Here is a 57,671-nt window from a genome sequence, read left to right on the forward strand (position 1 = left end):
CTGCTCGACGGCCTGCTGAACGGGTCCGCGCACCCCCGCACATGAGAAGAGCGCCCCCGCCGGGGGGGGGGTGTACTGCCCGCCCGGGGGCGGGGGGGGGGGGGTTGGGTGTTGGGGTGCGGGGGGCCGGCCCCGCCCCGGCCCGGCCCCGGCGCCCTATCAGGTCTAGACCATGACAGGGTGACGAGTCCACGTCAACCATCCGAACGAGGGGGCGGGCCGGCGGCCGTACGGCCCCCGGCCCGCCTCCCGGTTCGCCGGTCCGCGCCGGCCCGGCCGAGTCCTAGATCGTCTCCAACTCGATGATCTTGAACTGGAATCCGGTCGGGGTGACGGCCGTCCGCCGCCACCCCGATGCCGCGAAGAGCGCGTCGAACTCGGGAAGGTCGCGCTCCTGCCCCGGCAGCATCGCCAGCATGTGCATGTCGGCAAGGGGCTCGAAGCCGGGCGCCCCGATGTCCCCGATCACGTTCTCCACCACCACGACCCGCGCGCCCGGCCGAGCGGAAGCACGGCAGTTCCGCAGGATCCGGATGCAATCGGCGTCGTTCCAGTCGTGCAACACCATCTTGAGCAGGTACAGGTCGGCCGGCGGGACGGACGCGAAGAAGTCCCCGGTGACCGCGGTGAACCGGTCGGCAAGCCCCTGCTTCTCGGCCGAGGCCTGCGCTCCGGCGGTGGCGTGGGGCAGGTCCAGGCTCTGCCCGTGAAGGTCCGGGTTCGCCAGCAGCAGCCCCTGCACGAGCGCTCCGGTGCCGCCACCGACATCGACCGCGACGTTGTCGCCGGTGGTGTCGAGCGCCTGGGCGAGGTCGCGGTTCAACTGCTCGGACATGCCGGACATGGCGACCGAGAAGAGCTCCGCCTCGGCCGGGTGGTCGCCGAGGTAGCTGAAGAAGTCGGCACCCAGCGCGCTTTCGATCTGGGTGCCTCCCTTGCGGACGGCTTCGGGGAACCGCTCCCAGGCCCGCCAGTGAGAAGGCCCCGCCCAGGTGAGGGCCACCTCCCGCAGGGTGTTCGGCGCGCCGGTGCGCAGCAGGCGGCTCAAGGGGGTGCCCGAGAAACGGCGTTCGCCGTCGTGGGCCACCAGGCCGAGCGAGGCGCAGGCACGCAGCAGTCGGTAGGTGGTCGCGGGGTCGCTGGATTCTCGTTCGGCTATGTCCTCCGCGCTCAGCGGTCCATCGGCCAGATGGTCCGGGAGGGAGAGGTCGACCGCGGCGCGGACGATTTGAGTCACCCAGTAACCGCTGAGCATCTGCAGCAGGACGCCGGCATTCGCGGCCTCGGAAGATGCGTCCTGACGATTCTCGGTCATTGACAAGCACACACCAATCGGAACTGGTTTAATGGTCAACTGACAATAACCCCGGTTCGGACCACCGTGGCCCCTGCATCTAAGTCGTGGAATACCGAATTACCCAGTTCGGCGGGGCGTCTTCGGAATTTTCGCGAGCATTCACCGGACGGGCCCTCGGCATTGCGGTCATGCGAAGAGCCCCCGCCGGCGTCCGGCGGGGGCTCCTGCGCGATCGGGGCTAGTAGGAGAACCGCTCCAGACCGTTCGCCCACGGGTTCACCAGGTACGCGGTGCGGTGGGCGGGGTCGAGGAACAGGCCGCGGCGGCCGGTGAAGTCGAAGTTGGACGTGGAGATGGTGGAGCCGACGAGGTTGGCGACAGGATGCCGGGCGAGGACCTTCCCGGTGTCCGGGTCGAGGACGGTGATCTCGCTCAGGGCGTTGTTGTCCTCCGTGGTGGCCTCCTCGTAGAGGTGCGCCACGAGGGCGACCCCGTGCTCGGTGTCGAGGACCGGCCACATGACGCCCCTCGTCCCGAGGTCGGCGGGCGCAGAGGTGGCCAGCGTGGACTGGGACGCGGAGCGCCAGGTGCTCGTCGGGAACTCGCCGCTGTTGTAGTTGGGCGTGACGGGCCCGGCGGCGACGTACACCTTGTCACCCTTGCCGTCCGGCAGCAGGCCGGCGACGCAGGTGGGCAGCGTGGCCAGGGGAGACACGGTACGCGCGGTGAGGTCGACCGAGACGGCGTAGTACGGGACACGCCCGGACAGGCAGGGCCCCATCGTGCCGGAGGTGGCCACGAAGAAGATGCCCGTCGAGGCGTCCACCGAGACATTGCCCAACGCCCGCCCCGGCTGGGAGGCGTTGAGCGGCAGCGGGTCGGAGACGCGGCCGGTGGCCATGTCGACCGTCCAGAGGCTGTCGACCCCGGACACCCCGTCGTACGTCACCACGGCCGCCCGGTGGCGGACCGTGTCGACGGCCCCGCCCATGAAGGAGACCGACGTGGAGTCGCCCTCCGGGTCCAGCGCGGTCGTGCGCACCTCGGCGCCGGTGGTGGTGTCCCGCAGGGCGACCTCCGGGAACGTGCCGCCGTCGAAGGGCTGGTGGGCGATCAGGGTGTGACCCGTGGTGCGGTCGGCCCCCACGACCTCGGACATCATGCCCTTGCCGGTGTCGTGCGCCACGACGGTCCCGAGGGTGCCGTCGGTCAGGGAGTACGCGGTCGTCGCCGAGTCGCGCAGGTGGATCCAGCCGTCGTCCCCGTCCGCGAAGTCGTCCGTGGACAGCAGCGCGGTGTCGCCGCTGACCTCGAAGTTCTCCAGGGTGCCCGAGATCGTCTCGCCGTCGAGGTACTGGACGAACGAGGTGGGCGAGGACTGCCCGACGGGCTTGCCGTCGTGGGTGGCGATGATCCGGACCGGGTACTGGAGTCCGGTCGGCAGGCCGAGCGCCTTCAGGTCCAGAACCGCCTTGCCCTTCACCGAAGGCAGGGGGCGGAACAGCGTGGACGCGTGGTCGACGCCGTTGTCGTCCCGGCCGCTGCCGTTCTGGTTCGTGGCGGTGTTGAGCGCGCCGTACAGGGTCGGCGCCGGGGTCAGGAACTCGATCGCGGCGCCGTCGGCGTCATCGGCCGCCGAGGCGTCCCAGTTCACCGTCAGCTTGGCGTCGGTGCGGGTGAGTTCGACGGAGTGCGCCTTCTCGGTCGTCCCGTGGCTCAGCAGGGGTGCTTCCGGCCGCTGGTCGGCGCCGGGGCCGACGCGCAGCGCCCGGAAGTCACCGAAGACCTGGCCGTCGTAGAGGGTGATCCCGACGCCGTACAGACCCGCGCCGCCCGCCGCGAAGGCGGAGGCGGGGATCGTCACCGAGCCCTTCGTGCCGGTGAGCGGAGTACGCCACTGGGCACGCCACTTGTCGCTCGTGGTGAACGGCGTCCAGTGGCCGACCGAGGACAGCACCAGCTCCGGGTCCGTGGTGTCGCGCAGACCCGTCAGGTCGTAGTGCACGGTCACCGGCTTCCCGAGCGGGCTCGCGCCGGGCGCGGTGGGTGCCTGCGGCTGAAGGTGGGTGCCGTCGGTCGCGCTCAGGGTGAGCTTGCGGACGGCCGAGGCGACGACCTTGCCGCCGTCGAGCGCCTCGAACGTCACCTGGAGACTGCGTGCCCCGGACGAGACGAGCGGCAGGCCCGCGGCCCCCAGCAGCTCACTCGGCAGGACCCGCAGGCTGGGACCGGAGGAGGGGATCACGCCGTGCTCGCCCACGCGCAGGCGGTACGTCAGGCCCGTGTGCGCACCGGTGAGATCGAGCCCGAAGGTGAGCGGGGCGAACGCGTTCTCGCCCGTCGGCACACCGTCCCAGCCGCCGGCCGGCCCTGCCAGGTCGATGGCGGACGGGTCGGTGGCCTCGACGAACGAGACGCTGGGCGTGACCGACATGACCTGGCGCTGCGCGACGGACAGGCGCACCGCCGACGGGGCGAGGTCGTGGCGCTTGGCGAGCACCTTCTCCACCGCGGCGGTCACGTCGAGCTGCGTGCCCATGTGCAGTTCCCGGTCGGCCTGCGGGGGCTGGGCGATCGGCCGCCCCGTGGCGACCAGCAGGTCGCGCACCTTGCGCGGGGTGAGCGTCTGCCCGGTCGCCTTCGCGGCCGCCAGGACGTCGGCCGCCGCGGCGGCGATCATCGGTGCCGAGGCGGAGGTGCCGCCGTTGAGCACCACCTGCGGGCCGTCCGAGGTGTGGAACAGCGAGGGCAGGTTGTCGCCGGGTGCGGCCAGGTCGATGCGGGTGCCGAAGCCCGACGAGTAGCCGGCCGAACCGTTGTAGCGGGTCGTCGGGTAGACGGCGGTGCGGACGTCGTCCGAGCTGAGGGTGTCGTCGACGGTGGTGCCGCCCGCACCGATCACCCCGGTGTCACGCACCAGCGACGGGGTCGTGGTCGGGGCGACGTCGTCGATGCTCGTCTGCGCGTGCGTGCTCGACGTGAGGTCGGTCGGCGTGCTGCCGCCGTCCGGGCCGACGGACACCGGCAGGCCGAGGCGCGTGCCGTCGTTGGAGGAGACGACCACCACGATGCCCGAGTCCACGATGGAACGCAGCGTGTCCCGGATCGCCGGGTCGTCCTCCAGCCACCGTGACGGGAAGCCGATCGACCCGTCGGTGCCGAAGCCGAGGCTGGCGGTGATGACCGTGGGGCGCGGCTTCTGCGCGGCGGCGGCCCGCAGTGCCGTCGCGATGCCCTCGGCGGAGGGCTCCTCGGGGACGACCAGCCGGTACTGCGCCCCGGGGGCGATGCCCAGCAGGTCGGTGGCCCCGCTCCCGGTGGCCTCCGGGCGCTGCCGGTCGTGCGGCAGCGGCGCCATCATCGAGAAGTCGAGCAGTACTTCGCCGAGGTTGGGGTCCTGGCCCTCGATGGAACCGGTCGGGTCGAGCCGGCCCGCCCCGTCGCTGGTGTACGTCGGGATGAGCGGCAGGGAGGGGTAGTCCAGGTAGCGCTGGCCGTCCTTGACCACCGTGGTGGGCCCGTAGCCGCGCACGTACTCGTCGCCCGCGTCCGCCATGGACTGGTCGGTCAGGTCGCCCAGCGAGACGTTGGTGACGATCTGGCCCGCGCCGGGCAGGGCGTGCAGGAGGTCCGCGGAGTCCTGGAAGGCCCCGACGACGTTCACGCCACCGGAGTTGAGGTAGGACTGGAAGGACGTCGTCAGGCCCTCGTTGGCGGGCACGCCGCCGGAGGCCGCCGGCGCGGCGGAGCGGGCGCCCCGGCGGGACCCGAGACCGTCGATCGCGTCGCGGACGGAGTCCGGGAGCGTGACGGCACCGGAGTTCATGGTCTGCGGCCGGACCGCCGAGCGGGCACCCCCGGAGGCGGCCCCCAGGGTGTAGGGCGTCAACGCGGCGGCGTCCGCGCGGCGTTGGAGGACCGCTGCGGACGGGGCGAGCCGCTCGCCGAGCCCGCTGCGGCCCTGCGGCTGCGGCACCGGGAAGGCCCGGGTGGTGCCGTCCTTCCGGGTCAGGGTTCCCGTCCCGTCGTCGGACCAGTGCACCACCGAGCCGTCGGCGAGGGTCAGGGAGTGCGCGGCCGGGGCGGCGCCCCGTGGGGACGCCGGGGTGTCGGGGGCGGCGTGGGCGAGCGGGGTCGCGGTGAGGGTGAGGAGGACAGCGGTGAGCGCCGTCAACCGGGTGCGTCTGGAGCGTGAGGACATGCAACGCCCTTCTGGGTGTGTGCAGGGCCAGCTGCGTCGTCGGGACTGGCGGGGCGGAGATCACCTTGTCGGTGGTCCGTCAGCGCGGACAAGCGTCCGCGGACGCGGGTTCGCGCAGTTGCACACATGCGCGCTCCGCCGAACCGCGGGGAACGGGCGGGCGACGCGTGGACGACCGGTGGACGATCCGTGGAAACAGGCGGGGCGTACGATCAACGGGCGTTCCCCGATCGACAGATGGGCAGGCCAGATGGATGCGACCTCCGCCGGCCCGTGGGCCGGCACCGGCCTGGACCCGCTCAGCGGCCGCGTCCTGGAATTCCTGGTGGGCCACCCCGCAGCCGACGCCGGCGCGGTGGCGGAGGCGGTCGGCGTACCGGCCGACGAGGCCGGGCGGGCCCTGCGGACGCTGGAGGACGAACTGCTCGCCATCCGCATCGCCGGCCGTCCGACGCGCTGGCGGGCGGGTCCGCCGCGCTCGTCCCTGGGGTCGCTGCTCGCCCGCAGGCGCAGCGAACTCGCCCAGGCGGAGCTGTACATGGAGCAGCTTCACGAGGTCTACCGTTCCGTCTCCGGCCCGCACGCCCCGCACCTCGTCGAGGTCCTGGAGCGGGCCGAGGAGGTCGCGGCGCGCTACGGGCACCTGCTCAAGGCCAGCCGTCGCGAGGTGCTGCACCTGGCGAAGCCGCCGTATGTGACCGGTACGGAGACGGCCTACGGGGACGGCCGGGACCGCCAGGACGGCCGGGAACGGGCCGCGGGGGAGACCGCCGTCCACGACGGCGTGCGGCTGCGCTCCGTCTACGACACCGAGGGCTTCACCGACGAGATGTCGCTCGAGACCGCGCTGCGGGGCACGGCGGGCGGCGGCGAACTCCGGCTCAGCTCCGGCCTCCCGGTCAAGCTGGTGGTCTTCGACCGCACCACCGCCCTGCTGCCGGTCGACAGCGACCAACCCTCCGCCGGGTCGCTGGTCATCCACGCCCCGGCCCTGGTCGCCGTGCTCGTCGCGCTGTTCGAGGGCCTGTGGGAGCGGGCCGTGCCGATGTCGCTGGAGAGCCGTCAGGACTGGCCGGTCCCGCGTCAGGCGCGCGAGGCGGACATCGACGAGCGCACCCGCGAGATCCTGCACCTCATGGCCACCGGGATGAAGGACGACGCCATCGCCCGGGTACTCGGCGTCAGCCGCCGCACCGTCCAGAAGCACGTCAGCGAGGCCGGCACCGCCCTCGGCGCCCGGACCCGCTTCCAGATCGCCCTGCTGGCCGCGGAGCGCGGCTGGCTCGAACAGTGCCCGAGCCCGGCCGAGTCGGTGGCGCGGACCTGAAGCCGGGGGCTCGCTACGGGCACGGAAGTTCGGCCCGGCCGCCGACCGCCGAGGTATGTCAGCGGCCGGGATGCGGCATGGATGCGATCATCTGCGCGGAACGGTGGATCGCCTGGCGGAGGGCGAGTCGCGTTGACGGGGCCACAGCCGGACGACACCGTGGCGGTCCGGTTGATCGCCGTCCTCAACGCCGTCCTCGACGACCCCGACGTCCCTGAGGGGGACCGGCTCGACGCCGCCATGGACCTGGAGTTCCCCTCAGGTGCCCGGTTCGAGGAGGAAATCGTCAAGCTCCTCCGGAGAGAGCGGTTCGCGAGCGTCCTGGCCCAGCTCTGCGCGGAGTCGCTCGCCGGGATCTGGGCCCGGCAGGACAGGATCGACCATGCCTGCTTCCGCGAGCTCCACGGCCCGGCCCCGGACGAGGTCCTCGGCATCCTCGGAGCCCGCGCCCCGCACCTGATCCCGCGCGAGGGCCGGGCGATCGGACCGACCTGACATCTACCCGGGAAGTCGGGACGACTTGTCGCACCCGGCCGGGGAGGACCGGGCCGGCCGGCGGCAGTTGCCAGGTGTGCCTTCGGTTGCGCGTGGGAGCAGGCGAACGGAACAAGCCGCCCACTGGTGCGGGCGGCCCCTTGGCGGATCGGTGCCATCCGGCATGGCCACGCTTGTACGTGACGTGGGCGGCGGATGGCCGCGCACCGGGCGTCAGTTCGGCGCGAGCTCAGTCCTCCTGGCTGACCGCGTGGCGAAGGTCGTAGGCGGCGCGGGCCTCGTGCACGGTGGCGGCGCGCTTCTCGGTCCAGGCGCACAGGGCGCGCGTCTCCTCGGCGATCTCCCTGCCGAGCTCGGTCAGTCCGTACATGACCAGCGGGGGAGACGCCTGGGGGTTGACGCTGCGCAGGACCAGGCCGTCGCGCTCCATGGTCCGCAGGGTCTGGGACAGCATCTTGCGGCTGATGCCGCCCAGGGACCGCTGCAACTCGCTGTAGCGCTGGTCGCCGCCCTCCCGGAGGCTCACCAGCATGAGCAGAACCCACTTGTCCGCCAGATCCACGAAGACGTCGCGGCTCGGACAGCGCGCGTCGAGGAGGTCCATGGGCCGCGGCGAGGAGCTGATCGCCGATCCTTCTGCTTGAGCCATGACCTGTACCTTACACCTTGCCTCCAGGTGAATCTAAGTTTCTCAATGAGGCCAGGTCGCCAATTGGGTCGCCGACCACGATGGGGCCGGCCGGACCCCCGGCGCCGACAGGATTTCCCCCGCCCGTACCGGTGGGGCAGGAATCGCCCCGGCGCCGGAAGCGTTCCGGTCGACAGGGGGGCGGTCCGCCTGAGCGGTACCGTGAGAACGGACTACGGACGATCAAGGCGGAACGTCATGCACGGCGAGTACAAGGTGCCCGGTGGCAAGCTGGTGGTGGTCGACCTCGAGGAGCGGGACGGGGTCCTGAGGGACGTCCGGGTCGCGGGGGACTTCTTCCTCGAGCCCGACGAGGCGATCCTGGCGATCGACCGGGCCCTGGAGGGAACGCCCGTGAGCACCGACGCCGCCGGGATCGCGGCGCGCGTCGAGGAGGCCCTCCCCGAGGGCACGGTGATGTACGGGCTCACGGCCGAGGGCATCGCCGTCGCGGTGCGCCGGGCGGTCGCGCAGGCGACGGACTGGACGGACTACGACTGGCAGCTGATCCGGGAGGCCCCGCAGTCCCCTGAGCTCCACATGGCGCTGGACGAGGTCATCACCGCCGAGGTCGCCGCCGGCCGGCGTCCGCCGACGCTGCGCGTCTGGGAGTGGGGCGCCCCGGCGGTCATCATCGGCAGCTTCCAGTCGCTGCGCAACGAGGTCGACCCGCAGGGCGCGGAGCGCCACGGCATCACCGTGGTGCGGCGCATCTCGGGCGGCGGCGCGATGTTCGTGGAGCCCGGCAACACCATCACGTACTCCCTGTCGGTGCCCGCGTCACTGGTGTCGGGGCTGTCGTTCGCCGACTCCTACGCCTACCTGGACGACTGGGTGCTGGAGGCGCTCGGCGACATGGGCATCAAGGCGTGGTACCAGCCGCTGAACGACATCGCCACGGAGGCCGGCAAGATCGCCGGTGCCGCGCAGAAGCGTGTGGTGGGACCCGACGGCGGCGCCGGCGCGGTGCTGCACCACGTGACGATGTCCTACGACATCGACGCCGACAAGATGCTCGAAGTGCTGCGCATCGGCCGGGAGAAGCTCTCCGACAAGGGCACCGGCAGCGCGAAGAAGCGCGTCGACCCGCTGCGGCGGCAGACCGGCCTGCCCCGCGAGACCGTCATCGACCGCATGGTCGACTCCTTCCGCGCCCGCTACGGACTCACCACCGGTCAGGTCACCGCGGAGGAACTGGCGCGCGCCGAGGCACTCGCCGCGACGAAGTTCGGTACGCCGGAGTGGACCGCGCGCGTGCCGTAACGCTTCCCGCGCCGTTCACGGCACCGTGCGGGAGACCCCGGACGCCCTTGACCCGAACCCTCATAGTTAGACTAGCCTTACCTAAATTGTTGGGTGGCCGGTCGGGGCCGGCCGGGTTTCCGGAGGGGTGCACGGAGTGCGAACGAAGGTGCCGCCGGGGCGCGACGTCCTGCTGCGGACAGTCAGGAGCCGCGGGCGGGACGTCGCCACCGGCGCCGTGCTCGGGGCCGGGCACCAGTTCGGTGAGGCACTGGTCCCGGTCCTCATCGGCCTCGTCATCGACCGGGCCGTGGCCGGGGGCGACGGCGGCGCGCTGCTGTTCTGGCTCGGCGTGCTGGCCGTGGTGTACGTCGGACTCTCCGTCAGCTTCCGCTTCGGCGCCCGCGCCGGGGAACGGGCCGCCGAACAGGCCGCGCACGAGCTTCGCGTCGCCCTCGTACGGCGCGTCCTCGACCCCCGCGGCGGAGCGGAGCGGGGCCGACTGCCCGGCGAACTCGCGAACATCGCCACCGAGGACGCCAAGCGGGTCGGTGCCGTCAACATGGCCGTGATGACGGGTATGTCGGCGCTCACCGGACTCCTCGTGAGCGCCGTGGCCCTGCTGCGCATCTCGGTCCCGCTCGGTCTGCTCGTCCTCCTCGGCACACCGCTGCTGCTCTGGCTCGGACACCTGCTGAGCAAGCCCCTGGAACGGCGCAGCGAGGCCGAACAGGAACAGGCCGCGCACGCCTCCGGAGTCGCCGCGGACCTGGTGTCGGGGCTGCGGGTGCTCAAGGGGATCGGCGCCCAGGCCGCCGCTGTCGAACGGTACCGGCGCACCAGCCGCGCCTCGCTGGGCGCCACGGTGCGGGCGGCACGCGCCGAGGCGTGGCAGAGCGGGGTGGTGCTCACCCTCACCGGCGTCTTCATCGCGGTGGTCGCGCTGATCGGCGGACGGCTCGCCCTGGCCGGTGACATCACGCTGGGTCAGCTCGTCTCCGCCGTCGGTCTCGCGCTGTTCCTGCTCGGGCCGCTGGAGGTGTTCGCCTGGGTCAACGCCGAGTTCGCCCAGGGCCGGGCCTCCGCGGCGCGCGTCGCCGCCGTGCTCGACGCGGAACCCGCGGTGCCGTCCGGCCCGGCGGGCCCGGCGGACCCCGTACGCGGCGGACTGCGGCTGCGCGGCGTCAGCCTCGGCGCACTCCGCGAGGCCGACCTCGACGTCCGGCCCGGCGAACTCCTCGGTGTCGCCAGCACCGACCCCGCCGCCGCCCAGGCACTGCTCGACTGCTTCGGCCGCACCGCGGACCCGGACGCCGGCGTCGTCGAACTGGACGGCGTGCCCTTTCCGGACCTCGACCCGGCGCGCCTGCGCACCGTCGTCCTCGTCGCGGCGCACGACGCCGACCTCTTCGAGGGCACCCTGGACGACAACATCGCCGCGGGCGGTGACGGCTCCCGCGACGCAGGCCGCGCGCTGGCCGCCGCCTGCGCCGACGAGGTCGCCCGGGCCCTTCCGCTGGGCACCGCGACCGGGATCACCGAGGGCGGCCGTTCGCTCTCCGGAGGCCAGCGCCAGCGCGTCGTCCTCGCCCGGGCCCTCGCCGCGGAGCGGCCGGTGCTCGTCGTCCACGACCCCACGACCGCCGTCGACGCCGTCACCGAGGCCCGCATCGCCGCCGGGCTGCGCGAGCACCGGCGCGGCCGCACGACGCTCGTGGTCACCAACAGCCCCGCGCTGCTGTCCGCAACCGACCGCGTCGTGCTCCTCGACGGCGGTCGGGTCACCGCCGACGGCGCGCACGGCGATCTCGTACACGACGACGCGACCTACCGGACGGCGGTACTGGCATGACGACGGCACCGCGGTCCCCGGAGCGCGAACTGCTGCCCACGGCGACGCCGGCCAGGACCCGGGCCGCCCTGCGCGAACTGGTGCGCCCGCACCGGGCACTGGCCGCGGCCGGAGCCCTGGTGATGGTGGCGGCCACGGCGGTCGGCCTGCTGACGCAACCGCTGCTGGGGCACATCGTCGACCTGGGCACCGAGCGGAAGGCCGCGGACGCGCTGACGCTGCCCGTGGTCCTGCTGGTGCTCGTCGCGGTGGCGCAGGGCGTGGCCACCGCCCTCGGCATGTCGCTCGTGTCGCGCCTCGGCGAGACCGTGCTGGCCGAACTGCGGGAACGCTTCGTCGAGCGGGCGCTGTCGCTGCCGCTGGACCGCCTGGAGCGGGCCGGCTCCGGCGACCTCAACGCCCGCGTCACGCGCGACGTGTCAAGGGTGGCCGACGCGATCCGCACGGCGCTGCCCGAACTGGTCCGCTCCGGCCTGTCGATCGTGCTGACCCTGGCCGCGCTGGCCGTGCTCGACCGGCGGTTCCTGTTGGCGGCGCTGCTGGCGGTGCCCGTGCAGGCGTACACCGCGCGTTGGTACGTCCGCAACGCCGGACCGCTGTACGCCACCGAGCGCATCGCCACCGGCGCCCAGCAGCAGCAGTTGCTCGACACCATCGGCGGCGCGGCCACCGTGCGCGCCTACCGGGCCGAGGACGCGCACACCGCGCGCGTCACCGAACGCTCCAAGGCGGCCGTCGACCTGACGCTGCGCGGGGTGCAACTCGTCCTGCGCTTCTACAGCCGGCTGCACGTGGCCGAGTACACCGGGCTCGCCGCCGTGCTGGTGACCGGATTCCTGCTGGTGCGCGGCGGTTCCGTGTCCATCGGCACGGCCACGGCGGCGGCCCTGTACTTCCACAGCCTCTTCGGCCCGGTGAACACCGCGCTCGTGCTGCTGGACGACGCCCAGTCCGCCACCGCGGGCCTCGCCCGGCTGGTCGGTGTCGTCGACGAGCCGGTGCCCGTGGTCGCGGAGCGGGAACGGCCCGCGGACTTCGCGGGAGTCCCCACGGTCACGGTGGAGGGCGTCGGCCACGCGTACGTGCCGGGCCGGTCCGTGCTCAGCGACGTGGACCTGGTCCTGCGGCCCAAGGAGAAGGTCGCCCTCGTCGGTGCCAGCGGCGCGGGCAAGACCACGCTCGCCAAGATCGTGGTCGGCATCCACCGCCCGTCGTCCGGCCGGGTCGACGTCGGCGGCACCGAACCCGCCGAGGGCGCGCGCACCGTGGCCCTGGTCACGCAGGAGGTGCACGTCTTCTCCGGCCCGCTCACCGAGGACCTGCGCCTGGCGCGGCCGGACGCCACCGACGAGGAACTGCGCGACGCCCTGCGCCGGGTCGGAGCCCTCGGCTGGGCGGAGGCGCTGCCCGAAGGCCTGGACACGGTCGTCGGCGAGGGCGGTCACCGGCTGACCGCGGACCGAGCCCAGCAACTCGCCCTGGCCCGGCTGGTACTGGCCGACCCCCCGGTCGCCGTCCTCGACGAGGCCACCGCGGAGGCCGGCAGCGCCGGCGCCGGGCGGCTGGAAGAAGCCGCCGAACGCGCCCTGGAGGGCCGCACCGCCCTGGTCGTCGCACACCGGCTCAGCCAGGCCGCCTCGGCCGACCGGGTCGTGGTGATGGAGGACGGCCGCATCGCCGAGAGCGGCACCCATGACGAACTGCTCGCCGCCGGGGGGCCGTACGCCGCCCTGTGGCGGGCGTGGGCGGAGAACCGCAGCAGCGCCCGGCCGTAGCCGGCCGCGGGCCCCCAGCGACCCGTAGCAGACCCATCCCGTCCAGAACCGAAACGAACAGAAGGATCTCGCGATGTCCCGCGCCCCCAGGGCCACCCGGTTCGCCGGACTGCTCGCCTCCGTGCTGATGCTCGTCGGCGCGGCAGCCGCCTGCGGCTCCACCGACTCGGCCTCCGACGCCCCGAAGTCGGGCTTTTCCGGCCCCGCCAAGGCGTCGGAGAGCACCGCCTTCCCCGTCACCATCGCCCACAAGTACGGCAGCACCACGATCAAGGCCGAGCCCAAGCGCGTGGTCACCGTGGGCCTCACCGACCAGGACGCCGTCCTCGCGCTCGGCACGGTGCCGGTCGGCACCACCGAGTGGATCGGCGGCTACAAGGGCGCCGTCGGCCCCTGGGCGCAGGACAAGCTCGGCTCCGCCGCCGCGCCGACGGTCCTGAAGGACACCGGCACCGGGCCGCAGGTCGAGAAGATCGCCGCCCTGAGGCCCGATCTGATCCTCGCGCTGTACTCCGGGCTGACCAAGGCCCAGTACGACACGCTGTCGAAGTTCGCGCCGGTCGTGGCCCAGCCCAAGGAGTACAACGACTACGGCATTCCGTGGCAGCAGCAGACCGAGACCGTGGGCAAGGCCCTCGGCAAGGCCGACGAGGCCAAGACGCTCGTCGACGGTGTCGAGGCGAACTTCGCCGCGGCCAAGAAGGCCAACCCCGCCTTCACCACGTCCACGGCCGTGATGGCCACCCCGTACGAGGGCACCTTCGTCTACGGCAGCCAGGACGCCCGCTCCCGCCTGCTGGCCGACCTCGGTCTGAAGCTCCCCACCGACCTGGACAAGGTGATCGGCGACCAGTTCGGCGCCAACATCAGCAAGGAGCGCACCGACCTGCTCGACCAGGGCGTCGCCGTCTGGATCGTGCCCGACACCACCACGGCCGTCACCAAGCTGCACCAGGACAAGCTGTACGCCGACCTGAAGGTCGTCAAGGAGGGCCGCGAGGTCTTCGTCAAGGAGACCGGCGACTACGGCAACGCCGTGTCCCTCTCGACCGTGCTCAGCATCCCCTACGTGCTCGACCGCCTCGTGCCGCAGCTCGCGGCCGCGGTGGACGGCGATCCGGCCACCAAGGTGGGGCAGCCCGCCTCCTGATCGCGTGTCACCAGGGCCTGCCCGGCGCACGCGCCGGACAGGCCCTGGTCGCCGAGAGGCTCAGCGCTTGAGCGTGAAGGTGAAGTCGCCGGAGAGCCGGCCGCTCAGCCGGACCGCCGAGACGAGCTTCCCCTCGGTGATCAGTCGCTCGACCTCGGCCCGCGGGAGACCGCAGCCCTCGGCGATCAGCCGCACCGGCCGGACGGGGATCCGCGCAGCGAAACGGACCGAGACGTCGATCACCTCGTGGTCGAGGTGATCGGAGCCGCCGGTGTCGAGGCGCCAGGCGCCGTCCCAGTCGAGGGCGATGCGATTACGGCGCTGCACGGCCGGATCCTGGAGCAACTCGGCTGCCAGGGAGGGGTCGTTGTCGTGCAGCCGGTCCAGCAGCCCAGGCTTGACGGAGCGCACGTTCACGCGCTCCAGGATCGCCAGCTTCGCCGTGTCCCCGCAGGTGGTGCAGAGCACGAGGAGCCAGGCATCGAGCAGTTTGTGGTTCGCGTTGACCCGAAACTTGCCGTTCGCCTGGAAGCGCTCGGACGTGCACGCGTGGCAACGACGGAGAACGAGCGGCAGGCAGGTGGGCACGACGGCCCAGGTATTGAGCACAGAGGTACACCGGTTCCAGTGAGAAGTCCGCAGCAACAAGCAGCGCGACGCACAGGTGCGGCGCGCGACACATCAGCACTCGGGAGGTCTCACACGGTGTACAACGGGACGTCCTTGCCTCGGCGACTCGGTTCGGCAGCACGGTAACGGCGTGCGGCGGCGTCGTTCCACTGGTTTTCCGCGGGGGGACGGGGTGTCCGGCGCAGCGTCAGCGACGCGTCGCTTCGGCGTCGTACTGATCGGCGTCGAAGTGAAGCGCCGGGGGGTGAACCTGATCGACAGGCACCTGTCGGCCGGACCACTCGACCAGCCCACCATGACGCTGCACGAACACCGACAGGAAGCCGCAGCACCCGCCCGTGCACGCGGGCTCGCCGAGCACCACCCGGCGCCCCTCGGCAGTCGCCCGGAGCGGACCGCGACCGTCGGCAGGCAACGCCTCGTCCGCGAACGGACCGCGGCCCCCTCGCCGGCGGCCCGCGCCACGACATCCTCGCCGTCGACGCGGATCCGCAGCTGAGCGGCCCATCGGCGCCCCGGTGGCAGCACACTCACGTCAAGCCGATTGAGCACCCGGCCGGCCTGCGTCGACGCCCGGCATGGGGGGCGACGGCAGCCGCCGTGCCCTGTCAGCCGGCGTTGGCCGGCGGTTCCGCGACGCCGACGACGAAGCTGTCGCCCACGGGCCGGACATCGGCCGACCACCCCAGCGCGGTCAGCCGGCCGGTGAGCTCGTCCGCGTCGTGGAAGACCTTCACGACGCGGTACGCGCTGCCGTCATCGACCCGGCGCAGCACCGCGGGGGTGGGCTGGTCGGTGAGGACTTCCTCGCGTGCGGCCGCGCGGGGGCCGTCGTCGATGAAGACCGCTGTGCCGTGGGGTGCGAGTGCGGCGCCGACGGTGCTCCAGAAGTCCGGCAGGCGGGACGGCGGAACGTGTGACAGCCAGAAGGCGAAGAACACGGTGTCGTAGCGGCGCGGCGGCTGCCACGCGAACAGGTCGGCCTGGACGAACCCCACGTTGGGGGAGGCCACCCGCGCACGCGCGATGCTCAGCGTCTCCTCCGCGACGTCGACAGCGGTCACCGAGCGCGCCCGGGCGGCCAGCGCGCCGGTCCACTGCCCCGTTCCGCAGGCCAGCTCCAACACGTCGCCCGCGATGGGGAGTTCGCCGACGGCACCCAGCAACTCCCGCAGATCCTCGCGCTCCGCATAGGGCCGGTCGTACCCGCTCGCGTGGGCCCGGTAGTAGGCGATCTGCTCCTTCAGCAGGGCATCGTCATCCATGCTCGCGACCCTAGCGCGTGCGCTTTGCGCTGTTCACACGGTCCGTGGCAATGAGCACGTCCGAGGGGATGCCCCGAGCGGTGAGCCGCGACCCGAGTTCCGCTTCCTGCGCCGGAGTGATGACCATCCACAGCGAGGTGCCGGTGTCCCCGGCACCGAATACCTGCTGCTTCCCACGCCGGGCCTCGGCGTGGATGGTGTACGGAGCCAGGTCCACCAGGATCTCGAACTGAACGTCGTCCTCAACGTCGATGTCGATTCCCATCCCGGGATCGTCACCTCGACTGTGTCACACCGTACGTACGCTCGTCGGAAGGGCGTGGTTGCCGCCCAGGTGCCGGAGCCGGCGCGCGCCCCCGCATCGTCATCAGTGGTCAGGACCCTACGGCGGCCAGGGGTAACCGAGTTCTTCGGCGCGCTTGCGGGTGCCGCCGCACACGCGGCCGTAGGTTTTCGGGTCCTCGTCGGCGAGGCGGCGGAGGGCCGCGGCGGCCTGGGTCTCGGGTGGGGTGCCGTCGTCCGGGATGTCCCAGCGGAACTGGAGGGGGCTGTCGGCTCCGTCCGGGGTGCCGGAGCCGAGTCCGGGCACGTACCAGAAGGTCACCACGGTGGTGTCCGGGTCTTCGAGGCCGCTGCTGATCCAGCCCCGGCTCGCGTCCCATGTGCTCAGCAGATCCGGCGCCTCGATCAGGCCGGCCTTGATCAGTCGGGCCACGGTGCGCGTGCGCCAGGACCAGGAGCGGTCGGTCTCGGCGCGGGCGATCTCCGCGTCGTAGGCGGCGGCGTCGAACCGGTGGGGAGGCAACTGGAGCGGGGCGTCCCGTGGACCGGACATCGACCGGCGCCAGTTCTCCCACACCACCTGGTCGCCGTCCCGCCGGATGGTGACGTACAGCGCGCCGCAGCACCCCTCGGTACAGCGGGCCTCCGCGAGTTGGGCCTCGCGGGGCTCAGGACCGGCCCGCAGCAGGCCGTCCTCCAGGAGGAGTTCGGGGCTGTTGGCCGGACCGCGGGTGAATGCGGCTGGGACGACGGGACGTCCGTCGATGAGGATGCGGGCCTCGACGCGTGGCGTGTCCGCGGGGTCTCCTGCCACCACCTCGATGCGCAGTCCGCCGGCCGTGGCGGGGAGCGCGAACGGCCGCCGTCCCGTGCGACGGATCCACCGCGCTCGCACCTCGTGGTCCGGCTCGCCTCCGGCGATGTCCGCGGTCGAGGACCATCGAGGTTCGGCGAGCAGTCTGCCGAGCGATTCCAGCAGCGCGGTGCGTCGGCCGGGAGGCCAGTCGAGCAGCACGCCGGTGCCGCTGCTCAGGTCCAGCGCGAGCGAGACCAGGGTGGCGTGGTTGTCGAGGCCCGGCGGCAGAAGACCGGCGCGGGTGACGACCTTGTCGTACAGGTCGGGCGCGTCGCGGTAGGCGAGGAAGCCGGCCGGGTCGTCCTGAGAGCACCCCATCCACACGAGCAGTCTGCTCGCCCGGGCCAGCAGGGCCGTGTCGGAGGGATGCCGGTCGAGCAGGTCGGGCAGCCGTACGGCCTCCGCGATCCGGCGCGCGTCCGCCGCGCCGACACGGCGCGACGAGAGGTGGAAGGCGGTCAACTCTTCGTGAACGGCCCGCTGGTCTCCCGCCCACAGGGCGCGCACGAGCGGTCGCAGGCCGTCGTGGGGGCCGGCGGCGAGCGAGACGACGCCGGCGGCTTGCCGGTCGAGTCTGTCCAGGGCATCGACGGCGGGACCGGTGAACACCCGGAGCAAGCCGAGCGTGGACAGACACGGGATGTCCTCGGCCTCACCGAGCCGGATGAGCAGGGCGATTCCGGCGGTGACGGCCGGGACGGTGGTACCGGTCCCGGTCAGTTCCCTGGCCAGGGCGCGAGCCGCGGTCCACTGACCGGCCGGCAGCGGCAGGCCCGCGACCGTCGAGTGGACCAGATGGCTGTGGCGGTTTCGAACGCCGAGCCGGGCAAAGAGGTGATGGAGAGTGGCGGAGTCGCCCGGCAGCGGATCGAGTGCCGCGCGAATGGCTGTCCTCGCCTCGTTCCAGGACAACTCCGGGTCGCCCGGTTCCCGTCTCCCGGCGAGGGAGTAACCGCGCCGGGGCGGGAGGCCGTCGGGGGATTCGCGCAGCATGCGCAGGGCGCGGTCGTACAGGGCGGGCGGGAGGGTGAGCGCGTCGCGCTCCTCCTGGGCGTTCACCGGCTGGGGTGGGACTCGATTCCGTAGGTCATGTGCGCAGCCTGCCAGGCGCGTTCCTGCCCTGTCGAAGGGATTGCGCGCGCGACGACGCGCGTCGGCCCGCCGGGGGCCGGCCCGCACCGCGCGGGACGGCCCCCCGGCGTTCGGGGGTCTGGCGTCAGGCTCCCTCGACGAGGCTCTTCGGGCGGAGGTCCGTCCAGTGGGTCTCGACGTACTCCAGGCACTCCTGACGGCCGGCCGGGCCGTGGGCGACGGTCCAGCCCGCGGGGACGTCGGCGAAGTCGGGCCACAGGCTGTGCTGGCCCTCGGTGTTGACCAGGACGGAGTAGACGCCGTCGGGGTTCTCGAAGGGGTTGCTGCTCATCGGGTGGATTCCTTCCGTGTGACCAGGGCCTGAAGGGCCCGGAACCAGGTCTGTGCCAGATCCCGGACGGCCTCCTCGGTGAGGAGTTCGCCGGCGTAGGCCCAGTGGGCGCCCAGCTCGGGGCCGCCGGGGCGGTCCTCGGTCAGGGCGTTGAGGGTGAGGGCGTGGGACATGGGCATCCCGGGGTCGGCGTCGAGGTCGGCGGCGTCGCCCTCGGGCGCGTACGACCAGTCGGCGGCCTCGGGGACGTCGAAGCGGCCCATGTAGTTGAACTCGATCTGCGGTTCGGCCAGTCGGGCCAGCTCGCGTCCCGTCACCGGGTTGAGCCGGCGGAGCAGGCCGTGGCCGACCCCCGCCGCCGGGAGGGCGGTCAGGTGCTCGCGGACGCGGCCGACGGCCTCCTCCGGGGCGAGCCCTGCCGCGCCCGGGTCGAGCCGCACCGGGACGACGCTGGTGAACCAGCCGATGGTGCGGGACAGGTCGGCGTTGCCGGCCAGTTCCTCCTCCCGGCCGTGGCCCTCCAGGTCGACCAGGACCGCGCCGCCGGGCTCCGCGCCCAGCACGCGGGTCCGCCAGTCGGCGACGGCCCGCGCGAACGCGGTCAGCAGGACGTCGTTGACGCTCGCCCCGTAGGCGGCCGGGACCCGGCCGAGCAGGGGTTCGGTGATCTCGGCGGGCAGGGTCATCGACAGGTAGCGGGTGCTCTCCACGGTGTCGCGCGCCGTGTCCAGCGGCCGGGCCAGGGGCAGGCCCGCGCCGTCCGCGAGGACCGAGGTCCACCAGGGCAGTTCGTCCTCGCGGGACGGGTCCTGGGCGCGGGCGGTCAGCAGCTCCGACCAGCGGCGGAACGAGATGTCCACCGGCGGCAGCGCGGGGGCGCGGCCCGCCGTGACGGCGTCCCACGCCGCCGCGAGGTCGGGCAGCAGGATGCGCCAGGTCACGCCGTCGACCACGAGGTGGTGGACGAGCAGCAGCAGGCGGCCCGGCCGTCCCGGCCCCGCGTCGAACCACACCGCGCGCACCATGTCACCGGTGTCCGGGTCGAGTCCGGCCCGGGCCGTGACCGCGTGGGCGGAGATCGCCTCGCGCAGCTCCGCGTCGCCCGCTCCGGCGACGTCGGCGCGGGCGAGCCAGGACGCCACGTCCACGGTGCCGGGGGCGGGGACGCGCAGCGCCCATTCTTCGCCGACCCCGCCGGTGGAGCACGGCTCGGTCCGTGTGCGCGCCAAGCGGGCGCGCAGCATGTCGTGCCGGTCGGCGACGGCCCGCAGGACGGCCAGCAGCCCCTTCTCGTCCATGTCCGCCGGGGTCCGCAGCAGGGCGGCCTGGTGGTAGCCCCGGATCGGGCCGCCGCGCTCGCGCAGGGCGTGCATGATCGGGGTGAGCGGGACGAGGCCCGTGCCGTCGTCGTGCGTGCGGATCAACTCGTCGCCGGCGAGCGGGACGGCGGCTTCCGCGAGCGAGGCCACGTCACGGAGCTGGAACACCTGGCGCGGGGTGATCCGCAGCCCGGCAGCGCGGGCCCGGCTGACGAACTGCATGGCGACGATGCTGTCGCCGCCCAGGGCGAAGAAGTCGTCGTCGGTGCCGACGGCCCCGGCGGGCAGTCCCAGCACCTCGGCGACGATCCCGCACAGGGTGCGCTCGGTGCCGCTCGCGGGCTTGCGGCCGCCCGTTCCGGTGGTGAAGTCCGGGGCGGGCAGCGCCTTGCGGTTCAGCTTCCCGTTGGACAGCAGGGGCAGCCGGTCGAGGACGACCACGGCGGCCGGGACCATGTACTCGGGCAGCACCGCCGCCACATGGGCCCGCAGGGCGGCCGGGTCGGCCGTGCGGCCTTCGGCGGGGACGACGTAGCCGACCAGCTGCCGGACCCGAGGGCGGTCCTCGCGGGCGGTGACGACGACCTGGGCGACGGACGCGTGTCCGGCCAGAGCGCCCTCGATCTCGGCGAGTTCGACCCGGTAGCCGCGGATCTTGACCTGGTCGTCGGAGCGGCCGGCGTATGCGAGCCGACCCTCCTCGGTCCACCGCGCGAGGTCGCCGGTGCGGTACATCCGGGCGCCCGGCAGGCCGTACGGGTCGGCGACGAAGCGCTCGGCCGTCAGGCCCGGGCGCCCCAGGTAGCCGCGGGCGAGCCCCGCGCCGGACAGGTACAGCTCGCCGGTGACGCCGGGCGGCACCAGGCGCAGCGCGGCGTCCAGGACGTACGCCCGGGTGTTGTGCACCGCGCGGCCGACGACCGGGCGGTCGCTGTCCGCCACCCGGCCGACGAGGGCGTCGACGGTGGCCTCGGTGGGCCCGTAGAGGTTGACCGCCTCCGTGGACTCCAGCGCGGCCAGCCGCGACCAGAGGGCGTCCGGCACGGCCTCGCCACCGACGCCGACCACCGCCAGAGGGCACCGGTCGTCGCGGATCAGGCCCGCGTCGGCCATCTGCGCCAGCAGGGACGGGGTCACCTCGATGAAGTCCAGTCCCTCGTCCCGGATCAGGGCGGCGAGGAGCTCGGCGTCGCGGCGTGTCTCGTCGTCGACGATGTGCAGCGCGTGCCCGTCGAGCAGCCACAGCTGCGGCTGCCAGGAGGCGTCGAAGGAGAACGACCAGGCGTGCCCGACGCGCAGGTGGCGGCGGCCGGTCAGTTCCTTGGCGCGGTCGTGGAGGTCGTGGCGGTGGCTGTGGAAGAGGTTGGCCAGGCCGCGCTGGGTGACGACGACGCCCTTGGGGCGGCCCGTCGAGCCCGAGGTGTAGATGACGTACGCCGGGTGGTCGGGTGCCGGGGCCCGCGGCGCGGCCTCCGGCAGCCCGTCGAGGGCGTCCAGGCGCAGCACCGGGACGTCGGTGTCCGGCAGGGACGCGGCCAGGGCGTCCGTGGTGAGGATCAGCCGCGGACGGGCGTCGGCCAGCATGTCGAGCACGCGGTCGGCGGGCAGGTCGGGGTCGATCGGCAGATAGGCGGCGCCCGCCGTCATCACGGCCAGGATCGCCGTGATGTGGTCGGCGGTGCGCGGCAGGGCCAGCGCCACGATTCCCTCGGGGCCCGCGCCCGCGCCGGCCAGCAGGCGGGCCAGCCGGTCGGTGCGTGCGGCGAGTTCGGCGAACGTCCACGTCACAGCCCTGTCGGTGACGGCGATCGCGTCCGGGGACGCCCCGGCCCGGGCGGCGAACAGGGCGGGGACGGTCGCGTCCGCCGCCTGCCCGAGCAGGTCCGTGTCGTTCCAGGTCTCCAGCAGCGTGTGCCGGTCGGCGTCGCCGAGGATGTCGAGCCGTCCGACGGCGGTGCCCGGGTCGCCGGCCATCGCCTCCAGGACGGTGACCATGGCCGACGCGATGCGCCCGGCCGCGGCGGGGGTGAACAGGTCGGGCCGGAACTCGGCTGTCAGACGCAGGCGTTCGTCGGGTTCGACGGCCCAGGCGAACGGGTAGTGCGTGGAGTCCTCGTGCTCGCGCACCGACAGGCGCAGCGCCGGCTTGTCGGCGTCCGCCGCCGCCTCGTCCGCCACCGGGTAGGACTCGAAGACCATCAGCGTGTCGAACAGGTCGCCGAGCCCGGCACCGCGCTGGATGTCGGCCAGCCCCAGGTACTGGTGGGGGAGGAGCCGTGACTGCTCGTCCTGCAGGCGGTCCAGGAGGGCGCCGACCGGCTCCTGCGGGCGCAGCCGGACGCGGACGGGCACGGTGTTGATGAACAGGCCGATCATCGACTCCACGCCGTCCAGCTCCGGCGGCCGGCCGGCCACCGTCGCGCCGAACACCACGTCGTCGCGTCCGGTCAGCCGGGACAGCACGATCGCCCAGGCCGCCTGCACCAGGGTGTTGACGGTCAGTCCGCGGCGCCGGGCGAGCGTGCCGAGCGCCTCCGTCAGGCGCTCGTCGGCCTCTACGGTGTGCGTGCTCGGCACGACCGGCGCCCGGTGGACGTCGGCGGGCACCAGGTGGGTGGGCTCCTCCAGCCCGTCCAGGGCCCCGGCCCAGGCGGCGGCGGAGGCCGCCGTGTCCTGCCGGGACAGCCAGCGCAGGTGGTCGCGGTAGGGGGCGGTGGCGGCCGGGGCGCTCCCGTCGTGGAGGGCGGTCAGCTCCGCCATCAGACGGGGCACCGACCAGCCGTCCAGCAGCAGGTGCTGGTGCGACAGCACCAGGCGGTGGCCACCGTCGTGGGTCCGGGCCAGCAGCAGCCGCAGCAGGGGCGGTTCCGCCGGGTCGAAGCGGCGCCGCTCCTGGAGCAGCAGGCGCTCCCACTCCGCGTCCCCGTCCGGCACGTCCACCTTGCGCCACGGCAGCGGCACCGAGCGAGGCACCACGGCCACCGGACGGCCCGAGGAGAGGTAGCGGAAGCCGGCGCGCAGGCTCTCGTGCCGGTCGAGCAGCGCCTGCCCGGCGGCGCGCAGCCGCTCGGCGTCGACCGGGCCGTCGAGGTCGTACGAGACCTGGACGGTGTAGACGTCGGGGCCCTGGTCGCCGCTGTCGAAGGAGGCGTGGAAGAGCAGTCCGGCCTGGAGCGGGGAGAGCGGCAGCGCTTCCGCCGCGCCGATGCCCGCCAGTTCGGCCCGTTCGGCGTCCGTGACGTCCGGCAGCAGCGCCGTGTCCTCACCCGCGTCCTGGCGGACGGTGTCCACGGCGGCGGCGGCCAGACCGGCCGGCGTCTTGTGCCGGAAGACGTCGCGCGCGGTGATCGTCAGGCCCGCGGCGCGGACCCGGACGACGAGCTGCATCGCGACGATGCTGTCGCCGCCCAGCCGGAAGAAGTCGTCGTCGGGACCGACCCGTTCGAGGCCGAGGACGGCGGCGACGAGCTCGCACATCCGCGCCTCGCGCGGGGTGCGCGGCGGGGTCGCGGTGACCTCGGCGGCGAAGTCCGGCGCGGGCAGCGCCGCGCGGTCCAGCTTGCCGTTCGGCGTGAGCGGCAGGGCGTCCAGGACCACGAAGGCGGCGGGCACCATGTGCTCCGGCAGCGCGGCGCCGACGTGGGCGCGCAGGGCGGCCGTGTCCGCCTGCTGTCCCGGGGCGGGCACGACGTACGCCACCAGGCGCTCGTCGCGCAGCACGACGGCCGCCCGCGCGATGCCCGGCCGGCGGGCCAGCACGTTCTCGATCTCGCCCGGTTCGACGCGGAAGCCGCGCAGCTTGATCTGGTCGTCGGCCCGGCCCAGGTACTCCAGCTCTCCGTCGCCCGTCCAGCGCGCCAGGTCGCCGGTGCGGTACATGCGGCTCGCGGTCGGACCGTACGGGTCGGCGACGAAGCGCTCGGCGGTCAGCCCGGCCCGGCCGAGGTAGCCGCGCGCCAGCTGGACGCCGGCGAGGTAGAGCTCCCCGGTCACGCCCGGCGGTACCGGGCGCAGCGCCGCGTCGAGCACGTAGGTGCGGGTGTTCCACACCGGCCGGCCGATCGGCACGGCGCCCGCGCCGGCGGGGACCTCGTGGGCGGTGACGTCGACCGACGCCTCCGTGGGCCCGTAGAGGTTGTGCAGGCCGGACGCGCCCAGCACCTCGTGGAAGCGGGCCGCGAGCGGTGCGGGCAGCGCCTCGCCGCTGCACAGCACCCGGTGCAGGCCGGTGCAGCCCGCCGCGGCGGGCTCGTCGAGGAAGACCCGCAGCATCGACGGCACGAAGTGCGCCGTCGTGACGCCGCGCCGCCGGATCAGGTCGGCCAGGTAGGCCGGGTCCTTGTGGCCCTCGGGCCGGGCCACGACCAGCGTCGCGCCGGTGATCAGCGGCCAGAAGAACTCCCAGACGGAGACGTCGAAGCTCGACGGCGTCTTCTGCAGCACGCGGTCGTCCGGGGTGAGCCCGTAGGCGTCCTGCATCCACAGCAGACGGTTGACGATGCCCTCCTGCGGCACGACGACGCCCTTGGGGCGGCCGGTCGAGCCGGAGGTGTAGATGACGTACGCCGGGCGGCGCGCGTCGTAGGCCCGCGGCAGCGGGCCGGTGGCGGCCCGCTGCGAGGGGGTGCCGTCGGCGTCGACCAGCAGGCGCGGCGCATGGGTGTCCGGCAGGGCCGCGCCGTCCGCCGTCACCACGCACACCGGCTCGGCGTCGGACAGCATGAACGCCAGCCGCTCCGCCGGGTAGTCGGTGTCGAGCGGCAGATAGGCGCCGCCCGCGCGGTGCACCGCGAGCAGTGTGACGACGAGGGCAGCCGAACGCGGCAGCGCGACGGCGACCGTCGACTCCGGGCGCACGCCGGCGCCCGCGAGGGCGTGGGCGAGGCGTTCGACCCGGGCGTCGAGCTCGGCGTAGGTCACCGCGGTGTCCTCGACCAGCAGCGCGGTCGCGGACGGGGTGGCCGCGGCCTGGGCGCGGAACAGCTCGGGGAGGGTGAGCTCCGGCACGGCGCGGCCGGTGGCGTTCCACTCCTCCAGCACCCGGACGCGTTCCTCCGCCTCCAGTACGTCGATGCGCCCGACGGGCCGTCCCGGCTGTGCCGCGACCTGTTCCAGCAGCCGTTCCATGCGCCGGGCCAGCAGTTCGGCGGTCGGACGGTCGAAGAGGTCGGCGCTGTACTCGATCCAGCCCTGGATGCCGTTGCCCTCGCCCTGCTCGACGAAGTCGAAGCTGAGGTCGAACTTGGCGGTGTCCTGGCCGGCCGGCTCCTGCCGGACCGTCAGGCCCGGCAGGACGGGCGTGCCGCCGCGCTCGGAGAGGTGGACGACCATGACCTGGAACAGCGGGTGCCGGGCGAGCGAGCGGGCGGGGTTGAGGGCTTCCACGAGACGTTCGAAGGGCAGGTCCTGGTGCTCGTACGCGGCCAGGTCGGTCGCCCGGACGCGGCGCAGCAGCTCCGCGAAGTCCGGGTCGCCTGACAGATCGGTGCGCAGCACAAGGGAGTTGACGAAGAAGCCGACCAGGTCCTCCAGCCGCTCGTCCGCGCGGCCGGAGACGGGCGCGCCGAGCGGGATGTCGTCGCCCGCGCCGAGCCGGTGCAGCAGGGCCGCGACCGCGGCCTGGGAGACCATGAACATGCTGGCGCCCTCGCGGCGGGCGAGTGCGCGAAGGGCCCGTTCCAGCTCGGGATTGATCGTGAAGCCGACGGTGCCGCCGGCGTGCGAGGACTCCTGGGGACGCGGCCGGTCGGTGGGCAGCGCCAGTTCCTCGGGCAGGCCGCGCAGCGCCTCGGTCCAGTGGGCGAGAAGGTCGTCGCCGGACTCCTCCAGCAGCTCCCGCTGCCACAGGGTGTAGTCGGCGTAACCGACCCGCAGCGGCGCCCAGTCGGGGGCCCGGCCGGCGGCGCGCGCGGCGTAGGCGGTGCCGAGGTCGGTGAGCAGGGCCCGGTCCGACCACTCGTCGGTGGCGATGTGGTGGAGGACGAGCAGCAGCACGTGCTCGTCCGATCCGGTCGCGGACAGGGCCGCGCGCAGCGGGAGTTCGCGCTCCAGGTCGAACGGCCGCGCGGCGATGCCGGGCAGCTCGGCCTCCGGGACGGTGCCGGGCGTCACTCGCGCCTGCTCCGGTTCCAGCACGTGCTGGTACGGCACACCGTCGACGGCCGGGAAGACCGTGCGGAGGGTGGTGTGGCGGGCCAAGAGGTCGTTCAGTGCCGCCTCCAGCGCGGCGCGGTCGAGGGCGCCGGTGAGGCGCCAGGCGGTCGGGAGGTTGTAGGAGGCGTCGGCGGAGTGCACCTGGTGCAGCAGCCACAGCCGCCGCTGGGCGGAGGACAGCGGCAGCCGCTCCGGGAGGGCACGCCCGGCGGTCAGGGCCGGACGGGCGGCGGCGCGCGGGCCTTCGAGCAGGGCCGCGAGCCCGGCGACGGTCGGCGCGTCGAAGACGGCGCGCAGCGACACCTCGGCGCCGAAGACCGTACGGATACGGCTGACCAGGCGCATCGCGAGCAGCGAGTGGCCACCGAGGGCGAAGAAGTCGTCGTCGATGCCGACCCGTTCCAGGCCCAGTACGGCGGCGAACTGCTCGCACAGCACCTCTTCGCGCGGGGTGCGGGGCAGTCGCCCGCCCACGGCCGCCGACAGGTCCGGCGCGGGCAGTGCGGCGCGGTCCAGCTTGCCGTTGACGGTGCGCGGCAGGGCCGCGAGCCCGACGAAGGCGGCGGGCACCATGTGCTCGGGCAGTACGGCGGCGACCTGGGCGCGCAGCGCCGCCGGGTCGGCGTCCTGTCCCGGGGCGGGCACGACGTACCCGACGAGGCGCGGCACGCCGGGGGTGTCCTCGCGGACGACGACGGCGGCCGCCGAGACGCGCGGGTCAGCGGTGAGCACGGACTCGATCTCGCCGGGCTCCACACGGAAGCCGCGGATCTTGACCTGGTCGTCGGCGCGGCCCAGGTACTCCAGCGTCCCTCCCCCAGCCTCCGGCCGGGGGGACCCCCAACGGCGGCGTGCGAGGTCGCCGGTGCGGTACATGCGCTCGCCCGGCGCCCCGAAGGGGTCGGCGACGAAGCGCTCTGCCGTCAGGTCCGGGCGTCCCAGGTAGCCGCGGGCCAGGCCCGCGCCGGCGAGGTACAGCTCGCCGGGCACGCCGGCGGGCGTCGGGCGCAGCCGCTCGTCGAGGACGTGGACGCGCACGTTGCCGAGGGGCGCCGCCCACTCCGGAGGCCCGCTGTGCCGGCCGTACGCGTCGACGGAACTCTCGGTGGGGCCGTAGAGGTCGTGCACCTCGGTACCGGGAAGGGCGGCCAGTTGCCGCCAGAGCGCCGCCGGGGTGGCCTCCCCGCCCACGGTGAGGACGGCGGGCGCGTGGCCGCCGCCGTCGAGGAAGCCGTGGTGCATCAGCTCGACCAGGTAGGTCGGGGTGAGGTCCACGTAGTCGGCGGCCTGCCCCTCCAAGTGGGCGAGCAGTGCGGCCGGGTCGGTCATCGTCGTCTCGTCCACGACGTGCAGTTCGTGACCCGCGAGCAGCCAGAGCAGCGGGTCCCAGGAGGCGTCGAAGCTGAACGAGGCGGTGTGTGCGGCCTTGAGGACCTGCCGGCCGGTGGCCAGGACCGCCGGCTCGATCATGTCCCGCAGATGCGCGCCGAAGAGGTTGGACAGGCCCTGGTGGGTGCCGATGACGGCCTTCGGGGTTCCGGTGGAGCCGGAGGTGTAGATCGTGTACGCGGCTCCCAGGGCGGGGTACGCGGACGGGCGGACGAACTCCCGTGCCTCGGGCAGCGGGCCGTCCAGCAGCAGGCGCGGGGCGCCCGGCGCCGCCGGCAGCCGTTCGGCCGGTTCCGCCGTGGTCAGCACGCACACCGGTGCCGCGTCGCGCAGCATGAACTCCAGGCGCTCGGCAGGCAGGGCCGGGTCGAGCGGCAGATAGGCGGCACCCGAGGCGAGTACGCCCAGGATCGCCGGGACCATCGCGTGCCGGGGGAGGGCCAGGCCCACCACGGTGCCCTCGGCCGCGCCGTGCCGGCCCAGCAGGGCGGCGACGGCGTCGACGCGGTCGCCCAGTCCGGCGAAGGTCAGCGTGCCCGCGGAGGTCACCAGCGCGGTGCGGTCGGGGTGTGCCCGCACGGTGTCGGCGAGGATCTCCGGAATCGCGCGGGTCTCCGCCGGGTACGCGGTGGCGTTCCAGACGCGCGCGGCGGCCTCGTGCTCGGCGGCCGTCAGCAGGTCGAACTCCGCCAGCGGGCGGTCCGGGTGCGCGGCGGCCTGCCGCAGCAGCAGGACCAGCCGGCCGGCGAGCAGCGCGGCGGTGTCCTCGTCGGCGAGGTCGGTCGCGTACTCCAGCAGCAGCGCCAGCGGGCGTGCCTCGCCTTGGTCGACGAAGGTGAAGTCGAGGTCGAACTTGGCCGTGCCGGTGTCCATGTCGAACCATTCGGTCGGCAGACCGAACACGTCGGGGTCGCCGTCCGGGCGGTGGTGGTAGCCCAGCATCACCTGGAACAGCGGGTTGCGGCCCGCCGCGCGCGGCGGGTTCACCGCCTCCACGACCCGGTCGAAGGGCACGTCCTGGTGCTCGAACGCCTCGAGCGCTGTTTCGCGCACTCTGCGCAGCAGTTGACGAAACGTCAGGTCATCGCCGGACAGGTCCGTGCGCAGCACGAGCGTGTTGACGAAGAAGCCGACGAGGTCGTCGAGACCGCTGTCGGTGCGGCCCGCGATGGGCGCGCCGAGCGGGATGTCCTCACCCGCGCCGAGGCGGTGCAGCAGCGCGGCGGTGGCCGCCTGGAACAGCATGAACATGCTGGTGCCCGTCGCGGCGGACAGCTCCCGAAGCTCCCGGCCCAGGCGGGCGGGCACCTCGCTCCGCACGACCGCGCCGACGCCGGTGGGCGCGGCGGAACGCGGCCGGTCCAGCGGCAGCGACAGCTCCTCGGGCAGGTCGCGCAGCCGCTCCGTCCAGTACCCGGTCTGCGACGCGCCGGCGCTGTCGAGCAGCCGCTCCTGCCACAGCGTGTAGTCCGCGTACTGCACGGGCAACGGCTGCCAGGCCGGTGCCGAGCCCGCCGTACGGGCGGTGTAGGCGGCCGTCAGATCGGCCATGAACGGGCGGTCGGACCACTCGTCGGTCGTGATGTGGTGCAGGACGACGGCCACCACGTGGTCGTCACCGCCGACGCGGAACACCTCGCAGCGCAACGGCAGTTGCTCCGCCAGGTCGAACGGGCGCCGCTGGGCCGCCTCGATCAGCCCCGGGAGGTCGCCCTCGGCGCATCCGGTGACCGAGAACGCGGGCAGCGCCTCGTCCGCGGGGACGATCCGCTGGTACGGCTCGCCCTCCCGCTCGCCGACGAGGGTGCGCAGTGCCTCGTGCCGCGCCGTCACGTCGTGCAGGGCGTGCCGCAGGGCGTCCGTGTCCAGGGCGCCGCGCAGCCGGAAGACCAGCGGGAAGTTGTACGCGGCACCGCCGCCGGTGAGGCGTTCCACCAGCCACAGGCGCCGCTGCGCCGCGGACAGCGGGACGCGCTCGGGGCGTCGGGGCGCCGCGGCGAGCGCGGGGCGCGCGGGCCGTCCGGCGTCCGCCCGGCCCGCGAGCCGCGCGGGCGTCGGGGCCTCGAAGAGGTCGCGGATGGCCAGTTCGGCGCCGAGCTCCGTGCGGGCCCGGCTCACCAGGCGGGTGGCCAGCAGCGAATGCCCGCCCAGGTCGAAGAAGTTGTCCTCGGCGCCCACCGACGGCAGGCTCAGCACCTCGGCGAACAGCCGGCACAGCACCTCTTCCTGCGGGGTGCGCGGCCCGCGCCCGCCACCGAGGGCCACGGCCGGCTCGGCGACGGGCAGCGCCCGCACGTCCAGCTTGCCGTTGGCGTTCGTCGGCAGCCGGTCGAGCGTGACGAAGGCCGCCGGGACCATGTACTCGGGCAGCTCGCGCTTCAGGTCCTCGCGCAGCACTCTCACCAGGGCGCTCTCGTCGCGGCCCGCCGCCGGGTCGTTGGCGTACGGCGCGGTGCCGCCGCCCGGCCGGTAGAGCCCGGCGGTGGTGCCGGTGGTGTCGCCGGGGACGAACACGGCTTCGTAGGTGCCCGCTTCCTCGGCCCACGTGGTCAGCACGCGGTAGCCGAGCTCGGCGCCCAGCTCGTGCAGCGTCTCGGGGTCCACGCCGCCCGGCCCGACACGGCCGTCCGGGATCGCGGTGACACGCAGCCGCTCGGGGCGCCGTTCGCGCAGGCGCTCGACGAGGTCCCGCGACCACGTCGCAAGGGGCTCGTCGCCCAGCCGCACCGCGGGTTCGCCCCGGTACAGCACCGCGTCGTAGCGGTGCCGGGTGAGCTCGTTGTGGTGCAGGCCGCGCTTGGTGCGCAGGTCGAGACCGTAGCCGAGCCCGGCGAAGAAGTCGGGGTCGACCAGGAGTTCCTTCTCCAGCCGCAGGGCGCGGTCCACGGCCCGCTCGAACTCGGCCTCGGCGGTGCCGCGGGCGTGCTGGATCTCGGTGTGGAAGGTGCGGGCGAGCCGCAGGTTGCGCACGTCGCCGACGAAGAGCGCGCCGCCGGGGGCGATCAGGTCCATGGCGCCGCGGACGACCGACTCCAGGTAGGCCGCGCTCGGGAAGTACTGGATCACCGAGTTGATCACGAGGGTGTCGAAGTACCCGGTGGGCAGCCCCGCGAGGTCGTCGGCGGGCCGGCAGCGCAGCTCCACCTTGGCCGCCAGCTCCGGGTCCCTTCGCAGCTCCTCGCCGATCTTGCGGATGACGGGGGCCGCGAAGTCGGTGGCCCAGTACGCCTCGGCCTCCGGCGCCAGCCGGGACAGCAGCAGGCCGGAGCCGACGCCGATCTCCAGGATCCGGCGCGGCCGCAGTTCGCGGATGCGGGCGAGGGTGGCCTCGCGCCACTCGTGCATGTCCTCGAAGGCGATGGGCCGCCCGTCGTAGGAGCTGTTCCAGCCCGCGTACTCCTCGGTGAAGACGGCGGTGGAGATCTCCTCGTACTCGTCGGAGTAGATCTCCTGCCACTCGCCGACCTGGGCCCGCTCGGTGGACTCCCGCTCGCCCGCGTCCACGGGCGCGGGGACGACGTAGCCGATCAGCCGGTCGTCGCGGACGACGACGGCGGCCTGGGAGACCCGCGGATGGCGGCTGAGGGCGGTCTCGATCTCGCCGGGCTCGACACGGTAGCCGCGGATCTTCACCTGGTCGTCGGTGCGCCCGAGGAAGTCCAGGCCGCCTCCCCCAGCCTCCGGCCGGGGGGACCCGCAGCCCCGGCGCACGAGGTCACCGGTGCGGTACATGCGCTCGCCCGGCTGCCCGAAGGGGTCGGCGACGAAGCGCTCGGCGGTCAGGCCGGGCCGGTCCAGGTAGCCGCGGGCCAGGCCGACGCCCGCGATGTACAGCTCGCCGGGCACGCCGTCCGGCACCGGACGCAGCCAGGCGTCGAGGATGTGCGCGCGGGTGCCCCTGATGGGGCGGCCGACGGTGGGCGTCGCGCTGTCCTGGGTGCCGCCGCCGAGGGCGTTGATGGTGTACTCGGTCGGGCCGTACAGGTTGTAGCCGTACGTGCCCTCGGTGTCGCGCAGCCGCGCCCAGACCGTCTCGGGGACGGCCTCGCCGCCGAGCAGTACCAGCGGCGGGACGTGCCCGTCGAGCAGCCCCTCCTCGATGAGGAGGCGGGCGTAGGTCGGGGTGACGTTGACGACGTCGATGCGGTGCCGGTCGCAGTAGCCGGTGAGGGCGTGCGCGTCACGGCGCAACTCCTCGTCGCAGATGTGCACTTCGTGGCCCTCGACCAGCCACAGCAGCTCCTCCCACGACATGTCGAAGGCGAAGGAGACGGTGTGCGCGACACGCAGCCGCCGCCCGCCCGCCGACGCGATCGCCGGGGCGAAGATCTCCTTCTGGTGGTTGAGCTGCATGTTCGTCAGGCCCCGGTAGGGGGTGACGACGCCCTTGGGGCGGCCGGTGGAGCCCGAGGTGTAGATGACGTACGCGGGGTGCTCCAGGCTGAAGCGCGCGGTCACCGGGGCGTCGGACAGCTCCGCCAGTTCGGCGGCGACGGCGGGGTCGTCGAGGAGCACGCGCGGGGTGTCCGCGTCCAAGGTGGCCGATACCGCGGTGTTGCTGAGCAGCAGGAGCGGCCGGGCGTCCTCCAGCATCAGGGACAGCCGGTCGGTGGGGTGGTCCAGCTCCAGCGGCAGGTAGGCGGCGCCGGTGCGCAGCACCGCGAACAGGGCCACGACCATGTCCAGGGAGCGCGGCAGGCCCAGCGCCACGACCTTCTCCGGGCCCGCGCCGCGGGCGAGCAGCAGACGGGCCGTACGGTTCACGGCGGCGTCCAGTTCGGCGTAGCGAAGCGTGCGCTCGCCGAAGACCAGCGCGGTGTCGTCCGGGGTGCGGGCCGCCTGCGCGGCGAGCAGGTCGGCGATCGTCTCGGTCGGCTCGGGCACCCGGCTGCCGGCCCACTCCCGCTCCAGCGCGGCGTGTTCGGCGGGCAGCAGCGGGTCGAGGCGGCCGACGGGCGCGGTCAGGTCCTCGGCCATGCGCTCCAGCAGCACGGTGAAGCGGTCCAGCAGCGCGCGGGCGGCCTCGTGCGACATGACGTCGGGCCGGTGCGCGAGGGTGACGAGGACGCGCCGCCCCGGGGTGACGATGAGGTTGACGGGGTAGTGGGTGGCGTCGACATTGGCGACGGCGGTGGCGCCGTGCTCGGTGCGCAGCCGTTCCAGCCGCTCCTCGGTGTCGTTGTTGCGCAGCACGAAGAGCGTGTCGAACAGCCGGCGGTGCCCGGTCTCGGACTGGAGCACGCCGAGGCCCAGGTACTCGTACGGCATCAGCTCCAGGCGTTCGTCCTGGATCCGCCGCAGCAGGTCCAGGACGGGCTCCGCCGGGTCGAGGGCGACGCGGGCGGGCACGGTGTTGAGGAACATGCCGATGACGTTTTCGACGTCCGGCACCTCGGTCGGGCGGCCCGCGACGGTGGTGCCGAAGACCACGTCGGTGCGGCCGGTCGCGGAGGCCAGGGTCAGGCCCCAGGCGGCGTTGAGCACCGTGTTGAGGGTGAGCCCGTGGGCCCGGGCCCGCTCGCGCAGCGCGTCGCCGAGCTCCGCCGCGAGCAGCGCGTCCAGCTGCTCGGGGATGACGGGGGCGAGTCCCGCGTCGGCGACGGCAGGGGCCAGCAGGGTGGGCTCCTCCAGGCCCGCCAGCGCGGTGTGCCAGGCGGCGGTGGCCGCGGCGTCGTCCTGGGTGCCCAGCCAGGCGAGGTAGTCGCCGTAGGAGCCGGGGCGCGGCAGGCCGGTGTCGTCGCCGCCCGCCGCGTAGAGGGCGAAGAGCTGGTCGAGGAAGAGCCACGCCGACCAGCCGTCCCACAGGATCAGGTGACGGCCGATGACGAGGCGGTCGCCGAACTCCGCGCCCCGGCGTACGAGCAGCATGCGGAACAGCGGCGGCGCCGACAGGTCGAAGCGGCGGGTGCGCTCCGCGTCCAGGAGCGCGCGCAGCCGCGTCTCCTGCTCGGCCTCCGGCAGCGCGGACAGGTCCACCGTCTCCAGCGGCACCTCGGGTGCCTCGACGATGAACTGCACCGGTTGGCGCAGCCCGTCGCTGGTGAACCCGGCGCGCAGCCCGGGGTTGCGGGCGAGCAGCGTGCGGGCGGCGGCGCGCAGCCGGTCCTCGTCCAGGCGCTCGGCGAAGTCGAAGGACTCGTGGACGGTGTAGACGTCCAGGGCGCCGTCGTCGTACGCGGAGTGGAAGAACAGGCCTTCCTGCAACGGGGCGAGCGGCCAGATCTCGGCCGGTGCCCCGCCGGCGAGCCCGTGCAGGCGCGCGGTCTCCTCGGGCGTCAGGTCGGGGCGGACGGGCCCGGTGCGCTCCGCGGCCACGGCACCGGTGCGCGCGGCCAGGGCGAGCGCCGCGGGGGTGCGGTACTCGAAGACGTCGCGCGGACTGAGCTCCAGGCCGGCCGCGCGGGCCCGGCCGGCCACGCCGATCGAGCTGATGCTGTCGCCGCCGAGGAGGAAGAAGTCGTCGTCCGGACCGGCGTCCTCCAGGCCCAGCACGGCCGCGAAGACCTCGGTCAGCGTCCGCTCCCGGTCGGTGCGCGGCGCGCGAACGGCGGCGCGTTCCACCTCGGGCGCGGGCAGCGCGCCCCGGTCCAGCTTGCCGCTCGGGGTCAGGGGCAGCGCGTCCAGCACCACATAGGCGTCGGGGACCAGGGGCGCGGGCAGCGCCGTGGTCAAGGCGGCGCGCAGGGCGGCGGTGTCCGCGCGGCCGCTGCCGCCCTCGGGCACCACGTACGCCACGAGCCGCTGCTCGCGCACGGTCACCGCGGCCTGGGCGATGCCCGGCAGACGTACGAGGGCGGCCTCGGTCTCGCCGGGCTCGATGCGGTTGCCGCGCAGCTTGACCTGGCGGTCGGTGCGGCCCAGGTACTCCACCACCCCTTCCGCCCGCCGGCGCACGAGGTCGCCGGTGCGGTACATGCGCTCGCCGGGGGCGCCGTAGGGGTCGGCCACGAACCGCTCGGCGGTCAGCGCGAAGCGTCCGTGGTAGCCGCGGGCGAGCTGTACGCCGGTGAGGTACAGCTCACCGGGGACGCCGTCCGGCACCGGGCGCAGACCGGAGTCCAGCACGCGAAGTCCCGTGTTCCACACCGGTCGTCCGATGGGCACGGTGGTGCCGGGGGAGCCGTCGAACCGGTGGTGCGTCACGTCGACGGCGGCCTCGGTGGGCCCGTACAGGTTGTGCAGCGGTACACCGGTCAGCGCGAGCCAGCGCGAGGCGGCACCGCCGGGCAGGGCCTCGCCGCTGCTCAGGACGCGGCGCAGGCCGGCCGCCCACGACGCGTCGGCGGTCACCTCCGGCGCGCTCAGGAACGCCTCCAGCATGGACGGCACGAAGTGCAGGGTGGTGACGCCCTGTTCGCGGACGAGTCCGGCGAGGTAGGCCGGGTCGCGGTGCCCGTCCGGACGGGCGAGGACCACGGCGGCGCCCTCGCACAGCGGCCAGAAGAACTCCCACACGCTGACGTCGAAGCTCGACGGGGTCTTCTGCAGCACGCGGTCGTCGGCCGTCAGTCCGTACTCGCCCTGCATCCAGGCCAGGCGGTTGACGATCGCGCGGTGGGTGACGACGACACCCTTGGGCCGGCCGGTGGAGCCGGAGGTGTAGATCAGGTACGCGGGGTGGTCCGGGCCGGCCGCCGCCCCGCCCGCGGCGGGCGCGGGACCGTCCTCGTCGGGGGCGTCGATCAGCAGCGGCGCCAGGCCGTCCACTACGGGCAGCCGTCCGGCGTCGGCCGCGGTGGTCACGACCGTCGTGGCGCCGGAGTCGGCGAGCATGAGGGCCACACGGTCGGCGGGGTAGGCCAGGTCCACGGGGAGGTAGGCGGCGCCGGACTTCAGGACGCCGAGCAGCGCGACCGTCAGCTCGGCGGACCGCGGGACGGCGACCGCGACGAAGCGCTCCGGCCCGGCGCCGCGGGCGCGCAGCCGCGCGGCCAGCGCCTCGGCGCGCGCGTCGAGTTCGGCGTACGTCAGGGTCGTCGCCTCGTGCACGACGGCGGTGGCGCCGGGGGTGCGGGCGGTCTGCGCCGCGATGGCGGCGGGCAGCGTGGTGGCGGGGACTTCGCGGGCGGCGCCTTCGAGGTGGGCGGCGTCCCGCTCGCGCGGGGTGAGCAGGTCGACGGAGACCACGGGGCGTCCGGGGTCGTCAGCGATGGCCTCCAGCAGCAGGGTGAGCCGGCCGGCGACGGCCCGCACGGCGTCCGCGTCGATGCGCCGCGCGTGGTGCTTGAGCCGCAGGTCCATGCGGCGGCCGGGCTTCACGATGAGCGCGAGCGGATAGTGGACGGTGTCGTGGAAGGCGTGGCCGGTGACGCGCACCGTGCCCGAGGGGTCGGCGAGCCCGGTCCCGGCCGGGTAGTTCTCGAACACGACCAGGGTGTCGAAGAGTTCACCGGCACCCGCGTGCCCGGCGGCCCGCTGGATCTCGGCGAGACCCAGGTGCTGGTGGTCCAGCAGGGCGCTCTGCTCGTCCTGCAGACGGCGCAGCAGTGCGCCGAGGCTCACGGACGGGTCCCAGGCCAGTCGGGTCGGCAGGGTGTTGATGAACAGGCCGACCATGGAGGCGATGCGGTCGACGGCGACGTCGCGTCCCGAGACGGTGGTGCCGAAGACGACGTCCTGCTGCCCGGTCAGCCGGCCCAGCAACAGGCCCCAGGCACCCTGCACGACGGTGCCCAGGGTGACCCCGAGTTCGCGCGCGCGGGCCGAGAGGCGGGCGGTGACCCGCTCGGACAGCTCCACGCGGACCTGCGCGGGCTCCAGGGGGCGGCCGTCGGCGGGGATGTCCACCAAGCGCGTCGGCCCGTCGAGTCCGGCCAGGGCCGCGTGCCAGGCGGCGCGGGCGGCTTCCCCGTCCGCGGCGGCGATGCGGCGCAGGTAGGTCCGGTAGGCGGGGACCTCGGGGAGCGGCGCGGGGTCGGGCGCGTACAGGGCCATGAGCTCGCGGTGCAGTACCGGCAGCGACCAGCCGTCCGCCACGATGTGATGGAAAGTCAGCAGCAGGCGGCTGCGGCCTTCTTCGAGCCGGACCAGCGCGCAGCGCAGCAGCGGCGGCCGGGCGAGGTCGAAGGGACGGGCCCGCTCGTCGGCGGCGACGGCGTGCGCGAGGCCCCGGCGCACACCGTCCTCCTGCGCGGAAAGATCCACCTCGCGCCACGGCAGTTCGGGGTCCCGGACGACGACCTGCACCGGGCGCCCGTCGCCGAGCTGCCGGAAGCAGGCCCGCAGCGGCGCGTGCCGCTCCAGCAGCCGCCGCATGGCGCGCCGCAGTGCCGCGCCGTCGACGTGTCCGGACAGCTCGACGGCCTGCTGGACGACGTAGGCGTCGTGATCGGCGCCGTCGACGAGCGCGTGGAAGAAGAAGCCCTCCTGCAGCGGGCCGAGCGGCAGCACCTCCTCGACGGGTTGCCGCAGGTCGCCCCGCAGGGCGGCGAGTTCGGTCTCCGTCGGCTCCAGCAGAGGGGCGTCGTGCTCGATGCCGTCCTGGTCGGTGTCCTGCGCGACCCGCGCGAGCCCGGCCACCGTACGGTGCCGGAAGACGTCCCGGGGGGTGAGCCGCAGTCCCGCGCCGCGGGCGAGCACGAGCAGCTGGATCGCCACGATGCTGTCGCCGCCCAGGGCGAAGAAGTCGTCGTCGATCGTGACCGAGCGCACGCCGAGGGCCCGTGCGTACAGGGCGCACAGCAGTTCCTCGCGGGCGTCGCGCGGGGCGCGGCCGGAGCTGAGGGCGGCGTAGTCGGGCACGGGCAGGGCCGCGCCGTCCAGCTTGCCGCTCGGCGTCACCGGGAGCCGGTCGAGCGGTACGAGGGCCGCCGGGACCATGTACTCCGGCAGGAACTCCGCCGCGTGCGCGCGCAGCGTCCGCATCAGCGCGGAGACGTCGCGGAAGGGTGCCGGGCGGTTGGCGAGCAGGCGTCCGGCGCCGGGCCGGTACAGCGGTCCCGGGGCCGCGTCGCCGGAGGTGAAGACGGCGTCGAGACTGCCGTCGTCGGCGTCGCCGGTCCAGGTGAGGGCGACGGACAGGCCGTGCCGCGCGGCGAGTTCGTGCAGCGACTCGGGATCGACGCGGCCGACACCGTCGGCGCCGTGGTGGCCGCTGTCGTCCAGGGCGGCGAGCGCGTCGAGGTCCTCGGCCAGCCGGGCGTTGGGCACCGCCGTGACCCGCAGCCGCTCCGGACGCGCGGCGAGCCGGGCGTCCAGCGCGTCGAGCGTGCCCAGCGTGGCCCACGCGATCCCGTCACCCGCGTCCGGGTCCCCGTCCGCGTCCGCGGCCACCGTGCTGCCGGCCGGGCGCAGCACGACGTCGTAGCGGTAGCGGGTCAGCTCGTTGTGGTGCGTGCCCCGCTTGATCCGCACGTCGGCGGCGAAGCCGTCGAGGCCCGCGAACCAGTCCGGATCCACGAGGAGTTCGCCCTCCCACACCACCGACCGGTCCACGGCCGCGCGCCGCGCCTCCTTGTCGTCGGCGCCGGAGGTCCCGTCGCCGGAACCGCGGCGGCTCTCCACCGCGGCGCGCAGCGTGCGCAGCAGCCGCAGGTTGCGGACGTCGCCCACGAAGAGGGTGCCGCCGGGCGCGAGCAGCGCCGCCGCCTTGCGGAGCACGTCCTCCAGGTAGTCCGCGCCAGGGAAGTACTGGGCGACGGAGTTGATGACGACGGTGTCGAACCACCCCTCGGGCAGCCCGGCGGTGTCGTGCGCGGGGCGGGCCGACAGCTCGACGTGCCCGGCGAGTCCCGGCACGCCGCGCACCTGTTCGCGCAGGGCGGCGACCGCCTCCTCGGAGACGTCGGTCCCCCAGTACGTCTCGCAGCCCGGAGCGAGCCGGGAGAGCAGCAGGCCGCTGCCGACACCGATCTCCAGCACGCGCCGCGGCGCGAGCCCGGCGATGCGCTCGGCGGTGGCCGCACGCCACTCGCGCATGTCCGCGAGGGGGATCGGCAGCCCGTCGTACATGCTGTTCCAGCCCGCGAAGTTCTCCTGGAAGCCCTCGGAGCCCGCGGCCGCGTAGAGCAGTTCGTGCAGGTCCTTCCACTCCGCGACCTCGGCGTCGCCGTCGAGCGAGGGCACGACGTAGGCGGCCAGGCGCCGGTCGCCGGGCCGGTCCTCGCGGACGACGACGGCGGCCTGGGCGACGGCGGGGTGGGAGCGCAGCACGGACTCGATCTCGCCGGGCTCGATGCGGAAGCCGCGGATCTTGACCTGGCTGTCGACGCGGCCGAGGAACTCCAGCCGCCCGTCGGCCTTCCACCGCACCAGGTCGCCGGTCCGGTAGAGCCGTTCGCCCGGCGCGCCGAAGGGGTCGGCGACGAAGCGCTCCGCCGTCAGGCCGGGCCGCCCGAGGTAGCCGCGGGCGAGTCCGGCGCCGCCGAGGTGGAGCTCTCCCGCGACACCGGCCGGCACCGGCCGCAGCCGGCCGTCGAGCACGTATGCCCGGGTGCCCGGGTCGGGCACGCCGATGGGCACGATGGTGCCGGGCGGGGTGTCCGGGTCGCACAGTCCCAGCGTGGAGTTGGTGGTCGCCTCGGTCGGGCCGTAGGCGTTGAACATCATCCGGCCGCGCGCGTAGCGGCCCACCAGCTCGGGGGAGACCCGCTCGGTGCCGGCGAGCAGCGTCGCCTCCGCGGGGAGGTGGACGTCCTCCGGCATGGCCGCGAGCAGCGCCGGCGGCAGGATCATGAAGGTGATGCCGTGGGCGTTCGCGTAGTCGGCCAGCGGCGCGCCCGGGACGCGTCGTTCGGACGGCACGACGACCAACTGCCCGCCGGAGAGCAGGCCGAGGCACAGGTCCCAGAAGGCGACGTCGAAGCTGGGGGAGGCGAACTGCAGTACCCGGCTGTGCGGGCCGATGCCGAAGCGCTCGCTCTGGGTGGCGACGAGCTTGGCGACGCCGGCGTGCGAGAGCACGACGCCCTTGGGGCGGCCCGTGGAGCCGGAGGTGTAGATGACGTACGCGGCGCTCGCGACGGTCAGCCGCCCGCCGAGGTCAGGGCCGGTCGCGGGCAGGGCGCCGAGTTCGGCCTCGGTGGCAGGGTCGTCCAGTACCAGTGAGGGGACCTCGTCGGGCAGTTCACCGGTCATCTCGGAGGTGGTGACGAGGCAGACCGGAGCGGCGTCGGCGAGCATGTAGGCGACGCGGTCGGCGGGGTAGTCGGTGTCGACCGGCAGGTAGGCGGCGCCCGACTTGAGCACCGCCACCTCGGCGACGACCAGCTCCGCCGAGCGCGGCACCGCCAGCGCCACCACGGTCTCGGGCCCCGCGCCCCGGGCGATCAGGGCGTGGGCCAGACGGCCGGCGCGCGCGTCGAGTTCGGCGTAGGTCAGGCGGACGTCCTCGAAGACCAGGGCGGTCTCGTCGGGCCGGGCGCGGACCTGCTCGGCGAACATCGCGGGCCAGGTCGCGAGCGGCACGTCGTGGGCGGTGTCGTTCCACTCGTGGAGGACGCGGTGGCGCTCGGCCTCGGCCAGCAGCTCCAGTTCGCCGACGGCGCGGTCCGGGTGCGCGGTGGCGTCCGCGAGCAGCGTCGCGTAGTGGCCGAGGACGCGGTCGACGGTGTCGGTCCCGAAGAGGTCGGGCCGGTACGCGGCGTGGACCTCGCCGGGCGTCACACGCAGTTCCAGGTCGAGCGGGCCGCCGGCCCAGTCGCCCGCGTCGAGGCCGGTGTTGCAGATCCGCCCGCCGCCGCGGGTCGCCGCCGCGCCCAGGGCGTCGGCGAGGGCGGGGACGGGCACCCGGTGGGCGCGGGCCTGCGCCACGGCGCCGGCGACCTGGGCGGTGAGCCCGGCGAAGGTGGTGTCGGTGGTGACGGCGACGCGCAGCGGCAGCCCGTCGTGGGCGAGGACGACATCGCCGGCGCCGCTCCCGTAGTGGTGCAGCAGGGCGGCGTACGCGGCGAGCTGTTCCGCCTCGCCCGGTACGGGGCCGGACAGGGCGTGGGAGCGGACCGGTGCGGGGCCGCAGGGCCGCTGCGGATACGGGAAATCGACGGGGAGAACGGTCTCCTGTGCGAGCGGAATCAGCCGCCCCCGCCAGAATTCCCTTGCCGTCGCCGTCAGTTCTTCGTTACCCGACACAGGTGCCCGTGCCTCCCCTTACATGCGGAACCGACTCGGCCGAGTCGTGACCGGTCGCCATATTAAGGTAAGCATTACCTAACTTGATAGCCCCTCCGGTGTGGCGGAAACCGCACACGTCGCAGGGGTACAGTTAAGGCCTGCCTAACCTAAGGATGGTGGCTGTGGAGCCTGGCCGGTGACCGCGCGCGGGGGACTGCGTCCCGTCCTGCTCGTCGTCCTGCTCGTCGCCGTACTGACCGGGCTCTGCCTGCTGTCGATCGGTCTCGGGGCCGTGGACATCCCGCCGGACCAGGTGGTCCGGTCGCTGTTCGGCCACCCCCCGAGCCGGCTCGTCGACAACATCGTCTGGACGGTCCGCGTCCCGCGCACCGTCCTCGGCCTGACCGCGGGCGCCGCGCTCGGGCTGTCCGGCGCGCTCATGCAGGCCCTCACCCGCAACCCGCTCGCCGACCCCGGCATCCTCGGCGTCAGCGCCGGCGCGTCCTTCGGGATCGTCATCGCCATCGCCCTGTTCGGGGCCGGATCGCTGTACGGCTACATCTGGTTCGCCTTCGCGGGCGCCCTCGCCACCAGCGTCGTGGTCTTCCTGCTCGGCAGGACGGGACGGTCCGGCGCGACCCCGGTGAAGCTGGCGCTTGCCGGAGTGGCGGTCACCTTCCTGCTGTTCTCGCTCACCAACGCGATCGTCCTCACCGACCCCGACGCCCTGGACCGCTACCGCTTCTGGTCCGCCGGCACCCTCGCCGACCAGGACGGGGGCGTCGTCCGCGCCATCCTGCCGTTCCTGGCGATCGGGGCGCTGCTCGCGCTCGCCGCCGCCCCCGCGCTCAACAGCCTGGCGCTCGGCGACGACGTCGCGGCCTCGCTCGGCCGCCGGCTCGGCCTGGTGCGGCTCCAGGGACTCGCCGCCGTCATGCTGCTGACCGGCGCCGCGGTCGCGGTGATCGGCCCCGTGGTCTTCCTCGGCCTGGTGGTGCCGCATGTCGCCCGGTTGCTCGCCCAGTACGCGGGCATCGGCCCCGACCACCGCTGGCTGCTTCCCCTTTCTGCGGCGCTCGCGCCGGTCCTGCTGCTCACCGCCGACATCCTCGGCCGGGTCGTCGCACGGCCCACCGAGATCCAGGCCGGGGTGCTCGTCGCCTTCATCGGCGGCCCGTTCTTCATCGCCCTGGTCCGCCGGCGCAAACTCGCGGAGGTCTGAGCATGACCGCCCTCGCCCCCCTCCGCGGCCGCAGGCCCTACCGGCTCACGACCCCCCCGGTCTCCGGCGTGCTGCGGCCCCGGCTGGTCGTCCTGTGCGCGGCCCTGGCCGTCGCGGTCTTCCTGCTCTTCTGCTGGGGCGTGTCCCTCGGCGACTACCCGATCGGGCTCGGCGACGTGGTCAAGGCCCTCACCGGCTCCGGCGACCCAGGAACGGTCCTGGTGGTCCGGGAGTTGCGGCTGCCGCGCGCGCTGACCGGGCTGCTCGTCGGCATCGCCTTCGGCATCTCCGGCGCGCTGTACCAGACGATGACCCGCAACCCGCTGGCCAGCCCCGACATGATCGGCCTCACCGAGGGCGCCGGCACCGCCGTGGTGGCCGGCATCGTGCTCGGCCGGGACGGCGGACTCGGCACCCAGGGCCTCGGTCTGCTCGGCGCGCTGGTCACCGCGCTGCTGGTGTACGCGCTGGCCTGGAAGGGCGGTGCCACCGGGTACCGCATCATCCTCGTCGGCATCGGCGTCTCCTGGATCTGCACCAGCGCCACCGACTACCTCGTCGCCCGCGGCGAGCGGTTCGAGGCCCAGGCCGCCCTCGGCTGGCTGGTCGGCAACCTCAACGGCCGCACCTGGGACCAGGTCGACCTGCTCGCCGTCGCGATGGCCGTCCTCGTGCCGCTCGCCCTCGGCATGGGCCGCTGGATGCGCACGCTCCAACTCGGCGACGACGTGGCCGCGGGGCTCGGCACCCCCGTGCAGCCGGTGCGGCTCGCCCTGCTGCTCGTCGGCGTCGGGCTGATCGCCTTCGGCACGGCCGCGGCGGGCCCGGTCGCGTTCGTCGCGCTGGCCGCCCCGCAGATCGCCCAGCGGATGGCCGGCACGGCGTGGCCGCCCCTGGTGGCCTCCGGGCTGACCGGGGCCCTGGTGGTGCTGGGCTCCGACCTCATCGCGCGGGAAGCGATCCCCGGCACGGAACTCCCCGTCGGGATCGTCACCGGCGTCATCGGCGCGCCGGTCCTGCTCTGGCTGCTCATCCGCGCCAACCGCGCGGGCTCAGGAGGCTGAACACATGGCGACCACCGCCCCCGCACCCGCTCCGGCCCCGCAGCCCGAACTGCGGGCCCGCGGGCTGCACCTGGCGTACGACCAGCGGCTCGTCGTCGAGGACCTGGACCTCGTCATACCCTCCGGCCGCATCACCGCGATCGTCGGCGCCAACGCCTGCGGCAAGTCCACCCTGCTGCGCGCCCTGGCCCGCCTGCTCGCCCCCCGCCGGGGCGCCGTCGAGCTCGACGGCCGCGCCCTGCGCTCGCTGCCCACCCGCGAACTGGCCCAGCGCCTCGGCATCCTGCCGCAGACCCCGGTCGCGCCCGAGGGGCTGACCGTCTTCGACCTGGTCAGCCGGGGACGTTCACCGCACCAGAACTGGTGGCGGCAGTGGTCGAAGGCGGACGAACTCGCCGTCCACGAGGCCCTGGCGGCGACCGGCATGGCCGACCTGGCCGACCGGGCGGTCGACGAGCTGTCCGGCGGCCAGCGCCAGCGCGCCTGGATCGGCATGGCGGTCGCCCAGGGCACCCCCGTGCTGCTCCTGGACGAGCCCACCACCTATCTCGACCTGGCCCACCAGATCGACGTCCTCGACCTCATCACGGACCTCAACCGCCGTGAGGGCCGCACCGTGGTCATGGTCCTGCACGACCTCAACCAGGCCTGCCGGTACGCCGACCACGTCATCGCGATGAAGGCCGGCCGGATCGCCGCCGAGGGGCCGCCCGCCGAGGTCGTCACCGAGGCCACGGTCGAGGACGTCTTCGATCTGCGCTGCCGGATCACCACCGACCCGGTGAGCGGGACCCCGCTGGTGATCCCCATGGGAAGGCACCACGACGCGGTCCCGGTCCCCGTCGACTGACCGACCTGGCTGCCGCCCCACCCTGCCCGTTCAGCCGGGCAGGACGGTCGTCCCGCCGGTCCCTTGGCCGCCGGACAGCGCCCGCAGCAGGGCGTGCGGTCCGCGGCCGTCCAGGACCCGGGCGGAGCGGACGCCCGCGCGCACCGCGCGCAGGCAGCTCTCCATCTTCGGCACCATGCCGCCGCCGAGCGACGGCAGCATCGACTCCAGCTCGGCGGCGGTGAGCCGGTGCAGGACCCGTTCCCGGCGCGGCCAGTCCGCGTACAGGCCCGGCACGTCGGTGAGGACGACCAGCGCCTCGGCGTCGAGCGCGGCGGCCAGCGCCCCGGCCGCCGCGTCCGCGTTGACGTTGTAGACCTGGCCGTCCGCTCCGCGGCCGAGCGAGGACACCACGGGGATGTGGCCGTGGTCCAGCAGCACGTCCACGGCCGCCGTGTTGACCTCCGTCACCTCGCCGACGAGGCCGATGTCGACGACCTCGCCGTCGACCTCGGCATACCGCCGCACCGCGGTCAGCGTGTGCGCGTCCTCGCCGGTGAGCCCGACCGCGTACGGGCCGTGCTCGTTGAGCAGCCCGACGAGGTCGCGCTGCACCTTGCCGGCCAGGACCATCCGCGCGACGTCCAGGACCTCGGGGGTGGTGACCCGCAGGCCGCCCACGAAGCGTGCCTCGATGCCCACCAGGTCCAGTTGGGCGCTGATCTGCGGCCCGCCGCCGTGCACCACCACGACCCGCACCCCGGTCCGCCGCAGGCGGACGACGTCCTGCGCGACGGAGCGCAGCGGGGAGTCCTCGCCCATGGCGTTGCCGCCGACCTTCACGACGACCGTGCGCCCCCGGAGGCCGCGGAGCCCCGGGTACGGCCCGGGGCCCGCGAGAGCCGTGGTCACGGACGGGACGTCAGGTAGCCGCCCATGGAGCGGAACCAGTCGCCGGCCGCGTACTCGGTCCCGTCCTCGGTGCGGATCGTGCGGACCAGCAGTCCCGGGCGGTGCCCGCCGCGCGCGTCCGCGCCGGCGACGACCACGACCCCGTCGCCCTCCCGGATGAAGATCCGGCCGGGCGTCCCGCCGTAGCGGGCCTTCGAGACGGCGGCGGACACGATCCTGATGCGCTCGCCGCGGTGGTGGGTGAAGGCGTTGGGGTACGGGTCCGACTGGGCCCGTACGAGGCGTTCCAGGTCCTCCGCGGGCCAGTTCCAGTCGATGCGGCTGTCCTCGACCGACCGCTTGTGGAAGAAGCTCGCGCGGGAGCGGTCCTGCGGCTGCCAGTGGGCGGTGCCGGACGCGATGAGGTCCAGGGACTCGCGCACGAGCGGGGAGATCATGCCCACGGTGCGGTGGAAGAGGTCGGTCGCGGTGTCCCGCGGGCCCACCGGTGCCGAGCGCTGCAGCAGGATGTCGCCGGCGTCCAGTTCGGCGTCCATCCGGTGCGCGGTGACGCCGACGCGCTCCTCGCCGTTGATGAGCGCCCAGATGATCGGGGAGAAGCCCGCGTAGGCGGGGAGCAGGGAGTCGTGCACATTGAGCGTGCCGTGCGGAGGCAGCTCGAAGATCTCCGGCGGCAGCCAGGTGCGCCAGTTGTTGGCGACGATGATGTCGGGCGCCGCGGCGCGGATCGCCTCCAGCAGTCCGGGGTCGTCGGGGCGGTTGCGGAGCAGCACCGGCACGCCGTGCTTCTCGGCCAGTTCGGCCACCGAGTCGTCCCAGATCTTCTCGTACGCGTGCTCGCTCCTGGGGTGGGTCACGACGAGGACGACCTCGTGATCCGACTCCAGCAGGGCCTGCAGCGTCCGGTGTCCCCAGGTCTGATAGCCGAACATGACGACCCGCATGGTGTCTCCCCTTCGACGGAGCAATATTGCAAGGTAAGCCTTACCTTATCTATTATGTGGCGCGCTGAGGGAGGCGATGCAACGGTGACAGCACCGCGCAGTGAGCCGGACATCATCCACGACGTCCTGGGAATCGGTTTCGGGCCGTCAAATCTGGCTCTGGCCATAGCCATCGAGGAGCACAACGCCCAACGTCCCGCTTCCGAGCGGATCGAGGCCGGTTTCCTGGAACGGCAGCCCCGCTTCGGATGGCACCGCGGCATGCTGATCGACGACGCGACGATGCAGGTGTCCTTCCTCAAGGACCTGGTCACCATGCGGAACCCGACCAGTGACTTCAGTTTCCTGTGCTACCTGCGCGAGCAGGGCAGACTGGTCGACTTCCTGAACCAGAAGACGCTCTTCCCGCTCCGGGTGGAGTTCCACGAGTACTTCGAGTGGGCCGCAGCGCGCCTTGCCCACCTCGTCGACTACTCCTCCGAGGTGTTGTCGATCACACCCGTCCGCGGTGACGACGGCGAGATCGACCACCTCGACGTGGTGTGCCAGGACCCCCGGGACCCCGGGCGCACCGTCACCCACCGGGCCCGCAACATCAGCGTGGCCGTCGGCCTCGAACCGCACCTGCCCCCGGGCACCGAGCTGTCCGAGCGGATCTGGCACAACAGCCAGTTGCTGCCGCGCGTCGCCGAACTCGCGGCGAGCGGCGAGCCGGTGCGGCGCGCCGTCGTCCTCGGCGCCGGCCAGAGCGCCGCCGAGGCGGTCGACTACCTGCACCGCACCTTCCCCGACGCGGAGGTCTGCGCGGTCTTCGCCAAGTACGGCTACACACCCGCCGACGACAGCCCCTTCGCCAACCGGATCTTCGACCCCGAGGCGGTCGACGTCTACTACGACGCCCCCTCCGAGGTGAAGCAGTCGCTCTTCGACTACCACCGCAGCACCAACTACTCGGTGGTCGACATGGACCTCATCGAGGCCCTGTACGCGACCTCCTACCGCGAGAAGGTCCAGGGCCGCGAACGGCTCCGCTTCCTGAACGTCTCCCGCATCCGGGCGGTCGACGTCCTCGACGACCGCCTCGGCATCAGCGTGGAGTTCCTGCCGACGGGGGAGCGCAGCACCCTGCCGGCCGACATCCTCGTCCACGCCACCGGCTACCGCTCCAAGGACATCTCCGTCCTCCTCGGCGAGTCGGCGAAGATCTGCCTGCGCGACGACGGCGACGCCGTCCGGGTCGGCCGGGACCATCGCGTCGAGGTCGCGCCCGAGGTCACCGCGGGGATCTACCTGCAGGGCGGCACCGAGCACACGCACGGGCTGGCCTCGACCCTGCTGTCCACCACGGCCGTTCGGGCCGGAGAGATCCTGGACTCGCTGGTCGCCCGCCGTCGCGGCGCCGTTCCGGCCGGACCGCACCGCGGCTGACCGCACCGTCCGGACAGAGCCCCGGCGCCGGGTCACCGGCCGCCGGGGGCATCGCCGTTCAGCCGTCCCGGTGCGGGTGGATGAGCAGCAGGGCGACGTCGTCACTGCGGGCGGCTGACTGCTCCGCCCGCCGGACGAGGGTGTCCGCGAGCAGCTCGATGCCCCCGCCCGCGGCGTCCCCCGCGTCCGCCAGCCGGTCCCCGAGCCCGGCGATGGCCTGCCCGAGGTCCACGCCGGGCGACTCCACGAGGCCGTCGGTGTACAGGGCGAGCACCGCGCCGGGCGGCAACGGGATCTCGGTGGACGGGTAGTCGGCCGCCGGGTCGATGCCGAGGAGCAGTCCCGGCGGCAGGTCGAGCACCTCGGTCCGGCCGCAGGGATGGCGCAGCAGCGGGGGAGGGTGACCCGCCGTCGCCAGACGCGCCCGGTGCCGTGCCAGGTCCAGGTGGACGTACAGGCAACTGGTGAACAGCCCGGAGTCCAGATCGGTCAGGACCCGGTTGGTACGGGCCAGCACCTCGCCGGGGGGCGCCCCCGCCGTGGCGTGGACGGCGGTGCGGACCTGCCCCATCAGCACCGCGGCGTTCACATTGTGACCCTGGACGTCGCCGATCGCCGCGGCGGCGCAGCGGTCCGTCAGGCGGATGAGGTCGTAGAAGTCGCCGCCGATCCCCATGCCGCGGCCGGCCGGCAGATAGCGTGCGGCGATGTCCAGGCCCGCGATCCGGGGCAGCACCTGCGGCAGCAACCCGGCCTGCAGGGCGTGGGCGAGGCGGTCCTTGGAGTCGTAGAGGCGGGCGCGGTCCAGTGCCTGGGCGACGAGCCCGGCGACGGAGGTCAGCAGGGTCCGCTCCTCCACGGTGAAGGGACGGGGCCGGTCGAAGCCGAGCACCAGCGAGCCCACGGGGCGGCCGGAGGTGATCAGCGGCAGGAAGGCCCATGCGCTCATGCCGTCGTCGATGCCGACCGGAGGATGAGCCCGCTTCAGCTCCGCCCAGTCGCTGAAGAAGGAGGGGATGCCGGTGGCCAGGACCCGCGCGGCGGGCACGGACGAGGCCAGCGGCGCGCCGTCGAAGCGGTCCATCAACGCGGCCGCCCAGCCGCGGTAGCCCATGATCCGGAGCCTGCCCTCCTCCGCCGCCATCAGCGCGAGGGCCTGCGCCCCCAGGGCGGGCAGCAACTGGTCGGCGGCCTGCTCCACCACGTCCTGCACCCCGACGGCCTCGGTCAGCGTGGCGGCCAGGTGCATCAACTGGTAGAGACCGGTGCCCCGTCCGGGCTCGGCGGGGGGCGCGGGCCGCAGCACGCCCGACGGGTCCGTGGCGTCCTCGGCGGGCACGATCCGGACGCTGACGCCCCAGCCGTCCGCGTAGAGGTGGAAGGCCAGCCACCGGTCCGGAGGGCGCAGCGCCGTGAAGGACGTGGCCTGCCGGCTGATCAGCGCGCCGCGGTAGTGGTCCTCGACCGCCGGGGCGTCGAGCCACGGCAGCACCTGCCAGAGGCGGGCGCCCAGCAGTTCGGGGACGCCGGCGCCGAGCAGTTCGGCGGCGGCGGTGGTGACGAAGGCGATGCGCCCGTCCACGTCCAGCGTGCAGCAGCCGCCGGGCAGCCGCTCCGCGAAGTCGGCCGCGGCCTGCGCCTCCGCGGGCCAGACCGTCCGCGGCCGCGAGGGGGGCAGCAGCCGCGGCCGGGCCCCGGCCCGTACCGGGTGGCCGTCTGCCGCGGCCCGGCTCAGCAGTCCGGCCAGAGAGGTGCAGGCGCGGTGGATCGCCTCGGTCTCGTGCGCGCTCAGCCGCGGCGGGTGGGAGCCCGGCCACTGGAGCACCAGCCCGCCCCACGCGGTGGCGCCGGAGGCGACGGGGGCGGCCGCGAGCAGGAAGCGGTGCGGCAGGATCAGCGCGAGCCTCGGGTAATGGCGTGCCAGTTCCTCCGGGCTGCCCAGCCAGACCGCACGCCGCTCGCGCACGGCGTCGGACACCGGGGCTCGGTCCGTCAGCGCGACCCTCGCCCACGGCGCCGCGATCCGCCAGGACAGCCCGGTGAGCGCCGCCAGGCGCAGCACGCACTCACCCTGCTCGAGCAGGTACATCGCGCCCACGGACGCCCGGGTCTCCCGGACGACCCCGATCAGGTCGGGGACGACCGCGTCCGGGCCGCGTTCCGCGGCTCCCCCGCAGCCACCCGCGGCCTCCACGTCGTCACCTGCTCCCGGCGGCGACGGGCGCCGGCACCGGCAGTACGCGGGGCACCGCGCGCGGAGGCGCGGCCCGGCAGCACCGGCGGCCCCGCGAAGCGGAGTCCGGTCCTGAGGCGCCGCACCCCTCGCACCGGCCATGACTCACATTCGGACCTTATGTCCGCCCCGGGGGGACGGCACCCCGACGGCGCACCGTCGCCCCACCGACCGCCCACCGGCGGGGCGCCGCCCCGGCAGGGTGCCCCGACGCGTCGCGGAAGCCGCACATCCGACGGCCCGCGCGTTTCTGCCGTCATCATGCCCGAATGCGTACACGCACCGCGGCCGTCGTCCTGGCCGGCGCCGCACTCCTGACCGTCTCCGCATGCGGCGACGACAGCGCCGGGCCCACGCACCCCACGCACCGGCTGGACGGCCCCGCCCAGCGGGCCTGCGACCTCTTCGCGCACGGCTACAAGGAGACCGGGACGGTCGACGCCCGGGCGAAGCTGGCCGCGCGGGTGCGCGAGGCCGCGAAGACCTCGGCCGTCGACCCGGTCCGGAACATGTCCGGCACCCTCGTCCAGGGCGCCACGAACGACGCCCAGACATGGCAGATGGGCGCCGACGCCTTCGCCAAGGCCTGCCTGGACGCGGGCTGGACGGCCGGCTGACGGCCGCGGCCCGTCCCCGCCGCGAAGTGGCGCCCCCGGTACGACACAGCGGCTCCCGAGCGGTACGGCGGCCCGCCGTGTGGCACGGTGGGCAGACAGACCGGCACATCACCGAAGAGGAGCCCCCGTGTCCAAGCCACCGCTTCCCGAAGCCGCGATCGCCCTGCTGAGGAAGCCCAATCACGCGGTGCTCGCGACGCTGCGCGCCGACGGCCAGCCGGTGTCCACGGCGACCTGGTACCTGTGGGACGACGGCCGGATCCTGCTCAACATGGACGAGGGCCGCAAGCGGCTCGACCACCTCCGCAATGATCCCCGCGTCACGCTGACGGTGCTGGACCGGGACGACTGGTACACCCACGTCACGATCATCGGCCACGTCGCCGAGCTGCGGGAGGACAAGGACCTCGCCGACATCGACCGGCTGGCCCAGCAGTACCTGGGCAAGCCCTACCGGATCCGGGACCGCGCGCGGTACAGCGCCCTGGTCGAGATCGACCGCTGGCACGGCTGGGGCGCCCAGAAGGACAACGACCAGATCGGCTGACCGCCGCCGCCCACCGGGGTCCGCCCTGTCGCGGGCCCCGGCGCGCGGGTGCCGTGGCGGTTCAGAGTACGGAGTCCGCGAGGCGCGCGATCTCGTACGGATCGGCCACGGTGGGGTTGAGGACCAGCTCGTCGGCGCCGATGTCGGCGAAGGCCCGCACGGCCGACCTGACCGCGTCGGCGCCGCAATTGATGCCCGCCGTGATCGCCGAGGCCATCTCCTCGCCCCCGGACCGGTAGTAGTCGTGCACATTGGCGCGCCCCGCCTCGGGGTCCCCGAGGGCGTAGTACGCGAGAGCCACGAGCCGGGGCGAGCCCGCGCGGCCGGCCTCCCGCCAGGCCGTCCGGACCGCCTCGAACGCCGGGGCCACCACCGAGGGCGCCATCGAGGCGCCGATGAAGCCGTCGGCGATCCGCGCGGCACGCCGGTACGCCTTCGGGGTGAGGCCGCCGAGCAGGACCGGGATGTCCCCGCGGGTACCGGCGGGGACGAGGGGGTTCTCGGCCCCTTGCGGCCTCTCGCCGCGCCAGATCCTGCGGTACTCCTCGATGTCGCGCTCCATCCGCGCGGCCCGGCCGCGCGGGCCCGGGCCCTCGGCGAGGAAGTCGTCCAGCCGGCCACCGAGGCCGAGCCCCAGCGTGAACCGGCCGCCCGAGACGCCGTCGATGCCGGCGACCTCCTTGGCCAGCAGGTCCGGGGGCCAGACCGGACCGATCAGGATGGTGCTGATCAGTTCGATCGTGCCGGTCGCCCCGGCGGCCGCGGCCAGGGCGACGGTGTCCATGACGCCGGGATAGCTGATACGGCCCACCGATCCCAGCGAGGCGAAGCCCGCCTGCTCGGCCTGCGCGGCCCAGGCGGGCACCAGGCCGGGCGGCACGTCGCGCACGTGGTTGGGCAGCCCGATGCCGATCTTCATGTGCGATCCCTCCAGGGTGCGGTGCGAGGCCGTACGGCACACTGCGGCACGCCGGACCCCGCCGCGACCCGGGAGCGGCCGGGCGGGTGACGGGCGGGGGCCGCACGGGTGGGGGAGCGGGCGGGTGGGGGAGCGGGCGGAGCGCGGAGGACCGTGCGCTCACCTGCGGATGACGTGGTCCGAGGGATAGGGGGTGGTCGGCGTGACGGGCGGCCCCCCGGCCGCCGCCATCGGCTGGGTGTACAGGAACGGGACCGCGGAGGTGGGAGGGAATCCGGGCCTGGCGGCGTCGAGGTGGGCATCCAGGCTCAGCGCGGCGGTGATGAGGGCCAGATGGGTCAGTGCCTGCGGGAAGTTGCCGAGTTGCTCGCCGGTCAGCCCGATCTCCTCGGAGTACAGGCCGAGATGATTGGCGTAGGTCAGCATCTTCTCGAAGACGAGCCGGGCCTCCCGCAGGTAACCGGCGCGGGCGAGCGCTTCGACGTACCAGAAGGTGCAGGCCGAGAAGGTGCCCTCGGAACCCAGCAGTCCGTCGGGGGAGGCGGCGGGGTCGTACCGGTACACGAGGCCGTCGGACACGAGGTCCTTCCTGATCGCGTCCAGGGTCGAGAGCCACCGCGGGTCCTGCGCGGGGATGAACCCCACCGCCGGCATCCGCAACAGGGCCGAGTCCAGCACGTCGCTGCCCAGGTACTGCGTGAACGCGGCGCGCCCCGGACTCCACCCCCGCCGCAGGATCTGCCCGTAGATGGCGTCCCGTTCCCTCGTCCAGCGCTGCACCTCGGCGGGGCGGCCGCTCCGGCCGGCCATGCGGATGGCACGGTCGAGCGCGATCCAGCTCATGAGCCGCCCGTACGTGAACTCCTTGTCACCGCCGCGTGTTTCCCAGATGCCGGCCTCGGGACGGTCCCAGTTCTCGCACACCCAGTCCACCGTGTTGATCAGCGCCTGCCAGATGCGGCAGGTGGTCGGCAGACCCTGCTGGTCGGCGAAGTGCAGGCATTCCAGCGCCGATCCGTAGATGTCGAGCTGCAACTGGTCTGCGGCGCCGTTGCCGACCCGCACCGGAGCGGAGCCCCGGTGGCCCTTCCAGTGCCCCAGGGTCTGCTCCTCCAGGTCGGAGGAGCCGTCGACGCGGTACATGACCTTCAGGGGGTGCCCGCCCGGTCCGGCGGGCTCCTGGACGCGGTCGCCCAGCCACTCGGTGAACGCCACGGCCTCCTCGGTGAACCCCAGCCCGAGCAGGGCGTGCAGGGACAGGGAGGCATCACGCACCCACGCGTAGCGGTAGTCCCAGTTGCGCTGGCCCCCGACCTGCTCCGGCAGGCTGGTGGTCGGCGCCGCGACCATGGCTCCGGACGGGGCGTACGTCATCAGCTTGAGGGTCATGGCGGAGCGGTTGACCATCTCGCGCCACCGCCCGGTGTAGCGCGAGCGCGCCAGCCAGTTGTGCCAGAAGGCGATGGTGTCCTCCAAGAGCCGCTCGCACTCCTCGGGCGGGACGGTGCGGGGCGGGCCGTCGGCGAACGTCTCCAGCACCAGGCCGCGGGTCATTCCGGCGCGCAGCCCGACGGTCATGCACACATCGCCGGCTCGGATCCTGCGGTCGTCCGTGCACTCGTCCCCGATGGTGTCCACCACGTGCACGGTCACGTCCGTGTCCCGGCCGGCGAAATGCCAGCCGCCCATGTGCGCGCTGACCTCGTGCGGTTGCCGTGCGTAGTCGAACCGGGGGGCGATCTCGATGTCGAAGGAGATCTCGCCGCGTGTGCACCGCATCATGCGGACCAGCCGGTGCGTGCGCGTCGGGTTGCGCGGCGAGGCGGGCGGCATGAAGTCCACGACCGATCCGACGCCCTGCTCGGTCATGAACCGGGTGAGCAGCACACAGGTGTCCGGGTAGTAGAGCTGCCTGGTCGCGTGGGTCGGCGCCTGGGGAGTGATGGTCCAGTGGCCGCCGTTCTCACCGTCGAGCAACGCTCCGAAGATGCTCGGGGAGTCGAATCGGGGGCTGCAGAACCAGTCGATCGTTCCCTCGGTGGAGACCAGCGCGGCCGTCTGCAGGTCACCGACGAGTCCGTGGTCCTCGATCAGCGGATGTTCGTTCATGGGGTCTCTTCCCCTCGTACCCGGCGTCAGCGGTGACGTCCCCGCGGACACACCACGCGCCCCACCTCCAGACTGCCCGGCATGCCCGGGGTCCGCATCCCTCCCGGCGGCGGCGGGCGCACCCGTCCGTTGCGCGTGCAAGCTGTCCGGAAATCGTCTCCACGAGGTGTGAAAAGGCAATCGGATACAGTTTCGAGGTGAATATGTCAGGCATCTCCTGCGTCGACCCGCCGTCTCATTCCAGTTCACCTCGTATGCGCATCGAGGTCGCATTGGCACATGCGCGGCGCGACGAGTTGCTGAGACAGCGGTGGCGGACCCTGAACGACGCCCGGCCTTGGCATGTGCACTCATTGCGCGTTCCCAAGCAGTACACGACAGGCCATTACCGGTGCTGGGTGGAATCCTCCGCGATCGGGGATATCGGGGTCAGCGAACAATACGGCGACGCGGTGGAAGGCGTCATAGGCATGAAGCGGGCCACGGAGCGACGCACGGTGGTTCACATCATGCACAGTGGCGGACTGAGCCTCACCGAGGCGGGCCGTACCGTTCAGGTCCCCCCGGGCACGCTGTGCGTACGGGACGCACAGGTTCCCCTGGAGTTCGCGTACCGGCCCGGCTCACGGGCGCGGGTCCTGCTGCTGCCGTCCGAATCGCTGGCCGACACCGGGCTCGACCAGTTGCCGACACTCACGCTCCTCTCCCAGAACGCTCCCGAGGCGCGACTGCTGATGGGGCAGCTCCGTCTGATCCGTGAGACACGCGGTGACTTGAGTCCGGCGGGCACCCGGGCCGCTCAGCAGTCCGTACTGCAATTGCTGGCCGGCGCACTCATGGCCCGCGGGGTTTCCGCCGACTCCGCCTTCCGGCCCTCGCTCCGTGCAGCTGCCCGTAACTGCGCGGAAGCCCGCCTTCTGGACCCTCACCTGTCTCCCGCCGAGATAGCGAGAACCCTGTCGGTCTCCGTGCGCACATTGCACCGGGCGTTCACCGAAGTCGACGAATCCCTGATGGCCTATGTACGGCGGCGCCGTTTGGAGCGTGCGCGCGAAGAACTCGTCGCCATGGACGGGAGATACACCGTCTCAGCGGTGGCAGCCCGATGGCACTTCGCCGATGCGAGCCACTTCGGCCGCGCCTTCAAGCGGCAGTTCGGCGAGACTCCGAGCTCACTCGCTCATTAGGGGGGCGAAGGAGCGAGCCGTGCCTCCCGTTCCCGGCCGCGGGCAGACGAACGCCACGTCCTGCCGGACGGGTCATCGGCAGGACGTGGCGCGCGGTGGGCCCAGGTGCTTCTAGTGGGCCGACACCGGGGTGGTGACGTTGCTGAAGTTGTTGGCACGGGCGGCGTCGCCCGCCGTGACCGGGCCGTGCGTCCAGATGCCGAGGACGTTGTCGGAGAGGGTGTTTCCGGTGATCCGGAGGGAGATGGGGTCCACGGTGCTCACCAGCAGACCCGTGGTCTGCAGATCGTCGGTGGCGCCGGTTTCGGTGTCGCCGACGGTGTTGTTGGTGCCGATCTGGTTGTTGCTGACGACGTTGCCGCCCAGGTCCGACCCGGACGCGGTGCCGTGCACGGCCACGCCCGCCCAGCCGTTGCCGGTCACGACGTTGCTCTGCACGGTGTTGCCGTAGACCGCGCCGCCCGCCATGGCCGACGCGAGGGTGACCCCGCCTCCGCCCGCGTCGAGTCCGTTGTCGAAGACGTTGTTGCCGGTGATGGTGTTGCCGAAGACACCACCGGCGCCGGGGGCGCGGACGCCGCCGGGAGCCGCCGCGCCGTTGCGGGAGACCAGGGCGAAGCCGGATCCCGAGGCGTTGCCGTGAACGGAGTTCCCGCTGAAGGTGCTGCCGGACGCGGGACCGGTCTCGTCGCTGATGACGATCCCGGCGCCGTTGCCGCTGACGGTGCTGGCCAGCACGGTGGCGTTGGAGCTGCCGAGCAGGTGGATGCCTCCGCCGCAGTCACCGGGCCGGGTCGGCGTCCGCCCGCACGAGGTGTAGGAGTTGGCGACGGCGTTCGGGCCCGTACCGGTGTTGTTGCCCGAGACGATGGTGTTCGCGATGGTCGCGTTCTTCACGCTGTTGACGAGGATCCCCTCGCCGACGGCGTTCTTCACCGTGAACCCGGTCACCGTGACGTCAGGCGCGCTGATCTCGATGCCGTTGATGAGGCCGGAGGCGTCGACGGTGACGTTCGAACGGGCTTCGAGGGCCAGCGGCTTGGTGACCGCGACGTCCTCGTGGAACGTGCCGTTGCAGACGACGACCCGACCGCCGCCGGCCACTGCCTTGACGGCCGCGTTGATCGAGCTGAAGGCCGGAGTGCTGCAACTGGTGTCCGCCGCGGAGGCGACGGCGGCCGGCGAGACGTAGACCGTCTGCGGGAGGGCCCGCGGCAGGGAGAACGCGTAGAGCTTGTTGTTGTCACCCTTGGCCGGGAAGAACGGCCCCATGTTCTGGGTGTGGTAGCCGGAGCCCCAGTACACCGAGCCGTCCACGATCGACGCGCCGCCGAGAACCGCGCCCCCGCTGGGGAAGCCCCACTTGACGGCGCCGGTCGCGGCGTCCAGGGCGTACATGTTGTTGCCGGTCGGATTCGTCGATCCGCCGTAGACGACGCCGTTCGCGCTGGACACGAAGGACATGGGCGACGCCGAGCCGGGTGTCGCGGTCTCCCACAGGATGTTCCCGGTGGCCGGGTCGAGGGCGGCCCAGAAACCGCCTGTGGTCGTCGACTTCTGCCCGGTCGCGGACGTGAGCGTGACGGACAGGTGGTTGGTGTTGGTGTTGGCGACGTAGATGCGCTTGCCGTCCACGGCCGAGCCCCACTGGAGACCGCCGAGGTTGCCGCCGGGGCCGACCGCCGTGGCCCAGACGATCTTCCCCGTGGCCGGGTCGAGCGCCCAGTAGACGCCGCTCTTCTGGCCGATGCCGAGCAGATCCGTGGCCTTGCCGTCGACGGTGGTGGTGAAGAGGTTGGGCGCGGAGCCGAAGTCGAAGTCGTCACCGAACCGCTGGCCGACGGTCCAGGCGTCGGCGGTCAGGGTCTTGGTGGCCCAGACGATCTCGCCGGTGTGCATGTCGAAGGCGACGATGGAGTCCTGGTAGTTGTCGGCCGCCCCGGGATCGCAGCCGGTCTCGTCGGGGGAGGTGCAGACACCCGGCGGTACCGTGTAGTTGTTGCCCGTTCCGACGTACACGAGTCCGGTCTTCGCGTCGACCACCGGGTTGCTGCCCCAGACGGCGCCGCCGGGGTAGCCCTCGGGGACCACGTAGGTCTTCCACAGCTTCTCCCCGGTGACGGCGTCCAGAGCGACGACGCTGCCGCGGAACGTGTACGGCGGAGCGAATCGCTCGGCCTTGGACGACACGCCGACGTAGACGACACCGCCGGCGATGACGGGCGACGACGTCACGATGGCGGCCGGGTCCGCGTCGATCTGCGTCTTCCACAGCCGAGTGCCGCTCAGGGCGTCGATCCCGAAGAGGAACGCGCCGTCCGTGCTGTTGCTGCGCTGCTCGCCCGAGCCCGTGACGATCGTGCCGTTCCCGTACGCGGGGCTGAGCCGCGAGATGTCGCCCGCGATCCCGGTGTAGTCGCTGATCCGGTGGCTCCAGATCTTCTGACCGGTCGTCGCCTGCACCTTGTGGAGGTTGCCTGCCCAGTCCGGCGCGTACACGTAGCCGTCCACCACGGTCGGCGTCGCCGAGACGCTGTCCCCAGTGGTGAACGTCCACTTGGGCTCGAGATCGGCCACGTTGCCCGTGCCGATGGTGCGCTCGGATGCCGCGTTGTGCGTGTCGCCGAGGTCACCACCCGCGTACGGCCAGTCGGCCCCGGCCGCCGCCGGTGCGACCGGGGCCGCGGCGGTCGCGGACGGTGCGGCCGTCGCCGTCGCCGTCGCCGTCACGGCGGTGGCGGGCAGGGCCAGCGTGAGTCCTGCCATCACCATCCCGGCCACACGAGCACGCACCCGCCTTCGCCTTGCGGCGGGTATGCGGGGTATGGACATGAAGAAGCACCTCCCGATCCTTGCTGATCTTGCGACCGAGAGCCTATGGACACCCTGCGGGGCCGCAGGGCCGCCGTCAGGGCGCGGAACACGGCCCGCGGCGTACCGGAGAGTGGGACGAGCGCGGCTCCGTCCCCTGACGGCCGTCGCTGACGGCCCGTCGGTCCGGCGCGGGCACCTCGCTGCTGACCTGGGACTTCTGCGGCAGCGACCCCATCGATCGCGGATCGCGAAGCAGTACGCGGCCGGGGCGCGCGGCGGCATCCAGGGTCTCCCTGGGCCCTTGGCGAGCGTGGCACGGAAGTTCGTGCTTGTGGCACTGGTCTTCCAGTGCCCCGGCCGCGGTTCGTGATCTCCATGCACGGACGTCCGTCGCGGGCGTACCCACCATCGCCTACGCCCCCGCAACACCCCCCTCGCCCCCGTGCGATGGC

General features: G+C 73.5%; 29 protein-coding genes. 13 read left to right on the forward strand and 16 right to left on the reverse strand.

Translation table 11 applies throughout. The annotated features are described in order from the left end of the window. Nucleotides 1-283: 283 nt before the first annotated feature. Nucleotides 284-1,315: a methyltransferase gene (locus ACFYXS_RS34910; protein WP_389255653.1), complete on the reverse strand. Its 1,032-nt coding sequence runs from the start codon at nucleotides 1,313-1,315 to the stop codon at nucleotides 284-286. A gap of 220 nt (nucleotides 1,316-1,535) precedes the next feature. After that, nucleotides 1,536-5,498: a S8 family serine peptidase gene (locus ACFYXS_RS34915; RefSeq protein WP_389255655.1), complete on the reverse strand. Its 3,963-nt coding sequence runs from the start codon at nucleotides 5,496-5,498 to the stop codon at nucleotides 1,536-1,538. 250 nt (nucleotides 5,499-5,748) lie between these two features. Here ACFYXS_RS34915 and ACFYXS_RS34920 point away from each other — a divergent pair, with 250 nt between their 5' ends. After that, the gene (locus ACFYXS_RS34920) at nucleotides 5,749-6,825 is read left to right on the forward strand and encodes a LuxR C-terminal-related transcriptional regulator (RefSeq protein WP_389255657.1); all 1,077 of its coding nucleotides are present in this window, start codon (nucleotides 5,749-5,751) and stop codon (nucleotides 6,823-6,825) included. 132 nt (nucleotides 6,826-6,957) lie between these two features. Further along, the gene (locus ACFYXS_RS34925) at nucleotides 6,958-7,320 is read left to right on the forward strand and encodes a hypothetical protein (protein WP_389255659.1); all 363 of its coding nucleotides are present in this window, start codon (nucleotides 6,958-6,960) and stop codon (nucleotides 7,318-7,320) included. 229 nt (nucleotides 7,321-7,549) lie between these two features. Here ACFYXS_RS34925 and ACFYXS_RS34930 read toward each other — a convergent pair whose 3' ends face one another. Then, nucleotides 7,550-7,969 (reverse strand): winged helix-turn-helix transcriptional regulator, encoded by a 420-nt coding sequence (locus ACFYXS_RS34930; RefSeq protein ID WP_389255661.1) that lies wholly within the window; start codon nucleotides 7,967-7,969, stop codon nucleotides 7,550-7,552. A 237-nt stretch (nucleotides 7,970-8,206) separates the two neighbouring features. Between ACFYXS_RS34930 and ACFYXS_RS34935 the strand changes: the two genes are divergently transcribed. The 4 genes from ACFYXS_RS34935 (at nucleotide 8,207) to ACFYXS_RS34950 (ending at nucleotide 14,027) form a co-directional block, all read left to right on the forward strand. Beyond that, on the forward strand, nucleotides 8,207-9,271 hold the full coding sequence (locus ACFYXS_RS34935) for a biotin/lipoate A/B protein ligase family protein (RefSeq protein ID WP_389255663.1): 1,065 nt from the start codon (nucleotides 8,207-8,209) through the stop codon (nucleotides 9,269-9,271). Nucleotides 9,272-9,407: 136 nt separating this feature from the next. Then, the gene (locus tag ACFYXS_RS34940) at nucleotides 9,408-11,102 is read left to right on the forward strand and encodes an ABC transporter ATP-binding protein (protein ID WP_389255665.1); all 1,695 of its coding nucleotides are present in this window, start codon (nucleotides 9,408-9,410) and stop codon (nucleotides 11,100-11,102) included. Continuing rightward, nucleotides 11,099-12,877: an ABC transporter ATP-binding protein gene (locus ACFYXS_RS34945; RefSeq protein WP_389255667.1), complete on the forward strand. Its 1,779-nt coding sequence runs from the start codon at nucleotides 11,099-11,101 to the stop codon at nucleotides 12,875-12,877. The genes ACFYXS_RS34940 and ACFYXS_RS34945 overlap by 4 nt, the downstream gene beginning before the upstream one ends. A gap of 73 nt (nucleotides 12,878-12,950) precedes the next feature. Continuing rightward, entirely contained in the window at nucleotides 12,951-14,027 is a 1,077-nt protein-coding gene (locus ACFYXS_RS34950) for an iron-siderophore ABC transporter substrate-binding protein (protein ID WP_389255669.1), read from the forward strand. A gap of 60 nt (nucleotides 14,028-14,087) precedes the next feature. Here the strand turns inward: ACFYXS_RS34950 and ACFYXS_RS34955 are convergent, their stop codons facing one another. The 7 genes from ACFYXS_RS34955 to ACFYXS_RS34985 form a co-directional block, all read right to left on the reverse strand. After that, nucleotides 14,088-14,636 carry a DUF1062 domain-containing protein gene (locus ACFYXS_RS34955; protein WP_389255671.1) on the reverse strand — a complete coding sequence of 183 codons (549 nt, stop codon included), beginning with the start codon at nucleotides 14,634-14,636 and terminating at the stop codon, nucleotides 14,088-14,090. Between the two features lie 208 nt (nucleotides 14,637-14,844). Further along, the gene (locus ACFYXS_RS34960) at nucleotides 14,845-15,021 is read right to left on the reverse strand and encodes a hypothetical protein (protein ID WP_389255673.1); all 177 of its coding nucleotides are present in this window, start codon (nucleotides 15,019-15,021) and stop codon (nucleotides 14,845-14,847) included. Between the two features lie 244 nt (nucleotides 15,022-15,265). After that, entirely contained in the window at nucleotides 15,266-15,922 is a 657-nt protein-coding gene (locus ACFYXS_RS34965) for a class I SAM-dependent methyltransferase (protein WP_389255675.1), read from the reverse strand. A gap of 10 nt (nucleotides 15,923-15,932) precedes the next feature. Further along, entirely contained in the window at nucleotides 15,933-16,187 is a 255-nt protein-coding gene (locus ACFYXS_RS34970; RefSeq protein WP_389255677.1) for a hypothetical protein, read from the reverse strand. Nucleotides 16,188-16,304: 117 nt separating this feature from the next. Further along, nucleotides 16,305-18,119 (reverse strand): hypothetical protein, encoded by a 1,815-nt coding sequence (locus ACFYXS_RS34975; RefSeq protein WP_389255679.1) that lies wholly within the window; start codon nucleotides 18,117-18,119, stop codon nucleotides 16,305-16,307. Nucleotides 18,120-18,276: 157 nt separating this feature from the next. Continuing rightward, nucleotides 18,277-18,483, reverse strand: coding sequence for an MbtH family protein (locus tag ACFYXS_RS34980; RefSeq protein ID WP_389255681.1), 207 nt, complete (start codon nucleotides 18,481-18,483; stop codon nucleotides 18,277-18,279). Next, entirely contained in the window at nucleotides 18,480-40,412 is a 21,933-nt protein-coding gene (locus tag ACFYXS_RS34985) for a non-ribosomal peptide synthase/polyketide synthase (protein WP_389255683.1), read from the reverse strand. Before ACFYXS_RS34985 ends, ACFYXS_RS34980 begins: the two co-directional genes overlap by 4 nt. Before the next feature lie 178 nt (nucleotides 40,413-40,590). Here ACFYXS_RS34985 and ACFYXS_RS34990 point away from each other — a divergent pair, with 178 nt between their 5' ends. From ACFYXS_RS34990 to ACFYXS_RS35000, 3 genes are read left to right on the forward strand one after another with little or no spacing between them, the layout of a single operon-like run. Next, on the forward strand, nucleotides 40,591-41,616 hold the full coding sequence (locus ACFYXS_RS34990) for a FecCD family ABC transporter permease (protein WP_389255685.1): 1,026 nt from the start codon (nucleotides 40,591-40,593) through the stop codon (nucleotides 41,614-41,616). A 2-nt stretch (nucleotides 41,617-41,618) separates the two neighbouring features. Continuing rightward, a complete protein-coding gene (locus ACFYXS_RS34995; protein WP_389255687.1) occupies nucleotides 41,619-42,680 on the forward strand; it encodes a FecCD family ABC transporter permease in 1,062 nt (353 codons plus the stop codon). Between the two features lie 4 nt (nucleotides 42,681-42,684). Next, a complete protein-coding gene (locus ACFYXS_RS35000) occupies nucleotides 42,685-43,530 on the forward strand; it encodes an ABC transporter ATP-binding protein (protein WP_389255689.1) in 846 nt (281 codons plus the stop codon). Between the two features lie 30 nt (nucleotides 43,531-43,560). Here ACFYXS_RS35000 and argB read toward each other — a convergent pair whose 3' ends face one another. Together argB and ACFYXS_RS35010 are read right to left on the reverse strand one after the other, a co-directional pair. After that, nucleotides 43,561-44,421 carry an acetylglutamate kinase gene (gene argB, locus ACFYXS_RS35005; protein ID WP_389255691.1) on the reverse strand — a complete coding sequence of 287 codons (861 nt, stop codon included), beginning with the start codon at nucleotides 44,419-44,421 and terminating at the stop codon, nucleotides 43,561-43,563. Further along, entirely contained in the window at nucleotides 44,418-45,365 is a 948-nt protein-coding gene (locus tag ACFYXS_RS35010) for a methionyl-tRNA formyltransferase (protein ID WP_389255693.1), read from the reverse strand. Before ACFYXS_RS35010 ends, argB begins: the two co-directional genes overlap by 4 nt. Nucleotides 45,366-45,419: 54 nt before the next feature. Here ACFYXS_RS35010 and ACFYXS_RS35015 point away from each other — a divergent pair, with 54 nt between their 5' ends. Further along, on the forward strand, nucleotides 45,420-46,793 hold the full coding sequence (locus ACFYXS_RS35015; protein ID WP_389255695.1) for a lysine N(6)-hydroxylase/L-ornithine N(5)-oxygenase family protein: 1,374 nt from the start codon (nucleotides 45,420-45,422) through the stop codon (nucleotides 46,791-46,793). A gap of 58 nt (nucleotides 46,794-46,851) precedes the next feature. On the opposite strand, the gene ACFYXS_RS35020 is transcribed toward ACFYXS_RS35015, so the two are convergent. After that, on the reverse strand, nucleotides 46,852-48,987 hold the full coding sequence (locus ACFYXS_RS35020) for a SpoIIE family protein phosphatase (protein ID WP_389255697.1): 2,136 nt from the start codon (nucleotides 48,985-48,987) through the stop codon (nucleotides 46,852-46,854). 308 nt (nucleotides 48,988-49,295) lie between these two features. On the opposite strand from ACFYXS_RS35020, the gene ACFYXS_RS35025 reads away from it, so the two are divergent. After that, nucleotides 49,296-49,643, forward strand: coding sequence for a hypothetical protein (locus ACFYXS_RS35025; RefSeq protein WP_389255699.1), 348 nt, complete (start codon nucleotides 49,296-49,298; stop codon nucleotides 49,641-49,643). Nucleotides 49,644-49,770: 127 nt separating this feature from the next. After that, on the forward strand, nucleotides 49,771-50,190 hold the full coding sequence (locus tag ACFYXS_RS35030; protein WP_389255701.1) for a PPOX class F420-dependent oxidoreductase: 420 nt from the start codon (nucleotides 49,771-49,773) through the stop codon (nucleotides 50,188-50,190). Between the two features lie 61 nt (nucleotides 50,191-50,251). On the opposite strand, the gene ACFYXS_RS35035 is transcribed toward ACFYXS_RS35030, so the two are convergent. Both ACFYXS_RS35035 and ACFYXS_RS35040 read right to left on the reverse strand, forming a co-directional pair. Further along, entirely contained in the window at nucleotides 50,252-51,109 is an 858-nt protein-coding gene (locus ACFYXS_RS35035) for an LLM class flavin-dependent oxidoreductase (protein WP_389255703.1), read from the reverse strand. Nucleotides 51,110-51,268: 159 nt separating this feature from the next. Then, entirely contained in the window at nucleotides 51,269-53,218 is a 1,950-nt protein-coding gene (locus tag ACFYXS_RS35040; RefSeq protein WP_389255705.1) for a glycoside hydrolase family 15 protein, read from the reverse strand. Between the two features lie 254 nt (nucleotides 53,219-53,472). Here ACFYXS_RS35040 and ACFYXS_RS35045 point away from each other — a divergent pair, with 254 nt between their 5' ends. Further along, on the forward strand, nucleotides 53,473-54,405 hold the full coding sequence (locus ACFYXS_RS35045; RefSeq protein ID WP_389255707.1) for a helix-turn-helix domain-containing protein: 933 nt from the start codon (nucleotides 53,473-53,475) through the stop codon (nucleotides 54,403-54,405). Between the two features lie 111 nt (nucleotides 54,406-54,516). Here the strand turns inward: ACFYXS_RS35045 and ACFYXS_RS35050 are convergent, their stop codons facing one another. Continuing rightward, nucleotides 54,517-57,171 (reverse strand): PQQ-binding-like beta-propeller repeat protein, encoded by a 2,655-nt coding sequence (locus tag ACFYXS_RS35050; protein WP_389255709.1) that lies wholly within the window; start codon nucleotides 57,169-57,171, stop codon nucleotides 54,517-54,519. Nucleotides 57,172-57,671: the final 500 nt, after the last annotated feature.

It is taken from the genome of Streptomyces sp. NPDC002574, from assembly GCF_042889545.1.
Lineage (GTDB): Bacteria > Actinomycetota > Actinomycetes > Streptomycetales > Streptomycetaceae > Actinacidiphila.

What these genes read in the sequence shown, in the direction of transcription:
- ACFYXS_RS34910 (WP_389255653.1), bottom strand. Translation starts at nt 1,315, where the DNA reads ATGACCGAGAATCGTCAGGACGCATCTTCCGAGGCCGCGAATGCCGGC.
- ACFYXS_RS34915 (WP_389255655.1), bottom strand. Translation starts at nt 5,498, where the DNA reads ATGTCCTCACGCTCCAGACGCACCCGGTTGACGGCGCTCACCGCTGTC.
- ACFYXS_RS34920 (WP_389255657.1), top strand. Translation starts at nt 5,749, where the DNA reads ATGGATGCGACCTCCGCCGGCCCGTGGGCCGGCACCGGCCTGGACCCG.
- ACFYXS_RS34930 (WP_389255661.1), bottom strand. Translation starts at nt 7,969, where the DNA reads ATGGCTCAAGCAGAAGGATCGGCGATCAGCTCCTCGCCGCGGCCCATG.
- ACFYXS_RS34935 (WP_389255663.1), top strand. Translation starts at nt 8,207, where the DNA reads ATGCACGGCGAGTACAAGGTGCCCGGTGGCAAGCTGGTGGTGGTCGAC.
- ACFYXS_RS34945 (WP_389255667.1), top strand. Translation starts at nt 11,099, where the DNA reads ATGACGACGGCACCGCGGTCCCCGGAGCGCGAACTGCTGCCCACGGCG.
- ACFYXS_RS34950 (WP_389255669.1), top strand. Translation starts at nt 12,951, where the DNA reads ATGTCCCGCGCCCCCAGGGCCACCCGGTTCGCCGGACTGCTCGCCTCC.
- ACFYXS_RS34965 (WP_389255675.1), bottom strand. Translation starts at nt 15,922, where the DNA reads ATGGATGACGATGCCCTGCTGAAGGAGCAGATCGCCTACTACCGGGCC.
- ACFYXS_RS34970 (WP_389255677.1), bottom strand. Translation starts at nt 16,187, where the DNA reads ATGGGAATCGACATCGACGTTGAGGACGACGTTCAGTTCGAGATCCTG.
- ACFYXS_RS34980 (WP_389255681.1), bottom strand. Translation starts at nt 18,483, where the DNA reads ATGAGCAGCAACCCCTTCGAGAACCCCGACGGCGTCTACTCCGTCCTG.
- ACFYXS_RS34995 (WP_389255687.1), top strand. Translation starts at nt 41,619, where the DNA reads ATGACCGCCCTCGCCCCCCTCCGCGGCCGCAGGCCCTACCGGCTCACG.
- ACFYXS_RS35000 (WP_389255689.1), top strand. Translation starts at nt 42,685, where the DNA reads ATGGCGACCACCGCCCCCGCACCCGCTCCGGCCCCGCAGCCCGAACTG.
- ACFYXS_RS35010 (WP_389255693.1), bottom strand. Translation starts at nt 45,365, where the DNA reads ATGCGGGTCGTCATGTTCGGCTATCAGACCTGGGGACACCGGACGCTG.
- ACFYXS_RS35015 (WP_389255695.1), top strand. Translation starts at nt 45,420, where the DNA reads ATGTGGCGCGCTGAGGGAGGCGATGCAACGGTGACAGCACCGCGCAGT.
- ACFYXS_RS35025 (WP_389255699.1), top strand. Translation starts at nt 49,296, where the DNA reads ATGCGTACACGCACCGCGGCCGTCGTCCTGGCCGGCGCCGCACTCCTG.
- ACFYXS_RS35035 (WP_389255703.1), bottom strand. Translation starts at nt 51,109, where the DNA reads ATGAAGATCGGCATCGGGCTGCCCAACCACGTGCGCGACGTGCCGCCC.
- ACFYXS_RS35040 (WP_389255705.1), bottom strand. Translation starts at nt 53,218, where the DNA reads ATGAACGAACATCCGCTGATCGAGGACCACGGACTCGTCGGTGACCTG.
- ACFYXS_RS35045 (WP_389255707.1), top strand. Translation starts at nt 53,473, where the DNA reads ATGCGCATCGAGGTCGCATTGGCACATGCGCGGCGCGACGAGTTGCTG.
- ACFYXS_RS35050 (WP_389255709.1), bottom strand. Translation starts at nt 57,171, where the DNA reads ATGGCAGGACTCACGCTGGCCCTGCCCGCCACCGCCGTGACGGCGACG.